The organism is Pseudomonas morbosilactucae (assembly GCF_023241665.1).
Taxonomy (GTDB): domain Bacteria; phylum Pseudomonadota; class Gammaproteobacteria; order Pseudomonadales; family Pseudomonadaceae; genus Aquipseudomonas; species Aquipseudomonas morbosilactucae.
Map to the genome: position 1 here is coordinate 339,197 of NZ_JALQCX010000011.1, position 57,671 is coordinate 396,867.

Annotated in this window: 45 protein-coding genes, 4 tRNA genes, 2 pseudogenes and 1 riboswitch (3 of these 52 only partly in view); of the genes and pseudogenes, 14 read left to right on the plus strand and 37 right to left on the minus strand. The window is 60.8% G+C overall.

The window, feature by feature from the left end; genetic code table 11:
• Position 1, minus strand: partial view of an ATP-binding protein gene (locus tag M1B35_RS08180; protein ID WP_268261663.1) — a 1-nt sliver only. 1,613 nt of this gene lie to the left of the window's left edge; only 1 of the gene's 1,614 nt is visible here; only part of the start codon is in view: it crosses the left edge, with 1 base visible at position 1; its stop codon lies beyond the left edge, outside the window.
• A protein-coding gene (locus M1B35_RS08185; protein ID WP_268261664.1) for a winged helix-turn-helix domain-containing protein crosses the window boundary here: on the minus strand, positions 1 to 711 show its 5' portion. It extends 3 nt beyond the left edge of the window; 711 of the gene's 714 nt are visible here — the first part of the coding sequence; its start codon is at positions 709 to 711; its stop codon lies beyond the left edge, outside the window. The genes M1B35_RS08180 and M1B35_RS08185 overlap by 4 nt, the downstream gene beginning before the upstream one ends.
• Positions 712 to 1,443: 732 nt before the next feature.
• On the opposite strand from M1B35_RS08185, the gene M1B35_RS08190 reads away from it, so the two are divergent.
• The 3 genes from M1B35_RS08190 (at position 1,444) to pbpC (ending at position 12,664) form a co-directional block, all read left to right on the plus strand.
• Entirely contained in the window at positions 1,444 to 4,338 is a 2,895-nt protein-coding gene (locus M1B35_RS08190; RefSeq protein WP_123328429.1) for a ribonucleoside-diphosphate reductase subunit alpha, read from the plus strand.
• 171 nt (positions 4,339 to 4,509) lie between these two features.
• Complete coding sequence (locus tag M1B35_RS08195; protein WP_268261665.1) at positions 4,510 to 10,341, plus strand: alpha-2-macroglobulin; 5,832 nt, start codon at positions 4,510 to 4,512, stop codon at positions 10,339 to 10,341.
• 67 nt (positions 10,342 to 10,408) lie between these two features.
• Positions 10,409 to 12,664 (plus strand): penicillin-binding protein 1C, encoded by a 2,256-nt coding sequence (pbpC, locus tag M1B35_RS08200; RefSeq protein WP_268261743.1) that lies wholly within the window; start codon positions 10,409 to 10,411, stop codon positions 12,662 to 12,664.
• A 294-nt stretch (positions 12,665 to 12,958) separates the two neighbouring features.
• Here the strand turns inward: pbpC and flgE are convergent, their stop codons facing one another.
• From flgE to M1B35_RS08230, 6 genes are all read right to left on the minus strand, one after another.
• The gene (gene flgE / locus M1B35_RS08205) at positions 12,959 to 14,302 is read right to left on the minus strand and encodes a flagellar hook protein FlgE (RefSeq protein WP_123328431.1); all 1,344 of its coding nucleotides are present in this window, start codon (positions 14,300 to 14,302) and stop codon (positions 12,959 to 12,961) included.
• 29 nt (positions 14,303 to 14,331) lie between these two features.
• On the minus strand, positions 14,332 to 15,060 hold the full coding sequence (gene flgD, locus M1B35_RS08210) for a flagellar hook assembly protein FlgD (protein ID WP_123328432.1): 729 nt from the start codon (positions 15,058 to 15,060) through the stop codon (positions 14,332 to 14,334).
• Positions 15,061 to 15,075: 15 nt separating this feature from the next.
• Positions 15,076 to 15,519, minus strand: coding sequence for a flagellar basal body rod protein FlgC (gene flgC, locus M1B35_RS08215; protein WP_123328433.1), 444 nt, complete (start codon positions 15,517 to 15,519; stop codon positions 15,076 to 15,078).
• A gap of 3 nt (positions 15,520 to 15,522) precedes the next feature.
• Positions 15,523 to 15,930 (minus strand): flagellar basal body rod protein FlgB, encoded by a 408-nt coding sequence (gene flgB, locus M1B35_RS08220; protein ID WP_123328434.1) that lies wholly within the window; start codon positions 15,928 to 15,930, stop codon positions 15,523 to 15,525.
• 262 nt (positions 15,931 to 16,192) lie between these two features.
• A complete protein-coding gene (gene cheR, locus M1B35_RS08225; RefSeq protein ID WP_123328435.1) occupies positions 16,193 to 17,020 on the minus strand; it encodes a protein-glutamate O-methyltransferase CheR in 828 nt (275 codons plus the stop codon).
• Between the two features lie 44 nt (positions 17,021 to 17,064).
• Positions 17,065 to 17,997, minus strand: coding sequence for a chemotaxis protein CheV (locus M1B35_RS08230; protein ID WP_123328436.1), 933 nt, complete (start codon positions 17,995 to 17,997; stop codon positions 17,065 to 17,067).
• A gap of 75 nt (positions 17,998 to 18,072) precedes the next feature.
• Here M1B35_RS08230 and flgA point away from each other — a divergent pair, with 75 nt between their 5' ends.
• From flgA to M1B35_RS08250, 4 genes are all read left to right on the plus strand, one after another.
• A complete protein-coding gene (gene flgA / locus M1B35_RS08235) occupies positions 18,073 to 18,834 on the plus strand; it encodes a flagellar basal body P-ring formation chaperone FlgA (RefSeq protein ID WP_123328437.1) in 762 nt (253 codons plus the stop codon).
• 151 nt (positions 18,835 to 18,985) lie between these two features.
• Positions 18,986 to 19,312 (plus strand): flagellar biosynthesis anti-sigma factor FlgM, encoded by a 327-nt coding sequence (gene flgM / locus M1B35_RS08240; RefSeq protein ID WP_268261666.1) that lies wholly within the window; start codon positions 18,986 to 18,988, stop codon positions 19,310 to 19,312.
• 48 nt (positions 19,313 to 19,360) lie between these two features.
• Positions 19,361 to 19,828, plus strand: coding sequence for a flagella synthesis protein FlgN (locus tag M1B35_RS08245; protein WP_123328439.1), 468 nt, complete (start codon positions 19,361 to 19,363; stop codon positions 19,826 to 19,828).
• 96 nt (positions 19,829 to 19,924) lie between these two features.
• On the plus strand, positions 19,925 to 20,671 hold the full coding sequence (locus M1B35_RS08250; protein WP_123328440.1) for a flagellar brake protein: 747 nt from the start codon (positions 19,925 to 19,927) through the stop codon (positions 20,669 to 20,671).
• A gap of 65 nt (positions 20,672 to 20,736) precedes the next feature.
• On the opposite strand, the gene M1B35_RS08255 is transcribed toward M1B35_RS08250, so the two are convergent.
• The 4 genes from M1B35_RS08255 to M1B35_RS08270 all read right to left on the minus strand — a co-directional run bounded on the left by M1B35_RS08255 (position 20,737) and on the right by M1B35_RS08270 (position 26,090).
• Complete coding sequence (locus tag M1B35_RS08255) at positions 20,737 to 22,137, minus strand: MFS transporter (protein ID WP_268261667.1); 1,401 nt, start codon at positions 22,135 to 22,137, stop codon at positions 20,737 to 20,739.
• A gap of 70 nt (positions 22,138 to 22,207) precedes the next feature.
• On the minus strand, positions 22,208 to 23,449 hold the full coding sequence (locus tag M1B35_RS08260) for a glutamine synthetase family protein (RefSeq protein WP_268261668.1): 1,242 nt from the start codon (positions 23,447 to 23,449) through the stop codon (positions 22,208 to 22,210).
• A 347-nt stretch (positions 23,450 to 23,796) separates the two neighbouring features.
• Complete coding sequence (locus M1B35_RS08265; protein WP_123328443.1) at positions 23,797 to 24,489, minus strand: sensor histidine kinase; 693 nt, start codon at positions 24,487 to 24,489, stop codon at positions 23,797 to 23,799.
• Positions 24,486 to 26,090 (minus strand): tetratricopeptide repeat-containing response regulator, encoded by a 1,605-nt coding sequence (locus M1B35_RS08270; RefSeq protein ID WP_268261669.1) that lies wholly within the window; start codon positions 26,088 to 26,090, stop codon positions 24,486 to 24,488. The genes M1B35_RS08265 and M1B35_RS08270 overlap by 4 nt, the downstream gene beginning before the upstream one ends.
• A 452-nt stretch (positions 26,091 to 26,542) precedes the next feature.
• On the opposite strand from M1B35_RS08270, the gene M1B35_RS08275 reads away from it, so the two are divergent.
• The 3 genes from M1B35_RS08275 to M1B35_RS08285 are packed head-to-tail and all read left to right on the plus strand — an operon-like array spanning position 26,543 to position 30,766.
• Positions 26,543 to 28,867 (plus strand): hypothetical protein, encoded by a 2,325-nt coding sequence (locus tag M1B35_RS08275; RefSeq protein ID WP_268261670.1) that lies wholly within the window; start codon positions 26,543 to 26,545, stop codon positions 28,865 to 28,867.
• Entirely contained in the window at positions 28,858 to 30,096 is a 1,239-nt protein-coding gene (locus M1B35_RS08280; protein ID WP_268261671.1) for a hypothetical protein, read from the plus strand. Before M1B35_RS08275 ends, M1B35_RS08280 begins: the two co-directional genes overlap by 10 nt.
• Positions 30,097 to 30,106: 10 nt before the next feature.
• Entirely contained in the window at positions 30,107 to 30,766 is a 660-nt protein-coding gene (locus tag M1B35_RS08285) for a DUF1266 domain-containing protein (protein ID WP_268261672.1), read from the plus strand.
• Positions 30,767 to 31,038: 272 nt separating this feature from the next.
• On the opposite strand, the gene M1B35_RS08290 is transcribed toward M1B35_RS08285, so the two are convergent.
• A complete protein-coding gene (locus M1B35_RS08290) occupies positions 31,039 to 31,422 on the minus strand; it encodes a c-type cytochrome (protein WP_268261673.1) in 384 nt (127 codons plus the stop codon).
• A gap of 232 nt (positions 31,423 to 31,654) precedes the next feature.
• Positions 31,655 to 31,731: transfer RNA gene (locus M1B35_RS08295), tRNA-Arg, on the minus strand.
• A gap of 297 nt (positions 31,732 to 32,028) precedes the next feature.
• Here M1B35_RS08295 and M1B35_RS08300 point away from each other — a divergent pair.
• Together M1B35_RS08300 and M1B35_RS08305 are read left to right on the plus strand one after the other, a co-directional pair.
• Positions 32,029 to 32,268 (plus strand): hypothetical protein, encoded by a 240-nt coding sequence (locus tag M1B35_RS08300; protein WP_268261674.1) that lies wholly within the window; start codon positions 32,029 to 32,031, stop codon positions 32,266 to 32,268.
• 31 nt (positions 32,269 to 32,299) lie between these two features.
• On the plus strand, positions 32,300 to 32,479 hold the full coding sequence (locus tag M1B35_RS08305) for a PA3371 family protein (protein WP_123328450.1): 180 nt from the start codon (positions 32,300 to 32,302) through the stop codon (positions 32,477 to 32,479).
• Here M1B35_RS08305 and phnN read toward each other — a convergent pair.
• Entirely contained in the window at positions 32,454 to 33,035 is a 582-nt protein-coding gene (phnN, locus tag M1B35_RS08310) for a phosphonate metabolism protein/1,5-bisphosphokinase (PRPP-forming) PhnN (RefSeq protein WP_268261675.1), read from the minus strand. The genes M1B35_RS08305 and phnN overlap by 26 nt on opposite strands.
• Positions 33,036 to 33,416: 381 nt before the next feature.
• Here phnN and M1B35_RS08315 point away from each other — a divergent pair, with 381 nt between their 5' ends.
• The gene (locus M1B35_RS08315; protein WP_003204761.1) at positions 33,417 to 33,743 is read left to right on the plus strand and encodes an Arc family DNA-binding protein; all 327 of its coding nucleotides are present in this window, start codon (positions 33,417 to 33,419) and stop codon (positions 33,741 to 33,743) included.
• Between the two features lie 135 nt (positions 33,744 to 33,878).
• Here the strand turns inward: M1B35_RS08315 and mgtE are convergent, their stop codons facing one another.
• The 8 genes and pseudogenes from mgtE to ltaE form a co-directional block, all read right to left on the minus strand.
• The gene (gene mgtE, locus M1B35_RS08320; RefSeq protein ID WP_123328452.1) at positions 33,879 to 35,324 is read right to left on the minus strand and encodes a magnesium transporter; all 1,446 of its coding nucleotides are present in this window, start codon (positions 35,322 to 35,324) and stop codon (positions 33,879 to 33,881) included.
• 474 nt (positions 35,325 to 35,798) lie between these two features.
• Positions 35,799 to 35,875, minus strand: a tRNA-Arg gene (locus tag M1B35_RS08325).
• A 70-nt stretch (positions 35,876 to 35,945) separates the two neighbouring features.
• Positions 35,946 to 36,022 (minus strand) — tRNA-Arg (locus M1B35_RS08330).
• Between the two features lie 107 nt (positions 36,023 to 36,129).
• Positions 36,130 to 36,220, minus strand: a tRNA-Ser gene (locus M1B35_RS08335).
• Between the two features lie 62 nt (positions 36,221 to 36,282).
• The gene (csrA, locus tag M1B35_RS08340) at positions 36,283 to 36,471 is read right to left on the minus strand and encodes a carbon storage regulator CsrA (RefSeq protein WP_002554426.1); all 189 of its coding nucleotides are present in this window, start codon (positions 36,469 to 36,471) and stop codon (positions 36,283 to 36,285) included.
• A 188-nt stretch (positions 36,472 to 36,659) separates the two neighbouring features.
• A complete protein-coding gene (locus tag M1B35_RS08345) occupies positions 36,660 to 37,901 on the minus strand; it encodes an aspartate kinase (protein ID WP_123328453.1) in 1,242 nt (413 codons plus the stop codon).
• Positions 37,902 to 37,999: 98 nt separating this feature from the next.
• Positions 38,000 to 40,618: an alanine--tRNA ligase gene (gene alaS / locus M1B35_RS08350; RefSeq protein WP_123328454.1), complete on the minus strand. Its 2,619-nt coding sequence runs from the start codon at positions 40,616 to 40,618 to the stop codon at positions 38,000 to 38,002.
• 146 nt (positions 40,619 to 40,764) lie between these two features.
• Positions 40,765 to 41,768, minus strand: a pseudogene (ltaE, locus tag M1B35_RS08355) (low-specificity L-threonine aldolase).
• A gap of 215 nt (positions 41,769 to 41,983) precedes the next feature.
• Positions 41,984 to 42,155: riboswitch (FMN riboswitch) on the plus strand.
• A gap of 122 nt (positions 42,156 to 42,277) precedes the next feature.
• Here ltaE and M1B35_RS08360 point away from each other — a divergent pair.
• Positions 42,278 to 42,787, plus strand: coding sequence for a 6,7-dimethyl-8-ribityllumazine synthase (locus M1B35_RS08360; protein WP_123328456.1), 510 nt, complete (start codon positions 42,278 to 42,280; stop codon positions 42,785 to 42,787).
• Positions 42,788 to 42,851: 64 nt separating this feature from the next.
• Here M1B35_RS08360 and astE read toward each other — a convergent pair whose 3' ends face one another.
• The 14 genes and pseudogenes from astE to acs form a co-directional block, all read right to left on the minus strand.
• Positions 42,852 to 43,862 carry a succinylglutamate desuccinylase gene (gene astE, locus M1B35_RS08365; RefSeq protein WP_123328457.1) on the minus strand — a complete coding sequence of 337 codons (1,011 nt, stop codon included), beginning with the start codon at positions 43,860 to 43,862 and terminating at the stop codon, positions 42,852 to 42,854.
• Positions 43,863 to 43,875: 13 nt separating this feature from the next.
• Positions 43,876 to 44,162 (minus strand): annotated as a pseudogene (locus M1B35_RS08370) (topoisomerase II).
• Between the two features lie 63 nt (positions 44,163 to 44,225).
• Complete coding sequence (astB, locus tag M1B35_RS08375; RefSeq protein ID WP_268261676.1) at positions 44,226 to 45,572, minus strand: N-succinylarginine dihydrolase; 1,347 nt, start codon at positions 45,570 to 45,572, stop codon at positions 44,226 to 44,228.
• A 141-nt stretch (positions 45,573 to 45,713) separates the two neighbouring features.
• Positions 45,714 to 47,183: a succinylglutamate-semialdehyde dehydrogenase gene (gene astD, locus M1B35_RS08380; RefSeq protein WP_185039087.1), complete on the minus strand. Its 1,470-nt coding sequence runs from the start codon at positions 47,181 to 47,183 to the stop codon at positions 45,714 to 45,716.
• Complete coding sequence (astA, locus tag M1B35_RS08385; protein WP_123328461.1) at positions 47,180 to 48,205, minus strand: arginine N-succinyltransferase; 1,026 nt, start codon at positions 48,203 to 48,205, stop codon at positions 47,180 to 47,182. The genes astD and astA overlap by 4 nt, the downstream gene beginning before the upstream one ends.
• Before the next feature lie 71 nt (positions 48,206 to 48,276).
• A complete protein-coding gene (aruF, locus tag M1B35_RS08390; protein WP_123328462.1) occupies positions 48,277 to 49,296 on the minus strand; it encodes an arginine/ornithine succinyltransferase subunit alpha in 1,020 nt (339 codons plus the stop codon).
• Positions 49,297 to 49,428: 132 nt separating this feature from the next.
• Positions 49,429 to 50,649, minus strand: coding sequence for an aspartate aminotransferase family protein (locus M1B35_RS08395; protein ID WP_123328463.1), 1,221 nt, complete (start codon positions 50,647 to 50,649; stop codon positions 49,429 to 49,431).
• A gap of 307 nt (positions 50,650 to 50,956) precedes the next feature.
• The gene (gene argR / locus M1B35_RS08400; RefSeq protein ID WP_123328464.1) at positions 50,957 to 51,937 is read right to left on the minus strand and encodes a transcriptional regulator ArgR; all 981 of its coding nucleotides are present in this window, start codon (positions 51,935 to 51,937) and stop codon (positions 50,957 to 50,959) included.
• 113 nt (positions 51,938 to 52,050) lie between these two features.
• Positions 52,051 to 52,815, minus strand: a complete 765-nt coding sequence (locus M1B35_RS08405) for an ABC transporter ATP-binding protein (RefSeq protein WP_123328465.1) — start codon at positions 52,813 to 52,815, stop codon at positions 52,051 to 52,053.
• Positions 52,816 to 52,843: 28 nt separating this feature from the next.
• Positions 52,844 to 53,956, minus strand: a complete 1,113-nt coding sequence (locus tag M1B35_RS08410) for a succinylglutamate desuccinylase/aspartoacylase family protein (protein ID WP_123328466.1) — start codon at positions 53,954 to 53,956, stop codon at positions 52,844 to 52,846.
• Between the two features lies 1 nt (position 53,957).
• Positions 53,958 to 54,656, minus strand: a complete 699-nt coding sequence (locus tag M1B35_RS08415; protein WP_268261677.1) for an ABC transporter permease — start codon at positions 54,654 to 54,656, stop codon at positions 53,958 to 53,960.
• On the minus strand, positions 54,653 to 55,342 hold the full coding sequence (locus M1B35_RS08420) for an ABC transporter permease (RefSeq protein ID WP_123328468.1): 690 nt from the start codon (positions 55,340 to 55,342) through the stop codon (positions 54,653 to 54,655). The genes M1B35_RS08415 and M1B35_RS08420 overlap by 4 nt, the downstream gene beginning before the upstream one ends.
• Before the next feature lie 91 nt (positions 55,343 to 55,433).
• Complete coding sequence (locus M1B35_RS08425) at positions 55,434 to 56,210, minus strand: ABC transporter substrate-binding protein (RefSeq protein WP_268261678.1); 777 nt, start codon at positions 56,208 to 56,210, stop codon at positions 55,434 to 55,436.
• Positions 56,211 to 56,818: 608 nt separating this feature from the next.
• Positions 56,819 to 57,671 carry the final stretch of an acetate--CoA ligase gene (acs, locus tag M1B35_RS08430; protein WP_123328470.1) on the minus strand. The gene runs 1,103 nt beyond the window's last position, so 853 of the gene's 1,956 nt are visible here — the last part of the coding sequence; the start codon falls outside the window, past its right edge; the stop codon is at positions 56,819 to 56,821.

A 57,671-nucleotide genomic window follows, 5' to 3' on the forward strand; every position in this document is an offset into this window, starting at 1 on the left:
CAGGGGCAGGTCGGCAAAGGCTTCAGGGACGAACAGGTAACCCTTGCTGCGGATGGTCTTGATCAGCCGCGGGTGCTCCGGGTCATCGCCGATCTTCGGGCGGATACGGGAAATGCGCACGTCGATGGAGCGGTCCTGGCCGTCGTAACCGATGCCCCGCAAGGCGGTGAAGATTTCTTCCCGGGAGAGGATGCGCCCGGCATTGGCCACCAGCAGCCAGAGCAAGTCGAACTCGGCACTGGTCAGCTCGATGCTGCGCTCCTGCAACCAGGCTTCACGCAGGGCGCTGTCCACCACCAAGGGGCCGAACTGCAAGCGCCGTACGTTGGCTTCCGGCACTTCGCTGCGACGCAACAGGGCCTGGATCCGCGCCAGCAACAAACGCGGGCGCACCGGCTTGCACACATAGTCGTCAGCGCCCAGGTCCAGGCCCTGGATCTGGTCCAGGTCATCGGTGCGCGCGGTGAGCATGAGGATCGAGCCCAGGTAGCGATCACGCACCTTGCGGCAAATGCTCAAGCCATCCTCACCCGGCAACATCAGGTCGAGGATCACCAGGTCCGGCTGCTCGGCAATGATCCGCGCCGCCGCCAGAGCGCCATTGCCCTCGATCGACACCCGCAAGCCATTGCTCTCCAGGTACTCGCGGGTCAGCTCGGCCAGACGCTGGTCGTCTTCGACAATCAATACCTGCCAGGCTTCTTGCTCCACGGTCGACCTCTTATTTGCCCAAACGGATGAGGAAAGCAGCCCCCGTCTTGTTGTCATGAAGCCGGTGCATAACAGGGGATAAAGCGCGGGGGATTGTAGCAACGGCGGCCCTGGCACACACAAGCAGGTAAATCGGTTCAGTCAGGGCATTTTTTTGTGATAGGGTTCGCGCCCGCAAAAATCCGCACCCGGCTTTTTTTCACGGTAAAAAACGGTGACAAACGGTTATGTGCAGGAGGGCTGCGGCCTACATGAGCTTTGCCGGTTCCATACACAATTTACACACAACCTTATCCACAGGCTGTGCGTTGCAATCGCTCCCCAAAACGCATTATCTTGTAGCCCGTCGCAAAAAAAACCCTACATGTAGGGTTTTACTCCAAAAGACCAAACACAAATCAGACAAGAAACTCAAGCCCTTTTCTTGCTCCTGTTTGGTGAACCAATCGCTCTTTTAGAAGACCAAGACCGCGCCTGCGGATGGCAGCGTTTTCTACTCTATACAGAGGAAAACGGTACGGGTGTTGCAGCAACAGACTGTCACCCACCAGGAAAAGGTCGCGAGCCTTGCGCTCGCCACCCAAGACTTCGGCATGGAAGCGGCGCCACAAGCCCCCTTCCTGATCTGTCCCGAAGTGGTTATGCCCGGTTTACGCCGGTTGTAGTGCTTCAGGACGGAACGGTGGGCACCCAGATGGTGCCCAATCAAACATAGAGAACGTGGAGACACCCATGCAAACCGACACAACTCGCGAGAACTCGCCGGCCAACGCGCCGCTGGCTGCTGATTCAAATCTGGATCTGTCTGCCACTGCGCCTGGCCAATTGCGCGTGATCAAGCGTAACGGCACTGTCGTTCCTTACACCGATGACAAGATCACCGTCGCCATCACCAAAGCGTTCCTTGCAGTTGAAGGCGGCACCGCTGCCGCTTCGTCGCGAATCCACGACACCGTTGCCCGCCTGACCGAACAAGTCACCGCGACCTTCAAGCGTCGCATGCCTTCGGGCGGCACCATCCACATCGAAGAAATCCAGGACCAGGTCGAACTGGCCCTGATGCGCGCCGGCGAGCAGAAAGTCGCTCGCGACTACGTGATCTACCGTGACTCGCGCGCCAAAGAGCGCGCCACCCGCTCCAGCACCGACGAGCCGGTACAAGCTCACCCATCGATCCGCATCACCCGCACCGATGGTAGCTTCGCGCCCCTGGACATGGGCCGCCTGAACACCATCGTCAGCGAAGCCTGCGAAGGCCTGGAAGAAGTCGACGGCGACCTGATCCAGCGCGAAACCCTGAAGAACCTCTACGACGGCGTGGCCCTGAAAGACGTCAACACCGCCCTGGTGATGACTGCCCGCACCTTGGTTGAGCGCGAGCCGAACTACTCGTTCGTGACCGCCCGCCTGCTGATGGACACCCTGCGTGCCGAAGGCCTGAGCTTCCTCGAAGTGGCCGAAAGCGCCACCCACCACGAAATGGCCGACCTGTACGCCAAGGCGCTGCCGGCTTACGTCGCCAAGGGTATCGAGTTCGAACTGCTGAACCCGGTGCTGGCTGAATTCGACCTGGAAAAACTCGGCAAGGCGATCAACCACGAGCGCGACCAGCAGTTCACCTACCTGGGCCTGCAAACCCTGTACGACCGTTACTTCATCCACAAGGACGGTATCCGCTTCGAACTGCCGCAGATCTTCTTTATGCGCGTGGCCATGGGCCTGGCGATCGAAGAAAAGCAGCGTGAAGACCGTGCCATCGAGTTCTATAACCTGTTGTCGTCCTTCGACTACATGGCTTCGACCCCGACCCTGTTCAACGCCGGTACCCTGCGTCCACAGCTGTCGAGCTGCTACCTGACCACCGTTCCGGACGACCTGTCGGGCATCTACGGCGCCATCCACGACAACGCCATGCTGTCGAAATTCGCTGGCGGCCTGGGCAACGATTGGACGCCGGTTCGTGCGCTGGGCTCGTACATCAAGGGCACCAACGGCAAATCCCAAGGCGTCGTACCGTTCCTGAAAGTGGTCAACGACACTGCCGTTGCCGTTAACCAGGGTGGCAAGCGCAAAGGCGCTGTGTGTGCCTACCTGGAAACCTGGCACATGGACATCGAAGAGTTCATCGAGCTGCGCAAGAACACCGGTGATGATCGTCGTCGTACCCACGACATGAACACCGCCAACTGGATCCCTGACCTGTTCATGAAGCGTGTCTTCGATGACGGCAAGTGGACCCTGTTCTCGCCGTCCGAAGTACCAGACCTGCACGACCTGACCGGCAAGGCCTTCGAAGAGCGCTACGAGTACTACGAAGCCCTGACCGAGTACCCGGGCAAGGTCAAGCTGTTCAAGACCATCCAGGCCAAAGACCTGTGGCGCAAAATGCTCTCCATGCTGTTTGAAACCGGCCACCCATGGCTGACCTTCAAAGACCCGTGCAACCTGCGCAGCCCGCAGCAGCACGTGGGCGTGGTCCACAGTTCGAACCTGTGCACCGAGATCACCTTGAACACCAACAAGGACGAGATCGCCGTTTGCAACCTGGGCTCGATCAACCTGCCGAACCACATCGTCAACGGCAAGCTGGACACCGCCAAGCTGGAACGCACCGTGAACACCGCCGTGCGCATGCTCGATAACGTGATCGACATCAACTACTACTCGGTGCCGCAAGCGAAGAACTCCAACTTCAAGCACCGTCCGGTCGGCCTGGGCATCATGGGCTTCCAGGACGCGCTGTACCTGCAGCACATCGCCTACGGTTCCGACGCTGCCGTCGAGTTCGCCGACAAGTCCATGGAAGCGGTCAGCTACTACGCGATCCAGGCTTCCTGCGACCTGGCCGACGAGCGCGGCGCCTACGAGACGTTCCAGGGTTCGCTGTGGTCCAAAGGCATCCTGCCGCTGGATTCGCAACAGATCCTGATCGAAGCCCGTGGCCAGAAGTACATCGATGTGGACCTCAACGAATCCCTGGACTGGGCGCCGGTACGTGCCCGTGTGCAGAAAGGCATTCGTAACTCCAACATCATGGCCATCGCCCCGACCGCGACCATCGCCAACATCACCGGCGTATCGCAGTCGATCGAACCGACCTACCAGAACCTCTACGTGAAATCGAACCTGTCGGGCGAATTCACCGTGATCAACCCGTACCTGGTTCGCGACCTCAAGGCTCGCGGCCTGTGGGACTCGGTCATGATCAACGACCTGAAGTACTACGACGGTTCGGTGCAGCAGATCGAGCGCATCCCGCAAGAACTCAAAGAGCTCTATGCGACCGCCTTCGAAGTGGAAACCAAGTGGATCGTCGACGCTGCCAGCCGTCGCCAGAAGTGGATCGACCAGGCTCAGTCGCTGAACCTGTACATCGCCGGCGCCTCGGGCAAGAAGCTGGACGTGACCTACCGCATGGCTTGGTACCGTGGCCTGAAAACCACTTACTACCTCCGTGCCCTGGCCGCCACCAGCACCGAGAAGTCCACCATCAACACCGGCAAGCTGAACGCTGTTTCCAGCGGTGGCAACCACGGTGACGACTCGGTCCTGGCTGCGCCAGCCGGTCCTGCTCCAGTGCCGAAGGCTTGCGCCATCGACGAGCCGGATTGCGAAGCCTGCCAATAAGCTGAGCCGATAAGCGCCGCCAGGCGCTTATTCGAACCCCCGATAGACCTCCGGTTTATCGGGGGTTTTCTTTTGCCCGGCCTTTACCTGTGCCAGCCACTGAAAGCGCCGCGTGGCACGGGGTGTTCAGGTGTAAGATGGCGCGCCATTCAACTACAAGGATCGTTTGCAATGTTTGCCAGGTGCAGGGACGCAGCGCGTCGCCTTTTCGGCGTTTTATCAACCGTGACACGCCTGTTGTTCGGGTTGACCCTGTGGCTCGCCAAGCACCTGCTCGGCCAATGGCGCCCACCCTACTGGCTGCGCGCACTGATCCCTGCACTGGGGCGCGGCCTGAACGCCGTCGGCCGCAAGATCCAGGCTTACCCACGGCAATTCGCCGCCGCTGTCGCGACCCTGGCCGTATTGGGCGGCGCCGGCCTGTATGGCTGGCACTGGTACACCAACCTGCCGCAACCGCACACCGTGACCTACAGCGTGCAGGCCCCCAGCCTGACCGACTACACCCGGCAACCCCTGGCCATCGATAGCCTGCGCATCCAGTTCCGCGAATCGGTGGCGCCACTGGAGGCCATTAATCAGACAGTGACTGCCGGTATCACCCTGAGCCCGGCAGTCAAGGGCACCTGGCGCTGGGTCGAGGACCGTACCCTGCAATTCACCCCCGAGCAGGACTGGCCGATCGACACCGAGTACCAGGTCGAGCTGGCCAGGAAAAAACTGCTGGCCGACGGCGTGCTGCTCAACCAATACAGCAATAAATTCTCCACACGCTCGTTCAGTGCCAGCCTGATCCAGAGCGAGCTGTACCAAGACCCGATCAACCCCAGCCTGAAACAGCAGGTCGCCACTGTCAGGTTCACCCACCCGGTGGACGAAGACAGCGTGCGCAAGCGGATCAGTTTCGCCCTGGGCAAAGGCCTGCAATACCGCGATGAAAAAGCCGCAAACCTGCCCGAGATCAGCTTCAACGACTTCAAGCTGGAGGCCTACATCCACTCCCCGGCACTGGCCACGCCACTGGAGAATACGCAGATCAGCCTGACCCTCGCCGAAGGGGTCAAGGCCCAGCACGGCGGCAATGCCAGCCCCTCTGCGCAAACCCGCTCGGTGACGGTGCCCGGCCGCTATCGGCTGACGTTCAGCAACAGCGAAATCACCTTTGCCGATAACGATCGCGGCGAACCCGAGCCGGTGCTGATGTTCAACAGCTCCAACGCCCTGGCCGACGAGGCGATTGCCGGCAAGGTCAAGGCCTGGCTGCTGCCGGAAAAACCCGAGGACGAACTCGAACCCTGGTACACCAAGGATGTCGACGAAGCCCTGCTGGCCCGCTCGACGCCGGTTCCACTCAGCCACGTGCCCAGTGTCGAGCCGCTCAATACCCAGCACGCCTTCAAGTTCAAGGCGCCCGCCGGACGCACCCTGTACGTGCAGATCCCGGCGCGCATCGAGGCCCTTGGCGGCTATTTGGCGAAGGACCCTACGACCGCGCTGCTGAGCATGCCGGCGCACCCACGCACCCTGCGCTTTCTCTCCGATGGCGCGCTGCTCAGCCTCAACGGTGAAAAACGCGTGGGCTTCATGGCCCGCGGCGTGCCTGGCGCCCATGTGGAGATCGCCCGGGTTCTGCCCAATCAACTGCAGCATCTGGTCGACCAGAGCAGCGGCAGCTTTGCCCGCCCCAACTTTGCCAACGACTATTTCGATCGCATGGTCGAACGCCAGTCCCTGGACATCGCGCTGCCGGGCAGCGACCCGTCCAAGACCCTGTACGACAACGTCGACCTTGCCAGCTACCTCAGCGCCAACGGCGGGCGCCGCGGGATCTTTGTGCTCAAGCTCAGTGCTCAGGACCAACCGAGCCAGCGCACCTTCGACGGCTACGCGCAAAGCGCGACCAACGACCTGCGTTTTATCGTGGTCACCGACCTTGGCATCATCGCCAAGCGCTCCAGCGACGGCAGCCACGACCTCTACGTGCAATCGATCGACAGCGGCCTGCCGGTCGCCGAGGCCCAGGTAGAGATCATCGGCCGCAACGGCCTGGCGGTCAGCAGTGGCAAGACTGACGCCCAAGGGCATGCACACTTCGCCAAGCTCGACGAACTGCGGCGCGAGAAAACTCCGTTGATGTACGTGGTCACCCGGGGCAACGATCAGTCGTTCCTGCCAATTGCCCGTCAGTCGCAACAGCTGGACCTGTCGCGCTTCGATGTCGGCGGTCTGCAGGAAGACGGCGCGAGCAACCGCTTGAGCGCCTACCTGTTCAGCGACCGTGGCCTGTACCGCCCGGGCGAGACGGCGCACCTGGGCATGATCGTACGCAGCGGCGACTGGAAAGGCGCCCTGAAGGGCCTGCCGGTCGAGCTGCTGATCAGCGACCCACGGGGCCTGACGGTTATTCGCGAACCCTTGACCCTGTCCGCCAGCGGTTTTGAGCGTTTCGACTTTGCCAGCAGCGAAACGGCGCCAGCCGGCGACTACACCGCGACCCTGCAATTGATTGGCGACAAGCAACTGCGCACCCACCTGGGCAGCGTCAACTTCAAGGTCCGCGACTTCGAGCCCGACCGCATGAAGGTCAGCCTGAGCCTGCACGACACGCCAGTGGCGGGCTGGATCGCCCCAGACCAGGTACAGGCCAGGGTCAGCGCCCAGCATCTGTTCGGCGCGCCCGCGGCAGGACGGCGGATTACCGCCAGCCTGTCGCTGAACCCGGCATTGGCCGGCTTCGAGCGTTACCCGGATTACCGCTTCCGCCTCAACGACTCGCTGACCGAACCAAGCAGCGAAGACTTGGCTGAAACCAGCGCCGACGACAACGGCCAGGCGGAGCTCGACCTGGACCTCAAGCGTTTCGCCAACAGCACCTATCGTTTGCAGGTCCTGGCCCAGGTCTACGAGGCCGAGGGCGGACGCAATGTCGCCGCACAAAGTTCGCTGTTGGTGTCTTCGGCGCCCTACCTGGTCGGGGTGAAAAGTGACGACCCGCTGTCGTATGTCGCCAAGGGCGCGGCGCGCCAGGTGCAATGGCTGGCCGTTGGCCCGGACCTCAACCCGCGTGCGGTCGAAGGCCTGGTCAGCGAAGTGATCGAGCACCGCTACGTGTCGGTGTTGGTCAAGCAGGTCAATGGCACCTACAAGTACCAATCGCGCATCAAGGACAGCGCCCGCCCAGCCTCGCCGCTGACCCTCACCGAACACGGCGCGATCCAGGTGCTGGATACCCAGACGCCCGGCGATTTCACCCTGCGACTCAAGGACGCCAACGGCAACCTGCTGAACCAGATCGACTACAGCGTCGCCGGCCAGGGCAACACCTCGCGCTCTCTGGAGCGCAATGCCGAGCTGCAACTGCGCCTGGATAAACGCAGCTACGCCAGCGGCGAAGAAATTGCCATCAGCATCCGCGCGCCCTACGTCGGCGCCGGGCTGATCACCATCGAGCGCGACAAAGTCTACAGCCAGCAGTGGTTCAAGGCCGAAAGCACCAACAGCGTGCAGCACATCCGGGTGCCCAAGGGCCTGGAAGGCAACGCCTACATCAACGTGCAGTTCGTGCGCGACATCGGCTCGTCCGAGGTCTACATGAGCCCGCTGTCCTATGGCGTGGTGCCCTTCAGCATCAACCTCGACGCCCGGCGCATGCCGCTTAAAGTCGAAGGCCCGGCGCACATCGAACCGGGCCAGGTGCTGGACATCAAGGTCAGCAACGACCGGCCGACCCGCGCCGTGGTGTACGCAGTCGACGAGGGCATCCTGCAAGTCGCACGCTATCAGGCACCCGACCCGCTGGGCCACTTCTTCCAGAAACGTGCCCTGGAAGTCGGCACCAGCCAGATCCTCGACCTGATCCTGCCGGAGTTCAGCCGCCTGCTCAGTGGCGCCGCACCGGGTGGCGATACCGAAAATGCCCTGGCCTCGCACCTCAATCCGTTCAAGCGCAAGCACCAGCCACCGGTGGCCTGGTGGTCGGGCTTGGTGGACCTGCCGGCCGGCGAAAGCGTGCTGCACTATCAACTGCCGGACCATTTCAACGGCAAACTGCGCCTGTTCGCCGTGGCGGTGGACGCCAACAGCATCGGCGTCAGCGAAGGCGCGACCGAGGTACGTGGCCCGCTGGTCATCACCCCGAACGTGCCAGCCTTTGTCGCCCCTGGCGATGTCTTCAGCGTCAGCGCCGGGGTCTTCAGCAACCTTGAGGCCGATACGGCGGTGAAGTTCGAGCTGCACACCAGTGCCGGGCTGCAGGTCGAAGGTGAACCCGGCAGTACCCTGCAGTTGCAACCGCGCAAGGAAGGCGTGGCAGAGTTTCGTATCAAGGTCCTGGAAAACCTCGGTTCCGCCGACCTGCGCTTTATCGCGACACTGCCCGACGGCAAACGCATTCAGGTGGCGGAAACCACCTCGGTTCGCCCCCTGAGCGAACACCGGGTGGCCCTGACCCTGGGTCGCTTCGAAGGCGCCAGCCAGGAGTTGCTGCCGAGCCGCAATCTGTTCAGCGAACTGCGCAACGTGCAACTGGGTGTCGCCGCCTCGCCGCTGGTCTGGGCCGACGGCCTGAAACACTACCTGGACGACTACGCCTATGCCTGCACCGAGCAGTTGGTGTCCAAGGCGATGCCTGGCCTGATCTGGCGTGACCCGCAAGCCACACAGGGCTTCGACGGCCTGCTGCGGGTCCTGCGCCAGCGGCAGAACCAGGCCGGCGGTTTCGGCTTGTGGGCGGCCAACCCACAGGTCACGCCCTACGCCAGTCTTTACGCCACCGATTTCCTGATCGAAGCCCGCGAACGTGGCCTGGCTGTGCCCAACGACTTGCTGGAACGCGCCAACGCCTACCTGAGCGATATCGCCAACGGCCCCAGCGAAGGCCTGCAAGAGTTGCGCAACCGCGCCTACGCCAGCTACCTGCTGAGCCGCCAGGGGATTCTGGTGAGCAGCGCCCTGAGCGATATCCGCGAACGCTACGAAACCTATCACCGCGATACCTGGCACAACGACCTGGGCGCGGCGTATCTGGCGGCCAGCTACAAGCTGCTCAAACAGGACCGGTTGGCCGACCCACTGTTCCGCAAGATCCCTTGGCGCACCCTGAACGACCGTTGGGACGGTGACGGCCTGTACTACGACCCGCTGGTGCACGATGCCGAACACCTGCACCTGTTGAGCAAACACTTCCCCACCCAGGTGGACGATGTGCCGCTGGCGCTGTTGGACAAACTCGGCAAGCGCCTCAACGAGCAGCGCTACAACTCGCTGTCGGCGGCGCTGTTGCTGCGCGCGCTGGACAACTACGGGCAGCGCGCCGAGACCGGCATGCACCTCAAGGCCAGCGCCTGGCTCAGCGACAAGTCCCAGCAGTTGCTGAGCATGGTCGGCCAGCCTCCGCGCAGCGCCGTGCCGGCCACTACCGAAAAACTGCTGCTGGAAAAAACCTCGGGCCCTGCCGCGTTCTACATGCTCAGCGAGGCCGGTTTCGATCGCGGCGCCAATACCCAGGCACTGAGCAACGGCCTGGAAGTGATCCACGACTACCTCGACCTCAAGGGCCAGCCGGTCAGTCAGGTCAGCGTCGGCGATGAGTTCCTGGTGCGCCTGCGCCTGCGTGCCACCGAGCACGATCAGGTGCAGCAAGTGGCGGTGGTCGACCTGCTGCCAGGGGGCGTCGAACCGGTGTATCGCCTGCCACCCCAGCCGAAGCAGAACGACAATGAAAACCAGGACGAGGAGGCATCCGGCGAAGAGGACGATGGCGCCTGGCAAGCTCCGGTCGGTGAAAGCGAGCTGAGCAACTGGCAGCCGGAGTACATGGACGTCCGCGATGACCGCGTGGTGTTCTACGGCACTGTGCTGCGCGATGCCGCGACCTTTGTCTACCGCGTGCGCGCCACCAACGCCGGCACCTTCAACACGCCACCGGCCTATGCGGAAGGGCTCTACCAGACCACCCTGCAAGGCCGTGGCAAGGTAGGCCAGCTTGAAATCGTCAAGCCGTGAGCCACGGCGCCCCTTGAGCCGGCACTGGAAAACCCTGCTCAAGGGCCTGCTGCTGGCGGTGCTCGGCCTGCTGCTGTTGCGCCTGTGGCCCCATGCACCGTTGCAAGAGGCCGCACCCACTTCCCGGGTGGTGCTGGCCGAGGACGGAACGCTGCTGCGCATGACGTTGGCCAGCGATGGCCAGTACCGCCTGTGGCTGCCCCTGGAGCGTATTTCGCCGTCATTGGTCCAGGCCCTGCTGCTCAAGGAAGACCGCAACTTCTACTACCACCCGGGGATCAACCCACCGGCGCTTTTGCGCGCCGCGCTGGCCACTTACAGCGGTGGCCTGCGCCAGGGCGGCTCGACCCTGAGCATGCAACTGGCGCGGCGCCTGTATGACCTCAACACCCGACGCGTACCCGGCAAGCTGCAACAGATGGCCCTCGCCCTGTGGCTGGAGGCGCGCTACAGCAAGCACGACATCCTCGAGGCCTACCTGAACCTGGCGCCCATGGGCGGCAATATCGAGGGCGCCGAAGCCGCCAGCCGCATCTACTTCGGCAAACCGGCGGATCAGTTGTCATTGTCGCAAGCCCTAGCCCTGGCAGTGATTCCCCAGCAACCCACTCGCCGTGCCGCCTTCACCGACGACCTGCAACAGGCGCGATTGCGCCTGATGGATGCCTGGCGCGAGGCCTATCCGGATGACCCACGCAACCAGAGCCTGCTGGCGTTACCCCTGGAGGCCCGTAGCCGCCAGCAACTGCCGTTTCTCGCCCCGCACCTGAGTGAACAACTGCTGGCTGCCCATGCCGGGAATGAACTGCACAGCACCCTCAACCTGCCCCTGCAACGCCTGCTGGAGCGGCTGATCCAGGGCTATATCGGCGAGAAGCGCGAGCTGGGGGTGGAAAACGCTACTGCCATCCTGCTCGACACTCGCGACCAGAGCGTCAAAGCCCTGGTCGGTTCGGCCGATTACTTTTCGCGGCCGATCCAGGGTCAGGTCAATGGGGTGCTGGCACGGCGGTCACCGGGCTCGACCCTCAAGCCATTTCTCTACGGGTTGGCGATCGATCAGGGGCTGATCCACCCCATGAGCATCCTCAAGGACATGCCGAGCCACTTCGGTTATTTCCAGCCGGAGAACTTCGACGGCAGTTTCATCGGCCCGCTGAACGCGCGGGATGCGCTCATCCGCAGTCGCAACATCCCGGCGGTGTGGCTGGCCAGCCAGCTGAAAACCCCGACCTTGTACGACCTGCTGCAACGCTCGGGGGTCAAGGGCCTGCGCGCACCGGGGCATTACGGCCTCGCCCTGGCCCTGGGCGGCGGTGAAATGAGCATGGAAGAATTGGCGCGCCTGTACTTGATGCTGGCGGGCGACGGCCACTTGCGCCCGCTGCGCTACCTGAGCCAGCAGCCGACCGGCAGCGGCGATGCCCTGCTCAGCCCACAAGCCAGCTTTATGGTGCGCGACATGTTGCGCCACAACCCGCGCCCGGACGGACTGCCGGCCGACCCTCGCGGGCGGCACTGGCGCACGGCCTGGAAGACCGGAACCTCCTGGGGCTTTCATGACGCCTGGAGCGCCGGCCTGGTCGGGCCTTACGTACTGGTGGTGTGGGTGGGTAATTTCGATGGCCGGCCCAACCCGCAGTTCATTGGTGCCAAGACCGCCGCACCGCTGTTCTTCAGGATCGCCGACGCCCTGCCGCTGGCCTTGCCCAATGTCGCCGAACGCGCAGACAAGCCGCCGTCCGGGCTGACCCGGATCCAGGTCTGCAGCGCCTCGGGCGAGCTGCCCAACCGCTGGTGCCCGCAAACCCGCAAGACCTGGTACATCCCCGGCGTGTCACCGATCCGCGTGTCGAGCCTGCATCGCCCGGTGCTGATCGACACCCGCACCGGCAAGGCCGCCTGCCCGCCCTTCGAGCCGCAGTACACCCGCGAGGAAGTGTTCGAGTTCTGGCCCAGCGATCTGCGCCGGCTGTTTCGCGCCGCCGGCCTGCCACGACGCCCGGTGCCCAATGTGCCCCAGGCCTGCCAGCCCGAAGGCCTGGGCGATCAGAACGAAGCACCGCAAATCCGCTCACCGCTGACTCAGGTGACCTACCACTTGCGCCTGTCGCGACCGGAAGAAAGCATCGCCCTGAGCGCCAACGCCGGCAGCGACGCGCGTCGCCTGTACTGGTTTGCCGACCAGACCCTGATCGGCCAGGGCCCGCCCCAGGCCAGCCTGAACTGGCGGCCGCCCCGCTCGGGCAGTTATCAGTTGCGCGTCACTGATGACCTGGGGCGCAGCGTCGGCCGGGCATTGAGCGTGGAGTTCGAGCCCTGAGGCCACACAGGGGCTAGCCCAGGCAGACCCAGGCGAAGGTCATGCCACAGATCAACATCGGTAGGGCATCAAGAAAAAGGTTCATGCAGGCACGTTCATGGGTGGCGGGTGCCAGCACTGTAGACGCCGAAGATGACAATACGCCATCAGGCGCTGGCCAAACCGCATTCGTCCCAGGGTGCTTCAGTCCATCGTCGAGCCGGCCGCCGATGCCGACGCAAAAAAAAAGCCCCGCAGGCGCGAACCTGCGGGGCTTTTTACAACCAGCGTGGCTGAAGGATCAGCCCACCTGCATCAGGTCATCTGAATGATGGTCTGCATGATGGTGCTCTGGGTGGAGATGGTCTTGGCGTTGGCCTGGTAGTTGCTCTGGGCCTTGATCAGGTCCACCAGCTCGTTGGTCAGGTTGACGTTGGACTCTTCCAGGGAGTTGGACACTACCGAACCCAAGGTGCCGGTTTGTGGCGCGTCGTAGCCCGGGATACCCGAAGCGAAGGTTTCTTTCCAGCTGGTGCCGCCTACTGGCTGCAGGCCTTGTTCGTTGGTGAAGCTGGCCAGGGAGATCTGGCCGATCGCCTTGGTCTGGCTGTTGCTGAAGTTGGCCAGCAACACGCCGCTGCCGTCGATGGTCAGGTTGGTGATCTGACCTGTGGCGTAACCGTCCTGAGCCGGGATCGAACGCGCGGTGTCGGCGTTGAACGAGGTGGTGTTGCTCATCTGGATGGCAATACCCGCGGTCGCACCGGTCGAACCGTTAGGGGTGAATACGCCGTTGGTCACGGTACCTGGGGTCCAGTCGCCCGCCGCCAAGGTGATCTTGGTGCCGTCCACAGCGTACGGAGAAACGGCTGGGGCCACCGGAGGATCAATCGAAACCAACTTGCCCGACGAGTTGAAGTTCATGGTCATCGGCGACTGATTGGCCATGGTAAAGGCCGTGCCGTCCGGGTTGCGACCATCGATCAGGGTGTAGGTCTGCCAGGTGTTGGGACCCGACTTGATCATGTACTGATCCATGGTGTGCTGGTTGCCCTGGCTGTCATAGATCGGGGTACTGAACGACTTGGTGTAAGTAGCGGTATTGGTCGGATCGAAGGTGTAGGTCGCCGGCAATACAGGACTGGTATCAATCTCATCCGCACTGGAGTTGAGGTTGATGGTCGACGAAATCGTGGTGGTCGCTTTTGGCGCCAGGTTCGAGGTGTCGATGCGCAGGTCGGTCAGCACGCCGTTGATGATCTTGCCGTTGGCGTCCACGCCATAGCCTTGCAGACGCGCAGTGCCATCGCTGTTGGTGATGTAGCCGTCTTTGTCGGTCTTGAAGGTACCGGCACGGGTGTAGGTCAGGGAGCCGTTGTCACTCATGACAAAGAAGCCCTGGCCCTGGATACCCATGTCCAGCACGTTGCCGGTGTTGTTTACGTCACCCTGGTTGAACTGCTGGGAAACGTTGGCCAGGCGTACGCCGTTGCCGATGACTTTGCTGCCGCTGCCCAGTTTGGTGGCTGAGTAGACGTCGGCGAATTCCGCACGGGAGGATTTGAAGCCGGTGGTGGCGACGTTGGCGATGTTGTTGCCAGTCACGTCCAGTTGCTTGTTGGCAGCATAGAGACCGCTAAGGCCGATATTGAAAGACATATTCCACTCCTTGTGCCGGTTAGTCGGCTCTAGATACCAATGGTCTGTACTTTGGACAGGGCAACAGCGCTGCTCTGGCCTGCCAGGTTGAGCATCAACTCACCGCCGGTCTGGCTGATGGTGACGCTGTTGACCGTCGCCGGCAGGTTGGTGACCAGGTCGGTCGCCGTGCCATCGATGGTGGTGCTGGCCTTGAAGGTGTAATTGCCCGGATCCGCCTTGGTGCCGTCGGTCTTGGTGCCGTCCCAGACAAAGCTGGCGGAACCGGAGGACTGGCTGCCCATGTCGATGGTTTTCACCGCGTTGCCGTCTTTGTCGGTGATGGTCACTTTGATCCCGGACACGCCGGTCGGCACGGCGATGGTGCCGGTCATGCTCTTGGTGGTGTCGACCTGGGTGGTGGCGGTTTGCACGATCACCGAACGCCCGACCAGGGACGAAGCCTGCAGGGCCTGGGTCGACTTGTAGTTGCCGGCAATCGCCGTCACCGAGTCGTTCAGGGTAGTGATGCCTTCCAGGCTACTGAACTGGGCCAACTGCGAAACGAATGCGCTGTTGTCCTGAGGGTCCAGCGGGTTCTGGTTTTTCAGCTGGGTCACCAACAGTTGCAGGAACGCGTCCTTGCCCAGGGACTTGCTGCCCGTGGCGCTGTTGGTGGCCGCAGCAATGCCATCGGCGCTGCTGCTGGTGGTGGTGACCGACGAGTTCGCCAGAATCTGGTTCAGGGTCAAGCCGCTGGTGGTATCCGTAATGCTCATCTGAGTCGCCCCTTATCACTGCCCGAGGGTCAGGACCTTCTGCATCATGGTCTTGGCGGTGTTCATCATTTCCGCATTGGTCTGGAACGAACGGCTGGCGGAAATCATGTCGGCCATTTCTTCCACCACGTTGACGTTGGGGTAGTAGACGTAACCCTTGGCATCCGCAGACGGATGGTTTGGCTCGTAGCGGGCTTCGAGATTGCTGTCGTCCTCGACCACACCCAGCACCTGTACACCCTGGCCGGCAGCGTCCTGGTTCTGGAACAGCGAGTTGCTGCCGCCGCTCTGGGCACCCTGGAACATGGTGGCGAACACCGGGTGGCGAGCGCGGTAGGTCTGGTCGATGCTCGACGAGACGGTCTCGGCGTTGGCGATGTTACTGGCGACGGTGTTCAAGCGAGTGGTCTGGGCACTCATGCCGCTACCGGCGATATTGAAAACACTGGCAAGGGACATGAATTACTCTCCGCGCAGGGCTGAAACCAGCCCTTTGAATTTGCTGTTGAGCAGGGTGAAGCTGGCCTGGAAGTTGACCGCGTTCTCCGCGTAGCTCGATTGCTCAAGCTGGGCGTCCACCGTGTTCTGGTCGATCGACGGCTGCATCGGCGTGCGATACAGCAGGGACTCATCACCATTGCCCATGCCTTCGGCCTCGATATGACGGCTGTTGGTCATGTTCAAGGCAAAGGTGCCGTTCTTGACTTTCTCGTTCTGCTCGGCGAGCACGGCGGAGAAATCCAGATCCCGAGCCTTGTAGTTCGGGGTGTCGGCGTTGGCGATGTTGTTGGCCAGGACTTCGGCACGCTTGGCGCGAAAGCCAAGAGCCTCTTCGTGGATACCGAGCGCTTTATCGAAGCTGATGCTCATGTCGGGAAACCTTTGGGTGACCTGATTTTTCGTAATCTGGATATAGCAAGCCTCGTGCCAAGTAGCCAAACCCCGTAAATCAAGGCTTTGCGCCCGGCGGCAAGGCGGCAATGCCAGAAAAGCGGCAATGGATTTCCGCGAATCGGCGGCAAAGCGGCAACAGAACGGCCATAACCGACGTTTGGAGACACAAGAATGACGCCCATGAAAAAGGAGGTCCGAAGACCTCCTTTCAAGGATGCAACCTGCTACCCGGCAAAACTCACTTCGCCTGGTAGATGATCCCAGGGCTGCATTGCACCATCTGATAATGATCCGGCAAGCCGTTGAGGGCTTCCGAAGCCCCCAGGAACAGATAGCCGCCCGGCTTCAAGGTGCTGTGGATGCGCAGCAGGATGTCCTTCTTCACCTCGGCGGAGAAGTAGATCAGCACGTTGCGACAGAACACGATGTCGAACTTGCCCAGGCTGGCATAGCTGTCCAGCAGGTTGAACGAGCGGAACTCCACCCGACTCTTGATCGGCGCCTTGACCACCCAGCGGCCAGGCCCCTTCGGGTCGAAGTAACGCTGCAAGCGCTCGGGCGACAAACCACGGCCGATGGCCAGGCTGTCGTACTCCCCGGTCTTGCAGTTGTTCAACATGGTGCCGGACAGGTCCGTGGCGACAATCTGCACCCCGCCCTTCAACTGCCCCATGTTGGTCCGTTCGAACTCGTCGATCGACATGGACAGGGAATAGGGTTCCTGCCCCGACGAACAGGCCGCCGACCAGATGCGCAAGCGCTGGCCCGGGCTGGCCTTGATGGCCTCCGGCAGGACCTTGTTCTTCAACACTTCGAAGGGATAGGTATCACGAAACCACAGGGTTTCGTTGGTGGTCATGGCATCCACCACCTGCTCACGCAAACCACTGCGCGGCTGCGTCTGGATACGCTGCACCAACTCACCCAAGGACTTGATGCCTTGCTGTTCCATCAGTTTGTTGAGACGGCTCGAGACCAGATATTGCTTGTTCTCACCCAGCAAGATCCCACAGGCTTTTTCCAGGAAGACCCGGAACTGTTCGAAATCCAAATTACCCGTAGACAATGATGCCGCCTCTTAAATCGTATGTTCGCCAGGGGCCGATGCCCCTAGCTGATATCTGCTGCTTTGATCCGGTCGACTACCCGGGATGCCAGGTCATCAGGACGGAATTTGGCGAGGAAGTCATCGGCTCCGACTTTCTTCACCATGGCCTGATTGAATACACCTGACAACGAAGTATGCAGGATGATGTGCAGCTTTTGCATGCGTGGGTCGCTGCGTATCTCGGCCGTGAGTGTGTAACCGTCCATCTCCGGCATTTCAATGTCGGAGATCATCATCAAAAACTCTTCTTCCGGCCGCTTGCCCTCATCCACCAACTTGCGCAGGTAGTCCAGGGCCTGCCGGCCGTCGTTCAGCGCCACGACTTCTACGCCCACCGTCTGCAAGCAACGGGTGACCTGCTTGCGCGCCACCGACGAGTCGTCGACCGTGAGCACTCGCAAGGACACGGCCTTGTTCTGGGTCTCGACATCGACCACGCCAAGGGAAATCGATTCCGAGGTCGGCGCCACTTCCGCCAGCACCTTCTCGACGTCGATGATTTCCACCAACTGATTGTCAACCCGGGTCACCGCCGTCAGGTAGTGATCGCGTCCGGTGCCCTTGGGCGGCGGATGGATCTCCTCCCAGTTCATGTTGACAATGCGTTCCACCGAGCGCACCAGAAACCCCTGGGTCTTGGTGTTGTACTCAGTGATGATCACGAACGGATTGCTCAGGTCCTTCAACCCACCGGAACCCGTGGCCATCGCCAGGTCCAGGATCGGAATGGTTGCTCCTCGAATATTCGCGACACCGCACACCACAGGACTGGATTTGGGCATCAAGGTCAGCTTCGGGCATTGCAACACCTCGCGAACCTTGAATACGTTGATCCCGTAGAGCTGCTGGCCATCCAGACGGAACAGCAGCAGCTCCAGGCGATTCTGCCCTACCAATTGCGTGCGCTGGTTTACCGAATCCATTACACCAGCCATGCCCAGACTCCCCAAGACTTTAAGATCCGACGCACGCTCATTGCTAAACGGCACGGGGCTTGCTTTTTAACGGTTATGAACGCAAAAACGACATTTTTCCGACGCCTGACATCAAACTACCGCAAATTGCTTTGCGGGCTGTCGGCATTGGCCTGTTTCAACCTTGGCAGCCCTGCCGTTGCTGACTCGCTCACCTTGCCTGATGTCCTTATCGGCGTCACTCAAGGGTTTCTTGAATTCACCGTAGAAGACTACCTGGCAACCAGTCAAACGCCAGGACGCTACGAAATCCAAGTCAACCAGCTAGACCCGCGCATGCACATGCCGGCGTGTGACAAGGAATTGACAGCGACCCTGGAAAGCCCGGCGCAGCCGTTGGGCCGGGTGACGGTCAAAGTGCGCTGCGAAGGCGCTTCGCCATGGACGGTGTTCGTGCCGGCCCAGGTCAAATTGTTTCGCGAAGTGGTCACCACCACCCGCCCCCTTAAACGTGCCGGCATCGTCGAGCCCGATGACGTCGCCCTGCGCGAACGGGACATCAGCCTGATCAGCCAGGGCTACTTGACCTCGGTGGACCAGGCCATCGGGCAAAAACTTGTCCGACCAATGGTCGCCGACCAACTCATCACCCTGGTTCATCTGGAACAGGCCGAGGTGGTGCGCAAGGGCGATCAGGTGGTGATTTCGGCGCGCAGCGGCACATTGAATGTACGAATGCCGGGAGAAGCCCTGTCCAATGGCGGCATGAGCGAGCAGATACGGGTCAAGAACCTCAACTCTCAGCGGATCATCAAGGCCCGGGTCACAGCCCCCGGGCAGGTGGAAGTTGCCATGTAGATCACTGGCGCTCAGCCCGGCCCTTCCCTAAACTGTGGCCCACGCATGGCCGCAGCCGCGGCCGTTGGCATATCGACAATTGCGCCTAAAGTTTTCCAGGGTATTGCCGAAAACATGGCAAGCGTCCAAATACCCAGAGGTTTTTTCCATCATGGTCATTGATTTCAGCCGTCTGAACAGTTCCCCCTCACTCACCGGCAGTACGCGTACCAGCGCCAGCAAGGAAACCGACGAAACCGGTAAATCCACGTCGCTGACTACCTCCGCCGAACCGGCCAGTGCCAGCAAAAGCGGGGAATCGGTACACCTCAGCAATGAGGCTCAACAGTTGCAGAAGATCACTGACAAGCTGCGCGATCAGCCTGCCGTAGACAAAGCCCGTGTGGCCGAGTTGAAGCAAGCGATTGCCGATGGCAGCTACAAGGTCGATAGCAACCGTGTAGCCAGCAAACTGCTTAACTTCGAAGCCCAGCGCTAGCCAAAGGCCTGCGCCAGGCTTTTGGACGCTTAAAACCCAAGGCCAGCCATGCACGACACTAATTTACTGCAACTGATCACTGACGACTTTGCTCCCGCCCAACAACTGCTTGAGTTGCTGAGGACCGAGTCCCTCGCCTTGCACGGCCGCGACATGCTGCTGCTCGAGGACATCCTGGCGCAAAAACAGGCACTGATCATTCTGCTGGAACAGCATGGCCGCAAGCGCACTGAGCTCCTTGCCAGCCTGAACCTGCCGGCCACTCGCGCCGGTCTGGAAGAGTTGGCCAGCCACTCCTCGATCGGCAGCCAATTGCTCGAACAGAGCGATGTGCTGACCCAATTGCTGGCCGACTGCCAAGCGGCCAACGAACTCAATGGACGCTCGATCCAGGTTCAACAAGCCACGACCGCCAATCAGTTGAAGATTCTCACCGGCGGCGAACCTCCTGCCCTGTATGACGCTCGCGGGTCAACCGCCAAGCTTGCGAAGCCTCGCCCACTCAGTCAGGCTTGACCCCCCAAATGAGCGCGCCCTACCATGCCGCGAAACATGCTGGCAGAATGATATCATTCTGCGTGTAGCCGTATTTTGTCTGGAGATTGATGAACCGTGTTCAACGCCTTAAACGCGGAAGATGCTCCGCAGCCACCGAAGGTGCTCACCACCCCTTTGGAAATAGCCTCAAATCTGCGGCTGCTGCAGGAGAGTCACGACCCTCTGATCATCACTTTCCATGAACGCAGCCAGCGCTTTCAAAGCTATCTGGTGGATGTGGATCGCGACACCAACATGATTGCCCTCGACGAGATGATTCCTCGGGACGGCGAACGCTTCATGCTGGCGGGCGAGCCGTTCAAGGTCGAAGGCTTCCATGACGGCGTAAGAATCGCCTGGGACAGCAACGGTACCTTGACCCTCGACGAGTCCAATGGCGGCCGCTGCTACCGCGGCACCCTGCCCGATGAAGTGGTCTACCACCAGCGACGCAATGCCTTCCGGGCCGCGTTGAAGCTGGCCCAACTGGTGGATATCGAACTCAGCGGCGACAAACTGAAAAACCCGGTCAACGGCAAACTGCTGGATATTTCCGCAACCGGCTGCAAGCTGCGCTTCGACGGTGACATTTCCGACCGCCTGCAACTGGGCCAAGTCTACGAACGCTTTATCGCGGCCCTGCCCTTCGGCAGCATGACCGCGCCGGTAGAACTGCGGTACCTGCACCATGAAGAAAAAATCGACACCACCTTCGCCGGCGTACGCTTTCACAACATGAGCGGCCTGGTGCAACGTCAGGTAGAGCGCTTCGTCTACCAACTGCAACGGGAAGCCCGGCGCTTCGACAAAGACGATTTCTGATCGCCTTGCAGCTCAAAAAAACGGGCAGTCCCTTGCGGTGACTGCCCGTTTTTTTATGCCGGCGTTTAAGGCCTGGCGCCGCTCAGGTGCTCGGGACCCGTGTCCTCCGGACTGACGTCGGCCTCGCCCTCAGGTACTTCACTGCCTGCCTGCGCCGCCACTGCCGGATCCACCTCGGACTCAGACTCGGCCTGTGGCGCAACACTGGTCTGCATCTGCTCCTGGACCACCTGTTCATCGACACGCGGGTCAAGGGCCGCCACCAGCGGCGAGCTGGACATGCTGTCCGGCATCGCCACGTGGTGCAACGGCGCATCATCGACCTGGTGCAGGTTGGTCACGGCCTTCGGCCGGATACGCCAGACCAGGACCAAGGCAAAGAAGCTGAAGAACGCGTACAGCATCTGGCTGCCAAACAGCTTCATCAACACCCCGGCCGCCAACGGCCCGATACTGGCCCCCACGCCATAAGTCACCAGCAGCATCGCCGTCAGCGAGACCCGCCGATCACTCTCGACATGGTCATTGGAAAACGCCACCGCCAGCGGGTACAGGCAAAACTGCACCAATGAACAGAGAAAGCCGAGGATGAACAGAACCTCCAGCGGCACACTGGGCAACACCGCCAAGGGCAATGCCACCACCGCCAAGAACAGGGCAAAACTGCGAATCAGCATCGCCCGGTCATAACGGTCCGACAGCCAGCCCAAAGGCCACTGCACCACCAGGCCGGCGAAAATGCAGCTCCCCATGAACAGGCCGACCTGCTCGGTGCTCAGCCCTTGCTGCGACGCGTAGAGCGGTGCCAGGCCGTAGAACGAACCGACGATCAGCCCGGAGCCCAGCACGGTGCTGAGGGACTGGGGCACGCGCTTGATAAAGAACCGCGGCTCCATCGGCGCCGGATGCAGGGGCGCCGGGTGAATCCGCCGAGTCATGGCCACCGGCACCAGGCACAGGGCAAAGCACAGGGCCACCAGCATCAGCAGCTCCAGTCCCAGGGCCGGGTGCATGACGAGAATCAGTTGCCCCAGGACCAACCCCAGGTACGAGGCAATCATGTAGCCGCTGAACACCAGACCCCGCTGATTGGCATCGGCCTGCTCGTTGAGCCAGCTCTCGATCACCATGTACTGGCACATCATGCCCAGGCCGACAATCATCCGCAGCACCAGCCAGGCCGGCAGCCAGTCGACCAGGCCATGCCCCAGGACCGCCGCGCCGACAATACCGGCACAGGTGGCGTAGGCACGAATGTGCCCGACCCGGGCAATCAGCCGGTGGCCGATCTTGCCCCCCAGCACCAGGCCGAAGTAGTTGGCGGCCATCAGCGCACCGACCCACAGCCCATCCACATGATCGGCAGCCAGGCGCAGGGCCAGGTAGGTGCTGAGCAGGCCAGAGCCGATAAGCATCATCAGCGAGGCGAAATACAGCGCTCGAAAGGATTTCCAGATTTGGCGCATCGGCGTTCCGAGCGGCTCCTTGAATTGGGTATCGGGCCCTCTGAAAGATAGCCCGACGGCGACGGTTCGGTTAAGCCTGGGCTGCTAAAACGCGCCGCTCCCAGGGAGTGATTTCATTAAAGAAGCTGTTCAACTCCATGGTCTTCGAAGCGATGTAGCCTTCGATGAACTCGTTGCCGAACAGTTCCCTGGCCAACTGGCTACGCTTCAGACGCTCCAGAGCCGCATGCAAGGTACAAGGCAGCGACAAACTGTCCGGCACCTCGAATTCACCCTGGATCGCTGCCGCCGGCTCCAAGCGGTTCTCGATCCCGTACAACCCTGCCGCCAGGCTCGCGGCAATCGCCAGGTACGGGTTGGCGTCGGCCCCCGGCAAGCGATTCTCCACCCGTCGTGCCGCCGGGGAACTGGCGGGAATCCGCAGCCCGGCAGCCCGATTATCGTGGGACCAGCAGGCATTGTTTGGCGATGCGTAAGGATGGCACAAGCGCTGATAAGAATTGACGTTCGGCGCAAACAACGCGGTGAAGTCGGCCATGCCCGCCTGCTGACCACCGATAAAGTGGCGGAACATTGCCGTCGGCTGCCCATCCTCGTCACTGAACACGTTACGCCCGGTGCCGATCTCCACCACGCTCTGGTGAATGTGCATCGAACTGCCTGGCGTATGGGCCAGCGGCTTGGCCATGCATACCACGGTCAGCCCGTGTTTGAGCGCCACTTCCTTGAGCAGGTGCTTGAAGAGGAAAGTCTGGTCCGCCAGCAATACCGGATCGCCGTGAAGCAGGTTGATCTCGAACTGGCTGACGCCCATCTCGTGCATAAAGGTGTCGCGAGGCAGCCCCAGGGCCGCCATGCACTCGTAGACCTCGTTGAAGAAAGGTCGCAGCCCGTTGTTAGAGCTGATACTGAAAGCCGAGTGCCCGTCCTCGCGGCGCCCATCCAGCCCGGTTGGCGGGACAAAGGCCTGGGTCGGGTCGGGGTTGGGGGCAAACACGAAAAATTCCAGCTCGGTGGCCACCACCGGCGCCAAGCCAAGGGCGGCATAACGAGCCACCACGGCCTTGAGCTGGCCGCGAGTGGACAGCGGCGAACTCTCGCCACTCAACTCGTCCGCATCGCAAATGGCCAGGGCCCGTGGCGGCTGGCTCCAGGGCAACCGATGAATCTGTTGCGGGTCAGCAGTAAGGGCCAGGTCGCCGTCGTCGCTGCCGTAGAACCGTGCCGGCGGATAACCGCCCATGATGCATTGCAGCAGCACGCCGCGGGCCAATTGCAGGCGTCGCCCCTCAAGGAACCCTTCGGCAGTCATTACTTTGCCCCGCGGCACTCCATTGAGATCCGCGGTGACACATTCAATCTCATCAATGCCCGTCAATCGCTGCGCGAGTGAAGCGTGGCCATCGGTTGTCATGACTCAATCCTTGTTGTTGTACGAGCCGATAACGGCGACCTGTACAAAATACGCACCACCCGTTCAGTATTTCAAGCAGGGCCTTGAATATAATTCGCGGCTTTTCTAGGCCGCTCATTCAACCTCGACGCAGCGGCAAAAGGCCCAAGCCGGACACGGCCTGAACCCGCCTGACAACCACAGCAGATCACTGAAAAACGGACGGGCTTCAACCTCGATGACCAGGGCGCCAGCGCGCCCTTGGCTCAGGGCAAGTAGAGCTTGAACAACGCGCCGCCCAGGGGGCCGCCATTGCTGATTTCGGTGTGGCCGCACACGCCGTTGCGCTGGTGCAGCGCGGCAATCCGCCCGGCAAAGTACAGACCCAGGCCCGTGCTGCCACTGCTGTGATTGATGCCCTGCACATAATCGGCCTGACGCTCGATCATCTGCGCCGGGTAACCTTCACCGTCATCATTGATGGTCAGTACCGTTTGCCCGGCCTCATCGTGCACGCTGATCAACAGCGCATGGCGGGCGTAACGGATGGCGTTGTTAATGCTGTTGGCCAGCACCGAGGCGATCAGCTCCCGGTCGAAAAAGCCCAAGGGGCTCAAGGGGTCGACGTCGTAGGTCACGGCAATGCCCCGACTCTTGAAGACGTCTTGGTGGCCGACCAGTTGCGCTTCGATAAAGTCATCCAGCTCGTGATAGGCCGGCTGCAAAGGCAACTGGTTGACCCCGAGCTTATAAAGACCCAACAGCTGCACCAGCATGCCGTTGAGGTGGGCGAACTCGAACTCGATCACCCCTTGCTCCGCAGATTGCTGCTGCGGATCGGGCAAGCGCGCCAGCCACTGGGCATGGGCCTGCATCAGCATGGTCAGGGAGTTTTTCATGTCGTGCACGGTGGACGCGATCACCGTCGAAAAATCTAGCGCCTGCTGGTCATCACTCATTCGCCGAACGCCTTGCTTCGCAGCTTCTGGTAGCGCGGATAACGCGCATCGGTATCGGGCATCATGCCAACCGTCTTCAAACAGGCCTGGCACTCTTCAAGCAGTGCCTGGTCGCGGCTGGCATCAATGCCATGCAACAGCGATTGCGCCATGTTCAGGGCAATACTGATGTTCTTCGGTTGCATCGCCAGGGCGCGCCGGAACAGCTCGCGCGCCTCATCCAGGGTGCCGGCCTTGTAGCTGCGCACACCCTGGCGGTTGAGATCGGCGGCCGCGTTGGAGGAACTGAGAATCTCCGGGTCGTCGGTGAGCTTGGCGATCCCCTGCATGACCTTGGGATCGTCACCGTAGATTTCCGCACAGTTCTTCAACATCGAGGCACCGGCGCTGGCCTGCCCCAGCATTTGCAGCTGCTTGGCCACCAACAACGCGGCCTCGGGGCTCATGAACTGCTCCATGCCGTCCAGGCGCATCATGGCCTGCTCGGTGAGCTTTTCGGCCGTCTCGGCGTCGTTGAGCAACAAGCTGGTCGCCTTCATCAGCCGCGCACGGATCTGCAACCCCGGGTCGCTGGGGTTTTCCTTGGCCACGGCGCTGAGGGTGGTGTTGATTTCCAGGCGCGTGCGGGTATCCAGGCCCTTTTCGCTGCCCTTGCTGATCAGTGCATGGGCCAGGCCGAGGTTGCTTTCCGGGTCTTTGAAGCGTGACTGCGCGCCTTGGCTGACCGCCTGGCGATAGGCCCTGGAAGCGGTGTCGAAGTCTTCGTTGGTCATCGCCAACTTACCCAGCAGGGCCTGGCGGCGCACGGCCAACGGCGACAGGCGCACCGCCTCTTCCAGCACCCGCTGGGCACGCTTGGCGTCGCCCTCGGCAACCAGCACGTCGGCCAGACCGTCATACAACCCCGGCATCATCGGGAAGACCTTCAAGGCCTTTTCATAGACTGCCTTGGCCTCACCCATCTGCCCGCGCTTGACCAGCAGGCGGCCCAGGCCGACGAAAGCCCAGGGCAATGGCCGATCGGCCAGGATGGTGTTGTAGAGGCGCTCGAGGGTCTCGTTCTGATTCATGTCCCGCAGCGCGTCGGCACGATAGCGTAGGCACAACGGCGCATAACGCGGGTCCTGCTTGCACAGGGCGATACAGGCATTGAGCACTTCGACCGGCTTGCCGCGATCCAGCGCCTGCAGGATCGGCTGCAGCAAGGTCTTGCGCTGTTGCAGACGCTCCAGGCGCTGCGCCAGGCCGGAACGGTTGAAGGGTTTGGTCAGGTACGCATCCGGCTCATGCTCTAGGGCACTGAGTACCATGGCCTGGCTGCTTTCGGCCGTGACCATCAGGAACACGCTTTCGTGGCTGATGAGCTTTTCCAGCATCAGGTCTTCGAGCACCTGCTGGCCGTTCTTCTTGCCATCGCCCAGGTGGTAATCCTGCAGGATGAAGTCATAGCGCTTCTGCGCACACATGCGCAGCGCCTGCTCACCGCTGTCGGCGGTGTCCACGTCCTTGACGCCCAGCTCACGCAACATCGAGCGGACCGAGCTACGGAAGTCCGAGAAATCATCGACGATCAAAAAGCTTTTTTGGTGGTACGCCAGCATCGAAGATTCCAGGCAATTAAGAAGATGAAACCAAAGGCCAGTGCAATAACCCGCTCAGCTTCGCAGCCCATTTTTCGGCGCGCAGATAATAACTGCTGGCAAGGGGCTATCAAGCACTTTCCTGTAAACCTGTGATGCACCCGGCACACCCGGGGCACGGGGGCTGCCCGATCGACGAACACAGCCGCCCTTGGGGTTATCGGCCGACTACGGGATTCCCTTATAGACGCGTTGCAGCAATTCACGGCTTAGTGACTGCCCCTTGAACCCTCCACAGCAGGGCTGTCCCGCGAACGCTATCAAGACCGCGCCTCACACCTTGGATTTTGAAACATCAACTGATAGTTTGCAGCGCCTCGTTGCCAGGACCGGCTACCTCACTTCACACACCTGGTTGTGGAGCCGATGTCGAGCGCAGGCAATGCACAAGTCATGACCAAATGGAGTTAACAATGACTGACCACAGTCGTGCGATCGGCGGCATCGAACTGGAACAATTCATGGACCGCCTTGAGGCCGAAGACCAGGGCAGCGAACCCCTGCTGGCCCAACTGCGCGCCCAACCACTGCGAGCCGACTCCCTGGTTTCGATCGACCGCCTGCACTCACTGTGGATGAACGCCGGCGATGCCACCGCAGCCCGCGCCGTACTTGACCAGGACGGCGATGCCCTGCTGGCCGTCGTCCCCTCCACGGCCCGCGGCGAACTGCAGATGAACCTGAACATCCTGCGCCTGCGGGTGGCCAACTTCCTCGATCAAGACAGCGAAATCCTCAAGGTGCTCGAGTCCCTGGACCCCACGGCGGGCGCGCCACTGGACTTCGACATCGAGCACTATCGTCGGCACCGAATCTTCAATGAACTGGAACAGGGCAGCCTCGAGGTCGCTCTGAAAACCATCGACGCACGCTACGCCCTGACCCTGATCAATCCGGCCCGTGAGCTACTGCGATCCTGGGACGCGACTGACCGCCATCGACGCCGATCCCTGGTGCTGTGGCGCCACGAACGCCCTGAAGAAGCCCGCGAAGCTGCCCTGGAGGCGGTCAGCGCTCTGCGTGCGTCCGGCCCCGAGCAAGATGTCGATGCCAATGACTGGGTCTGGCTGGGCAACTCGCTGATCGAAATCATCCCCCTGCGCCTGGCGCTGTTCGAACAACCCGTCACCCAACTGACCGCCGGCCTGTCGCTGCCCCAGCGTCGAGAGTGGGACGTGCGCCTAGCACGCCTAACGGCACGTGCCCAGCACGCCTTGGGCGATCTACCGGCAGCATTGAAAATCTGCACCAGCGCAGCCCTGAGCCTGGACTCCGACGGCGGCGACAACTTCATCGAATACGAACTGCCCTGGCTTATGGAAAACCGCCAGGTTGACGCTGCCGGGCATCGCGCCTTCATCGACATCTATGAAATGCGCGGCGAGATGTGGCCAGGCACCGCACGCCTGGTTCATGAACGCTTGCATCAGACGGACGACCCGTCGGTCTGGTGGCCCCTGTGTGTGATGCGTGCCTGCAACGACCATGAAGTGCTGCAGAACTTCCTTGTCGCACTCCCGGAAATCGACACATCGGTCCCGGCCCCAACCCCGCTGCTGGATGCGCTGTACCGTTCCATGGAAGACCCGCAAGCCCATCTGGACAACGTGTTTGCCGAGGCCAGGGCGGAGGCGCAACGACGCTCGCCGGAGCACCCATGGATCACCCGGCTGACCGCCGTGTATGACGCCGGTATCGGCGCGATCGATGCCGCCACAGAACTCGCGCTGTTGCAGGGCGCCATCCAGGCCGGGCGCATGCAGGACAATCGCAGCGCCTACGCCCTGTTCTGCGCTCAGGTAAAGACCCTGGGGCTGATCGAGGCACTGCAACTGCCGGTTCCAACCCTGCCCAGCGGCATGTATGCCTACAACTACGCCGCCTCGATTGACGACTTGGTGGAAAAAGAAACAGAGACGCTGACTGAAGAGACCAGAGACCAAGCCTATACGTTGTTGAGGTACGCGCAAAAAGCCGTCTATGAACAGGGCCAGGCCAATATGGAGCGCTACTTCAGCACCGGCCGCGGGCACCCGTTCGACGCCTGCGCCCACCTCTACTCCATGCTCTGCAACAACCTGGCCATCAACTACCGCTTCTACAACGGGCAGAATCTGTACCAGGAAGCCATCGAGCTGCACCTGCGAGGCATCGCCGCCAGCTCCTTCGCCGAGCACTACCAAGGCCTGCTCAGCAACCGTATCGGCCTTGAAGACAACCCGGGCATCGTCGATGCAGCAGAGCAGCTGTGGCATTACGCCAGGGAATACGGCTACAGCCGTCACACCCCGGACGACTACCTGCAGAGCGTGGTCTACGCCCTGTACCAGATGGATCGGGACGGGGAGATCCCGATCTGGCTTGAGCGCGCACTCAAGTGGCAGGAAGACCAAGGCATCAGCGACGGGCAGTTGAGCGTTGCGTCGCTGTTCGCACGCCTGCAAGTGGCCCGCTACCTGGCCCACGCCAACCCGGAGAACGCCTACGGTCTGTGGCTGCGCTACGAGCCCCATGTGCACAGGCTGCAAGACAATTCGCTGATGTCCTCGGCGGTCTACATATTCAAGGCCCTGGGGCGCAACGACGAAGCGATCGACTATTGCCATCGGACCCTGGCGCTGTGCGCCCCCGACGTGGACTACGACGTGCGCTGCCGGGGCTGGATCCAAACCACCCTGGCGGAACTCCAGGCGCCAGAGAAACCGGCGGGCAAAAGCTGGTGGCAGATATGGAAGTAAGCCCCGACAAACGAACCTCGGGCTACGCCCCACGCAACGCCCTGAATGCCGACGAACTGAAGCGCGGCATTCTTGAGCGCAGCCAGGCCCGGGGCGACGAGGGGCCGGTGCGCCAATGGTTGCTGAACCATTTCTATCGGCACCTGGTGGGCAACTTTGAACCGGCCCGAAGCATCCAGAGCCTTGAGGACGCAACCACGGCACTGGGCTCGGACGCCTTGCCACCGTGGGTTGCCGGGCACTTCAATAACCTGGCCAAAAACTCGGTGCACGAGGCTCCAGCCGCCGCGCCCTTGGTCTGGGTCGATCCGCAGTGCCCAGCCCTGCTGCAACAAGAAGCGTTGCTGGTGGAGTTCCTGACGTCGCGCAGCGGCACGGCCCTGGCGGGCAAACTCGACCGCATCAACTGCCCGCAAGCCTTGGCGCTGTGGGAAAAGGAACACGCGCAAATGGCCGCCCGGGTCGAGCAAGGCTGGCGCCAAAGCCAGCCCGACGCCCTGCGCGTGGCGGTTGCGGCGACCGACCACGTTCTGCTGGAACTGATCCACGACAGCCCCCATCTGCGCGCCGAGATGGCCTTTGAAAGCTACGTGATGCGCCACTGTCTCGGGCAATTCGCTGACCGCAAAGGCTTGAGCGGCGGCTACGGCGAGCGCTACGCCGAGTCAGTGGAACAACAGCACATGCGTGTGTTCAGCCTGCGCGACGCCCAGGGCCAGCCCCACATCACCATCAGCCTGATCGTGCAGGCCGATGGTTCGCTGACGGTGGAGCAAGTCAAAGGCAAGCAGAACCGCCCGCCCATCGAACGCTACTTCCAGGACCTGCTCACCTGCCTGAACACCTTGGGCACCGATGGGCAAACGCCGGCCGACTGCGTCGCTATCGGCATTGTGCGCACCGACGCCGGCTGGCGGCGCATCGAAGACGTAACTGATCCAGCGGCTCAAACCCAACTGGTGGCGCGTTACCCGCAACTTTTCTATCGACTGGACGCACCGTCGGCGATGGTCGAGTGGCTAGTCGCCGCGCGCCAATCCGACCTGCTGCAGCAAGTGGCGCCCCGGGCTGCGTCGGTCAAATACGCCACCCGGCACATTTTCAACAAAAGCCCCTGGCCACCACGCCTGCCGGACGATCCCCTGTACACCACCGAAGGTGTGCAATGGGCGGACATGTCGCCGCAGCAGGCCGAAGAAATCAGCGCCTGGCAGGCCCGCAACTCCTGAGGCAGACCCAATGACTCCCCTAGTGATCCTGTTCGCGACGTGGTTTGGCATCTGGTACTGGCGCCGCAAGCGCAACACCAGCACGTCATCCTTCTCGCCACGCAAGCAATGGGCCCTCACCCTGGCCCAGCCCATGGTCGATGCCACCGGAATGACCGGTTTTTTCGACCCTGGCACCGACCATTTCGCAGACACCGCCAAGCTGTCCCTAAGGGCGCCCCTGCTGCACCAGGGCGGCTTTCGCAACAACGCGACAGACGACGAAGTGCGCGAACACTTCAACACCACCCTGGAACGGCACTGGTTTCGCATCGACCTGCAAAACCTGTCCGCCACCGACGACCCGCGGGCCGCCATGGCATTTGCCTGCGTACGCAGCGCCTTCTTCGTACGTTGCGCCATGCTCATGAACTGGATCGAAGCCGAAGCCGGCTGGCGCGTGCTGCTGCTCAACGCCCAACGGGCCCAGGACTGCTTCGACGGTTGGGAAGCGTTCGGCGAGGCCTATATCCTCGGGCGCCGGCAATGGGTGGCCGCCTTCAGGGCCGACTCCCTGGGCAAAACCTTCAGCGAAGCCAGCCTCAACACCCTGTTAACCCCCAAAACCGGCGCCTGGGCCGGCCAGCCATGGCACGAACTGCCAGCGTTCAGCCCAAGGGCGACTGAATAGCGGTGGATGGCAAGATTGAAGCCCTGCCAAGCAAGTGGGGTTGTTTACATACGGCATGAGTGACCTGCAAGGCAGATCGTTAATCGAAGCCGCAAAAAATACAGGTTGAATATGGAAAAAGGGCGCCCTCTAAGTGGGCGCCCTTTTTCTTTCAGACTGAACCAACAGTGGCCACGCTCGGCCGCTCATAGTGATTAACAATGGCGATTCACAGCTGACACCCCATCAGCTCTTAGTCGGAAAATTTATTTGCAGCCAACTCTTAACTCAAATCATCGACCTTTTGAAATTACGTCACTCATGTATTGATTCAAATCGCGAAAATCCTGAACCTTCCAGGAGAACGGCGGCACTTTCACACCATTTTCCTTCAATGTTCTTGGAATCAAGTCGCCATTGGGACGGAGTATTATCGACGACACAATGACGCCGGGATAATCATTCAGCCGCTTCTTGAACGCAACGGTTCTCAAATCAGGCGTAGGAGGATTGCTTTTATTAGCCAATGGCCCTGTGCCTTTGAGGTCCGCCCCGTGGCACATGACGCATCGCTGCAAATAGATGTTTTTCCCATTCGCATTCTCCGCAAAGGACAAGGGTGCTTGTATCAGCGATAAAACCCCTAACGAAGCGATGAATAATATTCTCATTTCCATATGGCCTTGTTGTGTAGGTCAGATCTGAATAGAGGGCAACAGGGGGGCAGCCGCTTTTGCAGCACTGAATAAGAATTCCCGCCGGCCTTCCATCAGCATCTTCCTTGAACGGTGAATACGAAAAAGCCCCTCCAGGTCATCCTGAAAGGGGCTTTATTTATTCTCCTGCTGCCACGTAGCTGTCATCGATAAACGCAGTAGCCAGGGGAATGGCCGGAAAGGCCGAAATATTTGGTGTCCCAGGGCAGGTTCGAACTGCCAACCTTCCCCTTAGGAGGGGGATGCTCTATCCAATTGAGCTACTGAGACAAGGCCGCAAGCGCCATGGAGGACACGGCGCGAAGGACGGCGTGCATGTTAACGGGCATGCCTGAATTTGTCATGTGATCCATAGGGCTTTTTATAACGGCGCAAAGGCCCGGCCAGCTTGATCGGGATGGCAGTCGTGCAAATTGCATCACCGCAAAAAGCCATCATTGCAAAATGCAATAAACCACCTTCAGAAAAACAATATAAGTCATTGTTTTAAAAGTATTTTTAAATAGAATATCGATTGGCATGGGCGCTGCTTATTAACTCTGCAAAACAACAGCGGAGACAAGTCCCATGAGCAGCACACTCTTTTTACTGAACGCTATCGCCATCACCGTGCTGCTGGTTTTTCAATTTCAACCCGATAACCATGCCGTTCAAGCCGCCGCCAACGTCTCGCAATACACCCAGCGCCAAGCGCCGCAACTGGCCGTGATGAATAGCCAGACGGGCGTCGGCATGGAAACCCGAGTGACGCAAAAACAGTCACCGGCACCCACAGCGACTCCACGATCTGCAAGCTGGGTATTTTAAGACCGCTGACCCTGCCAAATAGGAAGCCATCATGCCCCTTCTCACCAAAAGCCTGCTGGCCCTCGCCCTCTTGAGCGGCCTCCTGAGTTTTGTGCTGCCGCAAGCGAGTACCGGCAACGTGCCGCTGATTGCCTGCGGGGTGTTTTTCAGCTTCTTCGTACTGGCCTTGATGATTGGCCGCAGGATTAAATTTGACCCGGTACTGCGCTGACGCCGGCACGACGCAATATCTGCAGAAAACTCCTCACTGCCGTGGCCAGCTCGCCTGAGTTGTCCACTTGCTCAATAGCCTCGGCTTCGGCCTGAGTCACGCCGACAAACCTTTGGTTGCGCTGCAACCTGGCCTCGATGTCCACAGCACTTTCCCGACCACGAGCAATCAATCGTTGGCGCAAGACCTCGCCATCCACCGTCAAGACAACGGGCAACAACAAGGGGTAGCGCAGCCGAGCCTGCTGCAGATGAGCCCTGGAGCCGTTGACCAGCACATGCACGCCTTCTGCCAGCCAGCGATCCACTTGCATGGGAATGCCGTAACCCAGCCCATTGGCGTGCCAGGACAAAGCAAACTCACCTTGCTCGGCCATGCGCTGAAATTCAGCAGCAGAAACCTCTTGTGCCGCCTCCCCCACCGACTCTGCCGAACGGGTGATAACCCGCTGGGCCACGTGGCAGCACATCTGCTGCAGCGACGGGCGGGCGGCATCGATCAAGCTGTCCTTGCCCGCACCGGAGGGCCCCATCAGATAGATCAGTCTACCGGGCATGGTTAACCGTCCTGAGATACACACCTAGTAAATCGGCCATTTGCCACTATTCTCTAACAGGTAGGGAGCAACGTAAGAATCCGCATAGCCTGCGCCTTGGCGCAAGCAGTGACACCTTCTGTGGAGCAGCGGGATGCGGCCAGATCAGCGGACTAAAGCGAGCTTTTCAAACCAGTCCGCATTTCTGATAATTGGTGCTGGCATAACGCCTTTATCCAGTTCAATATTTGTCACAGAATTGACGCCAAGGATCTGGCAACTTTGAGGCATGATGCGGGCCTCTTAGCAATTCAGGTTGAACATTTGGCAGCAACGCTTGTCCTAACTGACATCCTGCGGCCAATCCCGAGAACCGCTCCCCTGAACTAACCGGTTAAAAATATGCGCCCATTGAAACAGGCAATTTATTCCAGCCGTACGGCTGACAAGTTCGTCGTACGTCTACCCGACGGGATGCGTGAACGCATTGCCGAGGTGGCTCGCAATCATCACCGCAGCATGAACTCCGAAATCATCGCGCGCCTGGAACAAAGTCTTATTCAGGAAGGTGCCTTGGGTGAAGAGCTCAGCATGCGCCTGGACAGCCCAGAGCTGTCTTTGCATGAACGCGAACTGCTTCAACGTTTCCGTCAACTCTCCCATCGTCAGCAAAACGCTTTGGTTTCGCTGATTGCTCATGACGCCGAAATGGCCGCAGACGCCACCTGATTACATCCCGAAAGCTAAAGCCAGCCTAGTGCTGGCTTTTTTTTGCCCGCCATTTGCCAAAGAAGCGCCACAAGGGCGCTTCTTCGTCTGGCATCAATAAAGGAATGGCGCAGCCCATCAGGCTACGCCAGGCACTCAAAGCAGGAAGATCGTCGCCAGCCCGAGGAAGATGAAAAAGCCGCCGCTGTCGGTCATGGCAGTGATCATCACGCTGGCCCCCATCGCCGGATCGCGCCCCAGGCGAGCCAAGGTCATCGGGATCAACACCCCCATCAAGGCCGCCAGCAGGAGATTGAGGGTCATTGCCGCAGTCATTACCACACCCAGCGACCAGCTGCCGTACAACAGGTAAGCCACGACACCAATCACACCCCCCCAGACCAAGCCGTTAATCAGGCCGACTGCCAGTTCCTTGCGCATCAAGCGAGAGGTGTTGCCGGTGCTGACTTGGTCCAGCGCCATGGCGCGCACGATCATGGTGATGGTCTGGTTGCCCGAGTTACCGCCAATACCCGCCACGATCGGCATCAGCGCCGCCAAGGCGACCAGCTTCTCGATGGAGCCTTCGAACAAGCCGATCACCCGCGATGCAACGAAGGCAGTAATCAGATTGACGGCCAGCCAGGCCCAACGGTTACGCAGGGATTTCCAGACCGAGGCAAAGATATCTTCCTCTTCCCGCAGACCGGCCATGTTGAGGACTTCAGTTTCACTTTCCTCACGGATCAGGTCGACCATTTCGTCGATGGTCAAACGGCCGATCAACTTGTCGTTTTTGTCGACCACCGGGGCCGAAATCAAGTCATAACGCTCAAAAGCCTGGGCCGCGTCGTAGGCGTCTTCGTCGGGGTGGAAACTCACCGGGTCGCTGGCCATGACTTCCGAGACTTGCTTGTCCGGGTCATTGACCAGCAGGCGCTTGATTGGCAACACGCCCTTGAGCACGCCGTCGTAATCCACCACAAACAATTTGTCAGTGTGGCCCGGCAACTCTTTAAGACGGCGTAGGTAGCGCAACACCACTTCCAGGCTGACGTCTTCGCGGATGGTTACCATCTCGAAGTCCATCAGGGCGCCGACTTGCTCGTCGTCATAGGACAAAGCAGAACGCACACGCTCACGCTGCTGGCTGTCCAGGGCCTCCATCAACTCGTGGACGACGTCTCGCGGCAGCTCAGGGGCCAAGTCAGCGAGTTCGTCGGCATCCATCTCCTTGGCAGCAGCCAGGAGCTCGTGATCGTCCATGTCGGCGATCAGGGTTTCACGTACGGAGTCGGATACTTCGAGGAGGATGTCGCCGTCACGCTCAGCCTTGACCAGTTGCCAGACGGTCAGACGCTCGTCCAGGGGCAAGGCTTCGAGAATGTAGGCAACGTCGGCGGAGTGCAGGTCATCGAGTTTGCGTTGCAGCTCGACGAGATTTTGCCGGTGAACCAGGTTTTCTACCCGGTCCTGGTGATGGCCTTCCTGGCGATGAGTCAGGTCTTCGACCACTCGCTGGCGCTGCAACAGCTCAATGACTTGAGCCAGACGGTCCTGCAAGCTTTCTTGGGTCTTTTTTACTTCTACTACTTCGGTCATAGGCGAACTCCTCTCCCAGCAGAGGAGCACGCCGGAAGGATCAATCAGTCAATTCATGATTGTGAAAACGAGGTAATGAGCAACTACTGGGTAAGTCCATGGAGGTATTCCACAAGCCCCGGCGGGGCTGACGGGCGCAATCATACACCGCTTGGCAGCTTTAAACGTTAAAAAACCGTGGCAAGAACAAGCGCTTGCAGCACAAAGCTGAACAGAAGCCGAATCTATGAATCTGCGACGCATCATCCGAAAAAGAAAACACACGGGTGCGGAAAAAAGATCCAGGCAAACCGACACCCCCTAGCGAATCGTTCCGACTGCCGCATAGGGTTGCCGGACGAAGACAAGTACACGCCCATTACGACAGCTGCCGCGCAGGTAACGTTCAAGTAAGGGGGAGGTTAAGAAGGGAGAGGAAAAAGTACAAACGGCAGAAAGCAAAAAGCCCGCATCAGATGCGGGCTTTTTGGTGTTTGGTGCACTCGACAGGATTCGAACCTGTGACCGCTCGGTTCGTAGCCGAGTACTCTATCCAGCTGAGCTACGAGTGCATTTGTGTTTTTAGACCAGACCACAACTGGTTGAAGCAAGTTATCTGCATTACTGCATACAACTCTTAAATGGTGCACTCGACAGGATTCGAACCTGTGACCGCTCGGTTCGTAGCCGAGTACTCTATCCAGCTGAGCTACGAGTGCATTTGTTGCCGCGCATTATAGGCCGTTAAATCTTTTTGTAAAGCACTTTTTCTAGTAATTTCAACAACTTACCGAAGAAGCCAGATTACAACGTACTACGCAAATAATGGCGGAGAACGGGGGATTCGAACCCCCGACACCCTTTTGAGGTGTACTCCCTTAGCAGGGGAGCGCCTTCGGCCACTCGGCCAGCTCTCCGCAACACGGGGCGTATATTAACCACCTTTATCCCCGTTTGCAAACATAAAAAACGATAAAAATTAATGGCTTGGTTCTTCGTCCTTCTCTTTCTTGATCCGCAGGTAGATTTCCTCACGGTGAACGGCCACTTCCTTGGGGGCGTTGACACCAATACGCACTTGATTACCTTTGACGCCGAGCACGGTCACGGTGATTTCGCCATCACCAATAATCAGGCTTTCTGCACACCGACGAGTCAGAATCAGCATACCTTTCTCCTCACGCATTACATTTCAGGGACAACAGTCTGCAAAAAAAAAGGGTGTCGGACTACAAGCACAATGGCCCTAGCCCTACACGCCTTAGTATTGACTAGCGCGGACAAAAGAACAGATTTCCGTCACGCCGATCAAAAACGACAAAGGGCGCGGTCAGACCGCGCCCTTTGCTCAACGCATCACTCGCCCTGGCGGGCAGGAGCGTCCAGTTCGAAAGCCGTGTGCAGAGCGCGCACAGCCAGTTCCAGGTACTTCTCTTCGATCACCACGGAAACCTTGATTTCCGACGTCGAGATCATCTGGATGTTGATGCTTTCCTTCGCCAGGGCTTCGAACATACGGCTGGCAACGCCTGCGTGAGAGCGCATGCCAACACCTACGATCGATACCTTGGCGATATCCACGTCACCGACGACTTCACGGGCACCGATCTCGCGAGCGGTGTTTTCCAGCACGGTCTGTGCGGCCACGTAGTCGTTGCGATGCACGGTGAAGGTGAAGTCGGTGGTGTTATCGTGCGCCACGTTCTGCACGATCATGTCGACTTCGATGTTGGCGCCGCTGATAGGCCCCAGGATCTTGAAGGCCACGCCAGGGTGATCTGGCACGCCACGGATAGTCAGCTTGGCTTCATCGCGGTTGAAAGCGATGCCGGAAATGATCGGCTGTTCCATGGATTCCTCTTCATCAATAGTAATGAGGGTGCCCGGACCCTCCTGGAAGCTGTGCAACACGCGCAGCGGAACGTTGTACTTGCCGGCGAATTCAACCGCACGGATCTGCAGCACCTTGGAACCGAGGCTGGCCATTTCCAGCATCTCTTCGAAGGTGATCTTGTCCAGGCGCTGAGCCTTGGCCACTACCCGTGGGTCGGTGGTGTAGACCCCGTCCACATCGGTGTAGATCTGGCACTCGTCAGCCTTTAAGGCCGCCGCCAGGGCCACACCGGTGGTGTCTGAGCCGCCACGACCCAGGGTGGTGATGTTGCCGTTCTCGTCAACGCCCTGGAACCCGGCGACCACAACCACTCGACCGGCCTTCAGGTCGGCACGAATCCGCTGATCGTCGATCTGCAGGATCCGCGCTTTGTTGTGCGCACTGTCCGTCAGAATCCGCACCTGGTTGCCGGTATAGGAAACCGCCGGCACACCGCGCTTGATCAGCGCCATGGCCAGCAAGGCGATGGTCACCTGCTCACCCGTGGAAACGATCACGTCCAGTTCACGGGGAACCGGTTTGTCTTCGCCACTGATTTGCTTGGCAAGATCGATCAGACGGTTGGTCTCGCCACTCATGGCAGACAGTACAACCACCAGGTCAGTACCGGCTTCGCGGAACTTCTTAACCTTGTCGGCAACCTGTTCGATTCTCTCGACAGAGCCGACCGAGGTGCCTCCAAATTTCTGTACGATCAAAGCCATTTTCTAAGCCGCCTCAGCCCGTAAAGGGGCGCCTATTAAACAATCAAACTGCACAGGGCAAGTAGCCCGCCACTAGACGACGGGCCCGGCCTGGAGCCTTAAATGCCCTGCTCGACAAAAGGTACGGTCAGCGCCAGCGCGGCATCCAGCGCGGCAGCGTCAACACCACCGCCCTGTGCCATGTCTGGACGACCACCGCCCTTCCCGCCCACTGCCGCAGCGGCTTGCTTCATCAAATCACCGGCTTTGAGTTGGCCAGTCAGGTCTTTGGTTACGCCTGCAACCAGAACGACCTTTTCCTCATGGACACTGCCGAGCAGGATCACTGCGCGACCGAGTTTGTTTTTCAACTGATCGACCAGCGCCAACAGCGCCTTGCCATCTTGACCGTCCAAGCGTGCCGCCAGCACTTTCACGCCTTTGACGTCCTGGGCCGAAGCCGACAGGTCGTCACCGGCGGCACTGGCCGCTTTGGCTTGCAGCTGCTCGAGTTGTTTCTCCAGCAGACGGTTGCGCTCCAGCACGGCCGAGAGCTTGTCGATCAGGTTGTCACGGCTGCCCTTGACCAGGCTGGCCGCTTCCTTGAGTTGTTCTTCCGCAGCGTTCAGGTAGGCCAGCGCCGCAGCGCCGGTGACCGCTTCAATACGGCGTACGCCGGACGCCACACCACCTTCGCTGATGATTTTCAGCAGGCCGATGTCGCCGGTACGGTTGGCGTGAATACCACCGCACAGCTCGACCGAGAAGTCGCCGCCCATGCTCAGTACACGCACGTTGTCGCCGTACTTCTCGCCGAACAGCGCCATGGCGCCTTTTTGCTTGGCGGTTTCGATATCGGTCTCTTCGGTTTCCACCGTGGAGTTCTTGCGAATCTCGGTGTTGACGATGTCTTCCAGGGCCTTGAGCTGCTCCGGCTTGATGGCTTCAAAATGGCTGAAGTCAAAGCGCAAGCGCTGGCTGTCCACCAGGGAGCCCTTCTGCTGCACGTGCTCCCCCAGTACCTGGCGCAATGCGGCATGCAGCAAGTGAGTGGCCGAGTGGTTCAGCGAAGTCGCGTGACGCACCTCAGCAGCCACCTGGGCGTCTACCGGTGCGCCAACAACCAGGCTGCCCGACGCCAACACACCGTGGTGCAGGAACGCGCCGCCGGTTTTAGTGGTGTCGCGCACGTCGAAACGCGCGTTGCCGGCCTGCAGGTAACCGCAGTCACCGATCTGACCACCGGATTCAGCGTAGAACGGCGTCTGGTCCAGGACCACGACCCCTTCTTCACCTTCGCTGAGCACGTCGACCGATTGCCCTTCTTTATAGAGGGCGACCACTTTGGCCGAACCACTGGTGGCGTGATAGCCGGTGAACTCGGTAGCCACATCGACCTTGACCAGACTGTTGTAGTCCATGCCGAAGGAGCTGGCGGAACGGGCGCGCACACGCTGGGCTTCCATCTCGCGCTCAAAGCCGGCCTCGTCGAGGGTCAGGCTGCGTTCACGGGCGATGTCGCCGGTCAGGTCCATAGGGAAACCGTAGGTGTCGTAGAGCTTGAACACCACGTCGCCCGGCACCACGTCGCCTTTAAGCTCGGCCAGGTCCTGCTCGAGGATCTTCAGGCCCTGCTCCAGGGTCTTGGCGAACTGTTCTTCTTCAGCCTTGAGCACGCGCTCGATATGCGCCTGCTGGGATTTCAGCTCAGGGAAGGCCTCGCCCATCTCGGCCACCAGCGCGGCGACGATCTGATAGAAGAAACTGCCCTTGGCGCCCAGCTTGTTGCCATGGCGGCAAGCACGACGAATGATCCGGCGCAGCACGTAGCCACGGCCTTCGTTGGACGGCAGCACGCCATCGGCAATCAGGAAGCCACAGGAACGGATGTGGTCAGCCACTACTTTCAACGACGCCTGGGCATCATTGCTGCAACCGATGGCCTTGGCCGCAGCGTTCAGCAGGCTTTGGAACAGGTCGATTTCATAGTTGGAGTGAACGTGCTGCATCACCGCACTGATCCGCTCCAGGCCCATGCCGGTGTCGACCGACGGCGCTGGCAACGGATGCAACACGCCATCGGCGGTGCGGTTGAACTGCATGAATACGTTGTTCCAGATCTCGATGTAACGGTCGCCGTCTTCTTCCGGCGAGCCTGGCGGGCCGCCCCAGATGTCGGCGCCGTGATCGTAGAAAATCTCGGTGCATGGGCCGCACGGGCCGGTATCGCCCATGGTCCAGAAGTTGTCGGACGCGTAAGGCGCGCCTTTGTTGTCACCGATGCGCACCATGCGCTCGGCCGGCACACCCACCTGTTTGGTCCAGATGTCGTAGGCCTCGTCATCGCTGGCGTAGACCGTGACCCAGAGTTTTTCCTTCGGCAGCTTCAGCACGCCGGTAAGGAAGGTCCAGGCGAAGTTGATCGCGTCTTGCTTGAAGTAATCACCGAAGCTGAAGTTGCCCAGCATTTCGAAGAAGGTGTGGTGACGGGCGGTGTAGCCGACGTTTTCCAGGTCGTTGTGCTTGCCACCGGCGCGTACGCACTTCTGGCTGCTGACAGCGCGGGTATAGGCGCGCTTTTCCTGGCCCAGGAAGCAATCCTTGAACTGGTTCATCCCCGCGTTGGTGAACAGCAGGGTAGGGTCATTGCCCGGAATCAAAGAGCTGGAGGCTACACGGGTGTGGCCTTGCTCTTCGAAGAAGCGAAGGAAGGCTTCACGGATTTCTGCGCTTTTCATTAGGTTCTTCCACGGAGACTGCGGCCAAAGGCCTGTGCGCAACGTCAATAGACGAAACGACGGCAAAGGGCGGCATTATATCGGCGTTAATCACTTGGTACAGCGTGTTTGTACGATACACACAGTCAATTGGACGGCTAACACGGTCAGTGGCGGGAAAAGTCGACGAAAGTCGCGATCACCTGCTCGATTTGCCCACGGCTGACGTCCATATGGGTGACCAGACGCAGGCGCGATGCCGCACTGAGCTTGATCCCCCGCTCTGCGGCAAAGGCCTTGATGGCCTCGGCCCGATCGCCCATCTGCACGTAGACCATGTTGGTCTGCACCGGCTCGACCTGGTAACCCGCGTCACGCAGCCCTTCAGCCAGCACTTGGGCGTTGGCGTGGTCATCGGCCAAGCGCTGCACCTGGTGATCCAGGGCATACAGCCCCGCCGCTGCGAGAATCCCGGCCTGGCGCATGCCACCGCCTACCATCTTGCGCAGGCGCCGGGCTTGGCGATCAACTCGGGGGAACCGCAGAGCACCGAACCCACGGGCGCGCCCAAGCCCTTGGACAGGCACACCGAGACCGAGTCGAAGTGCTGGGTAATCTCCCGGGCATCCACGTTCAGTTTCACCGCCGCGTTGTACAGCCGCGCGCCGTCCAGGTGCAGGGCCAAGCCATGTTCACGGGTAAAGGCCCGTGCCTGGGCCAGGTAGGACAATGGCAGCACTTTGCCTTGCATGGTGTTTTCCAGGGCCAGCAAGCGGGTCCGGGCAAAATGAAAGTCGTCCGGCTTGATCGCGGCGGCCACCTGGGCCAGGTCCAACGAGCCATCCACCTGGACGTCCAGGGGTTGCGGCTGGATCGAGCCGAGCACGGCCGCGCCACCCGCTTCATATTTATAGGTGTGGGCCTGCTGACCGACGATGTATTCCTCGCCGCGCTCGCAATGGGCCATCAAGCCCAGCAGGTTGCTCATCGTCCCGGACGGCACGAACAGCGCGGCCGCAAAGCCCAGGCGCCGGGCCAACTCGGCCTCCAGACGGTTGACCGTCGGGTCTTCGCCGTACACGTCATCCCCGGTCACGGCCGTGGCCATGGCATCGAGCATCCCTGCGCTGGGCTGAGTCACCGTGTCGCTACGAAGATCGATCACACTCATGAAAATCCGGCCTCATCATGGGGACACCAAGGTCCTGCCTAGTAGGGAACATCCCTTTCGAGCTGAATTTCTACGGTCGCACCCCGCATTAATCAAGGCTCCAAGGGGAAAAATCTGCGCAAATAGCGAAAAAATCGATGGGCATCATCCAAAAGCCCCCATGCGCCGTTGAAAAATATGTGTTAAAAACTCACCGCCGCCGAATAATCCGGTGGCAACGTTCTCAGGGCGGGGTGCAACTCCCCACCGGCGGTAATTGCGCGCAATGCGCATAGCCCGCGAGCGCTTGGTGGCAGGCACGGCTTAGGCGGTGAATGGCGACAAGGTCAGCAGACCCGGTGTGATCCCGGGGCCGACGGTCATAGTCCGGATGAAGAGAGAACGGGATTGGCGCCAAAGGGCCGTCCGTGGGCAGTCGTGCGAATACTCGCGCAATCGGCCGGCACGTACCCTTAAATCCCATTCGATTCATAACGCCCTGTTTTTCACACAAACAGGAGTCAGAACAGATGCAACCCACCGCAATCGATAGCAAGAGCAAACACCACCCCAACGACCGCGTCGCCTTTATCCAGGCTTGCTGGCACAAAGACATTGTCGATCAGAGCCGTAAAGGCTTTGTTGCCGAGATGCTGGCCCAGGGTTACCAGGAAAGCGACATCGACTTCTTTGAAGTCGGCGGTGCCTTTGAAATCCCGCTGCACGCCAAGTTGCTGGCCAAGTCCGGTCGCTACAGCGGCATCGTCGCGGCAGGCCTGGTGGTGGACGGCGGCATCTACCGCCACGAGTTCGTCGCCCAATCGGTGATCAGCGGCCTGATGCAAGTGCAGTTGGAAACCGAAGTGCCGGTGTTCTCGGTGGTGCTCACGCCCCATCACTTCCATGCCGGCGAAGAACACCAGAAGTTCTTCTTCGAGCACTTCGTGCACAAGGGCCAGGAAGCGGCAAAAACCTGCGCCGACACCCTGCACAAGACCCGCGCCCTGCGTCGTAACGAGCCGCGCGCTGTTGCGGTTTAAGCGTTAGCAGCATCGCCGGCAAGCCGGCACCTACCCTGTGGTGTAGGTGCCGGCTTGGCAGCGATCAGGCCAGTTGCTCGTCCGAGCTCGGCACAATCAGAATCCCCGCACGCAAACCGTTCTTCACCTTAGGGTTGGGGAAAATGATCCGTGCGCCCTCTTCTTCCACAATCCAGCGGGTCTGGGCGATGTCTTCGGCCAGCAGATAACCCACGTCCAATTCGGAAAAGTTCTCGATGTCCGCCGGCAGGTGCAGGTGGAAGCTGTCGCTGTGCTTGATGATTTCGCGGGCCACGCTGAACAGTTGCAAGCCCTCCAGGCTCTCTTCGCTCAACGGCGGCTCATTGCCTTCGATGATCTGCTGAAGACGGGTTTCCAGGCGTTCAACGTTAACGCCCTGGTTCTGCCCGAAAGGCCGAGCCTTGCCCAGCTCCAGGGTGAAAGCTTCCGCCCCCAGCTTGTCGTAGGTGTATGAGCTGAACACGATGGACGGTTTGTTCTGCAACAGCACCGCCTCCATGCCCGCCGCACGCAGCCGCGCCAACTCGGCACGGGAATGCTGACGACCTTCTTTCCACGGATAGAGGGCGAACTGCTCGATCTTCGAACCGCGAATGGCGGTGTGCAGGTCGTAATGCAGGCGGTTGCGGTTCGGCAGGCTGAAAAAGCTCGCCGCCAGCCGCTCCAGTTCACAAGCCCGCAGGGCTTCGGGACCGCTGCTCTGCTCATGCCGGCCGTTGAACAGCCGGTTGACGTCCTGCTCGACAAAACGCTCACCGCGGCGCATGGCCTCGGGGTTGCCGAACAGAAACAGAATGCGTGCACGGGGCTTGAGGTCGCCACGGGCAATGTCATGCAATAAACGATCGAGCAACTCGATCGGCGCGGTCTCGTTGCCGTGGATCCCTGCCGACAACAACAGATCCAGGCCGTTGTCACGAGCTTCGGGAGGCCGGACTTCCAGCGCCCCCTCGCTCAACCAGCGCATCCGCACGCCTTCGACAGTCAGTTGAGTCTTCTCCGCCGGTTCGCGACCGGCGAGGGTCAGTTCAAGCAGTTTGCCGAGGGCGAGCATAGAGCGAGCTTCCTTAGTGGGCGTGACCGCAGTCAGGGCCATGCACGTGATCATCGTCACCGGCGTCGGCCGGTTCCATTTCCAGTTGCAGACTGACCAGATTAGTCGCCAATGGACGCAGCAGCAGGTTGGCATATTCAGCGTCGCCCTCTTCCACGTCCACGCCGATCAGCAGTTGGCCGCGGCGTCTTGCTGGATCCACAGTTCCTTGCCTTGCCACAGCACCGCCACGCGGGTGCAGGAGGTTTCCAGTTGAGTGCCGTCGGTGTCTTCAAGGATCAGCTGCAGGGAATCGCTCATGTATTACGCTCTCATCTGGGGAGAAGGCGACGCGCCCGACTCACATGAGGCGGGCGCGGGCTTTCAATTGATCTGGAATGGATAAACCGCGCCCAGTTTAAGGATTTGCGTCAATTCATCCAATGCCGTCCGGCACTCAAGCAGCAATTGCGGGTCCGCCAGATCGCTTTCGCTCAGACGGTCGCGGTAGTGCTTGTCGACCCATTGGGTCAGGGTGTCGTACAACGGCGCGGTCATGATAACCCCGGGGTTGACCGCCGCCAGCTCGGTTTCGTTGAGAGCCACGCGCAGGCGCAGGCACGCCGGGCCACCGCCGTTCTGCATGCTCTGCTTGAGGTCGAACACCTTCACCTCGCGGATCAGGCCGCCGGAGCTGGTGAGGCTTTGCAGGTACTGCCAGACCCGCTCGTTGGCTCGGCACTCCTCAGGCACGATGAGCAACATCGAACCGTCGGCACGGGACAGCAACTGGCTGTTGAACAGGTAAGAACGCACCGCATCTTCCACCGTGACCTGGGCCCGTGGCACGCAGATCGCCTGGAAGTTGCCGCCACGCTGGGCCAGCTTGCCCTGCAACTCGGCGAGCATGTGCTCGGTCTCGAGGAACGCGTCCTCGTGGTAGAACAGCACCTCGCCGTTGCCGACCGCGATCACGTCGTTGTGGAACACACCCTGGTCGATCACCGAGGGGTTCTGCTGGGCGTACACCACGCCCTGCTCGCTCAGGCCATGCAGGCGTGCCACGGCTTGCGAGGCTTCCAGAGTCTGGCGGGCCGGGTACTTCTGCGGCGCCGGAAAACGGTTGTCGAAGGCGCTGCGGCCAAAGACAAAGAACTCGACACCGGCCTGGCCGTACTCACGGCAGAAGCGCGTGTGGTTGGCTGCACCTTCGTCACCGAACTGCGCCACCGCCGGCAAGGCCGCATGGTGGGCGAAGTGTTTCTGGTCAGCGAACATCGCCCCCAGCACGCGGCTGGTGGTCGGGTGCTCGATGCTGCGGTGGTACTTGCAGTTCAGGTTGGCAGCGGTGAAATGCACCCGGCCATCGGCGGTGTCGGCACTCGGGCTAACGGTGGCGGCGTTGGCCACCCACATGCTCGATGCCGAGCAACTGGCCACCAGCAGGGGCATGGCCTGCTTGGCCGCCTGCTGGATCACTTGGGCGTCGGTGCCGGCAAAACCCAGGTTGCGCAAGGCCGCCACATCTGGACGTTCCTGGGGTGCCAGGACGCCTTGCTGAAAGCCCATTTCCATCAGCGCTTTCATTTTCGCCAGGCCTTGCAAGGCCGCTTCCCGAGGGTTTGACGACTGCTGGCTGTTGCTCTGGGACGCGACGTTGCCGTAGGACAGGCCGCCGTAGTTATGGGTCGGCCCCACTAGACCGTCGAAATTGACTTCATAGGATTTCATCAGCGAGGCTCCACGAATCTGTTGTTATAGGCATCGGTATCTATACAGGGCGAGCGTATTGCACTCGTTCGCCGGCAAGCCGGCTCCACAGGAATCGGCTTACCGACAAAGAGGCCACAACGGCCTCCCCGCACACTCAAATCAGGACAGGCGCACGCCCGGGGTCAATGCACTCGGCAGCACCAGGCTCGGGGTTTCCAGGGAAGCCACCGGGTACGCGCAGTAATCCGCCGCGTAATAGGCACTGGCCCGATGATTGCCCGACGCGCCTACGCCACCGAACGGCGCGCTGCTGGCCGCACCGGTCAACTGCTTGTTCCAGTTGACGATCCCGGCGCGGCTCTGCAGCCAGAACTGCTGATAACGCGCCTCGGAATCCGAGAGCAGGCCCGCCGCCAGGCCGTATTGGGTGTTGTTGGCTTCAGCAATCGCGCCGTCGAAGTCGACGTAGCGAATCACCTGCAGCAACGGCCCGAACAATTCTTCATCAGGGCGTTCAGCCACAGCGCTGACGTCCAGGATGCCCGGGGTCAACAGCGCGGCCTGAGCCCGTGGCTGGGTCATTTCCAGCAAGGCCACGGCGCCATTGGCCAGCAGCTGTTCCTGGGCATCCATCAAGGCACGTGCCGCGCCCAGAGAGATCACCGAACCCATGAACGGTGCGGGCTGCTGATCGAACGCACCCACTTCAATCGTCGAACTGACCGCCACCAGGCGTGCCAGCAGTTGGTCGCCCCAGGCACCCTGCGGCACCAGCAGACGGCGTGCGCAGGTGCAACGCTGGCCGGCGGAGATAAAGGCCGACTGAATAATGGTGTAGACCGCTGCGTCCAGGTCCGCGACCTGATCCACCACCAGCGGGTTGTTGCCGCCCATTTCCAGGGCCAGGATCTTGTCCGGGCGCCCGGCGAACTGGTGGTGCAGGTGGTTGCCGGTGCGGCTGGAACCGGTGAAGAACAGGCCGTCGATGCCCGGGTTGGCAGCCAGGGCGATGCCGGTTTCCCGCGCCCCCTGCAGCAGGTTCAGGACACCCGCCGGCAGGCCGGCTTCAACCCAGCACTGGACCGTCAGCTCGGCAACTTTAGGCGTCAACTCGCTGGGCTTGAACAGCACGCTGTTGCCCGCCAGCAATGCCGGAACGATGTGCCCGTTGGGCAAGTGGCCCGGGAAGTTGTAAGGGCCGAACACGGCAACCACGCCATGGGGCTTGTGGCGCAACACAGCGGTGGCGTCGCCCAGGGGGCCGCTCTTCTCGCCGGTACGCTCACGATAGCTCTGCACCGAGATGGCAATCTTGTTGACCATGCTGGTGACTTCAGTCGCGGCTTCCCACAAGGGTTTACCGGTCTCTTCGCCAATGCAACGGGCCAGTTCGTCAGCACGGTTCTTCAGGCTGGCAGCAAAGGCTTCCAACACGCCGATGCGCTCTTCCAGGGAACGCTTGGCCCACTCCGGAAAGGCTTGGCGCGCGGCCTGTACGGCGCTGTCTACCTGATCGGCGGTGGCACCGTTGCCACTCCAGATAACGGCCTGGGTGACCGGATTGACCGAGTTGAAGGCTTCGCCCTGACCGGCCAGCCATTGGCCGGCAATGTACAGCGTGCTCATTATTTCGACTCCCGAGTAGCAGACAGCGGAACCGCACGGACCTGATCGCCGGCGTTGAGTTGCAAGCGCTTGGCGGTCAACGGATCGACCACCAGGGTGCCTGCGGCAAAACGCGCCGGAGCGGCCGTGATGCGGCAGTCTTCGCGCTTGCGGTTGTGAATCAGGAATGGCGTGGCGTCATCGCCCGGGGTGCCGATGGCCAGCACCAGCGCCTGGCTGTCACGGATCGCACGGATCTTGCCGGTTTCGCATTCCACCGCCGGGCCGGCGTCGAAGATGTCGACATAACCCTGGTAGCTGAAACCTTCGCTCTTGAGCATGGCCAGCGCCGGTTCGGTGTCGGTGTGGACCTTGCCGATCACGTTGCGCGCGTCCTCGGAGAGGAAGCAGGTGTACAGCGGGAATTTAGGCATCAGCTCGGCGATAAACGCCTTGTTGCCCACCCCGGTCAGGTAGTCGGCCTGGCTGAACTCCATTTTGAAGAAGTGCCGGCCCAGGCTTTCCCAGAACGGCGAGCGTCCGGATTCGTCAGACATGCCCCGCATCTCGGCGATGATCTTGTTGCCGAACAGCTGAGGGAATTCCGCGATAAACAGCATCCGCGCCTTGGCCAGCATGCGGCCGTTGAGGCCGGTGCGGTAATCGGCATGCAGGAACAGCGAGCACAATTCAGAGTTGCCGGTCAGGTCGTTGGCCAGGAACAGCGTCGGGATCTCGCGGTAGATGTTCAGCTCCTGGGAAGCGCTGACGGTCAGGCCGACCCGGAAGTTGTACCAGGGCTCACGCAGGCCGACGGCGCCGGCGATCGCGGAAATGCCCACCACACGGCCGTTGTCGTCTTCGAGCACGAACAGGTAATCCGCATCGCCCCGCCCGGCTTCGCCACGGAAGGTTTTTTCCGCCCAGCCGACCCGGTGGGTCAGGCGCTCTTCGTTGGCCGGCAAGGTGGTGAGGCCGGTACCGGTGCTGCGGGCCAGGTCGATCAGAGCGGGTAAATCGCTGCTGCGTACGGGACGAACAATCATGCTATCTCCTCAGACGGGCGCCGCTGGCGGCCCCCGCGAAACTCGCTACTTTCCAGGCATTAAAGCCGGCGTTAAACAGCCACCAGGCGCACGCTGGCACCCTCACCGACACCCAAGGCCTCGGCCGCCTGCAGGTCCAGGGTCACCGGTTTGCCCGGGGCGTAATCCAGCTCCAGCAGCACGGCGCGGTAATCCTGCAACTGGGCGTTGGAGACCAGGTACTGACGTCCGCCGCCTTTGGCCAGCTCGCCGATTTTCACCGGCACCACCCGGCTCTGGGCGATGGAGCGGATGCCGGAAACCCGTGCGTGCAGGGTCGGGCCACCGTCGAAAATGTCGATGTAATGATCGGTCTCGAAGCCTTCGCGCATCAGGATGTCGAAGGTGATCTGGGCCCGTGGGTGCACCTGGCCCATCGCCTCTTGGGCGGCGTCCGGCAGCAACGGTACGTAGATCGGGTAATGGGGCATCAATTCAGCGAGGAAGGTGCGGCTTTTCAGGCCACACAGGCGCTCGGCCTCGGCGTAGTTGAGGTCGAAGAAGTTGCGCCCGATGGCATCCCAGAATGGCGAATCACCGTGCTCGTCGCTGTAACCGACGATCTCGGTCACCACCGAATCGGCGAAACGCTCGGGGTGGCTGGCAACGAACAGCAGGCGCCCGCGGGAGTTGAGCTCCGACCAAGGCGAACCCACCAGTTCCGGCACCACGTAGAAGCTGGTCAGCAAGCTGTTGCCGGTCAGGTCATGGCACTGGGAAAGCACGTGAATCTTGTTATGAATCTTCAGCTCGCGGGAGGCGTGCACAAAGGTTTCATTGCGGAAGCTGTAGAACGGCTCGGAGTAGCCGGCCGAGGCAACGATGGCCGAACAGCCCACCAGCTTGCCGGCTTCGGTGTCTTCAAGGACGAAGAAGTAGCTCTCTTCACCGTTGAAGCTCACTTCGGCGGCGAAAGAGGCTTCGGACGCGGCAATCTTGTCGCTCAGGCGGCCGACATCATCCGGCAAGGAGGTGACACCAATCGGGCTGTCTGCGGCCAGACGCTGTACCTCGCCCAGATCAGCCATTTGCGCGGGGCGCATCACCAGCATGGTGTCACTCCTTACTTGAAACAGGTCGGAAAACGTCCGACTCAGGGAAAAAAATGCCGGGACAGCCCGGCACAGGAATGTGGCTCGACGCAGCCCGTTGAGGATCGGCGCCGAGCGGTGTTACGGCCTGAATCAGGCTTGGGTCAGGCTGGCCACGGCGCGCTCGAAGCGATCCAGACCGGCATCGATGTCCGCATCGGTGACCACCAGGCTCGGGGCGAAACGCACCACGTCCGGGCCGGCTTGCAGAATCATCAACCCTTCTCGCTCGGCGGCGTTGAACACGTCCTTGGCCTTGCCTTTCCAAGCTTCGCTCAGCACGCAACCGATCAGCAGGCCCAGGCCACGCACTTCGCTGAACAGGCCGTACTTCTCACCGATCTGCAGCAGGCGGGTCTTGAACTTGTCGTGCTTGGCGTTGACGCCGCTCAGCACCTCAGGGGTGTTGATCACGTCGATCACCGCTTCGGCCACTGCACACGCCAGCGGGTTGCCGCCGTAAGTCGTGCCGTGGGTGCCGACAACCAGGTGCTTGGCCAGCTCTTCGGTGGTCAGCATCGCGGCGATCGGGAAACCGCCGCCCAGGCTCTTGGCGCTGGTGAGAATGTCCGGGGTCACGCCGTAATGCTGGTAGGCGAACAGCTTGCCGCTGCGGCCCATGCCGGTTTGCACTTCGTCGAACACCAGCAGTGCGTTGTGCTCGTTGCACAGCTCACGAGCGCCTTGCAGGTATTCAAGCTCGGCCGGCAGCACGCCGCCTTCACCCTGGATCGGCTCCAGGACCACAGCGCAGGTCTTGTCCGACACGGCGGCTTTGAGTGCGGCCAGGTCGTTATAAGGAACGTGGGTGATGCCGGTGATTTTAGGACCGAAACCGTCGGAGTACTTCGACTGGCCACCGACGTTGACGGTGAACAGGGTGCGGCCGTGGAAGCTGTTGAGCGCGGCGATGATTTCGTACTTCTCAGTGCCGAAACGATCGAAGGCTACACGCCGAGCCAGCTTGAAAGCGGCTTCGTTGGCTTCAGCGCCGGAGTTACAGAAGAACGCACGCTCAGCAAAGGTGGCGTCGATCAACTTGTGGGCCAGGCGCAGGGCCGGCTCGTTGGTGAATACGTTGGACACATGCCACAGCTTGTTGGCTTGTTCGGTCAATGCGCCAACCAGCGCCGGGTGCGCATGACCCAGCACGTTGACCGCGATGCCGCCGGCGAAATCGATCAGCTCCCGACCCGACTGGTCCCAGACTCGGGACCCTGCGCCACGCACAGGAATAAAAGCTGCAGGTGCATAGTTGGGAACCATAACCTGGTCGAAATCGGCGCGTTGCACCGGAGCTTGCTCAACGGACATCGGAGTCTCCTGAAGAGGAACGCCTGCCTGAAACTGGCGAGCGATGGGGGGATTGTAAGGACAGTTTTCAGCCCGGCCTTGCCGCCAAGCGACAACTTCTTATAGCGCCAACCCCCGTTTTAGGCGGGTTTATGGCAATGCGACAAATAGCGTCGCAAAGGCGCAGTTTAAACTGCGCGCAGGCTCAGCGGCAGAGTGACCGGGCAATTCGCCCAAGCTAATTATTCAGGTAGTTAGCGGTATCGCCGGTCCAGAAGTTGACCGTCAGGACGCCTTCGCCGGCACGCTGGCGCCAGCTAGAAGAAGATCAGCCGCGCTCGGCAGGTACGGAGGAGAGTTCGAACGGGCTGCTGCTGCGCCGCTGGTTGCGGTCTTCCCGCGGGGTGGCGCCAAAAAAGTTGCGGTAGGCGCTGGAGAAATGGGGCCCTGAGGAGAAACCGCAGGACAGGCCGATCTGAATGATCGACTTGCTGGTCTGCATCAACATCTGCCGTGCCTTGTTCAAGCGCAACTCCAGGTAATACTGGCTCGGCACACGATTGAGGTACTGCTTGAAGATCCGCTCCAACTGCCGGCGGGACACACAGACATGCTGGGCGATCTCGTCGGTGGTCAGCGGCTCTTCGATATTGGCTTCCATCAGCAGCACGGCCTGGGTCAGCTTCGGGTGGCTGGAACCCAGACGATTCTGCAACGGAATTCGCTGGCGCTCGCCGCCCTCGCGGATGCGCTCCACCACCAACTCTTCCGACACCGCGCCCGCCAGTTCCGCCCCATGATCCCGGGCCAGCACCGCCAGCAGCAGGTCCAGCACCGACATGCCGCCGCAGGCGGTCAGGCGATCCCGATCCCAGTCGAACAGATGGCTGGTGGCGATCACCTTGGGATAGCGCTCGGCAAAATCATCCTGCCAACGCCAATGCACCGCAGCGCGATAACCGTCCAGCAAGCCCAACTGCGCCAAGGGATAGACCCCGGCAGACAAACCACCGATCACACAGCCGGCGCGCACCAGTTGCTTGAGCGCACTGCTCAAGGCTGGCGCCAGGCTCGCTGGCGGCTCGTCGGCCAGCAGGAACAGCTTCTGACAACCTTCCAGCTTGCCGGCCCAAGGCTCACCCGGCAGCTGCCAAGCACCTTCGCCGGGCGCTTCGGCCTGCAGGAAAGACAACTCGTAGACCACGTCCGGATGCACCCGCTGAGCAACACGCAAGGCCTCCTCAGCCAGCGCCAGCGTCAAGGCTTTAGTGCTGGGCCAAATCAGGAAACCAATTCGATGGGCAGTCATGGCGGGCAATCCAAAACGAAAACAGTGTTAGAGGCCGAAAGCGGCAGCAACCAAATTAGACCATCGGCCGCGCGCTGCGCAGCATGACCTAATTTGGTGCATAACGGGAGCGATTACTTGAGGCTACCGGAGAGGAATTGTTGCAAACGTTCCGACTGCGGATTGACCAGCACTTCACGCGGGTTACCGCTCTCTTCCACCACGCCTTTGTGCAGGAATACCAGTTGATTGGAGACTTCCCGGGCGAAGCCCATTTCGTGAGTCACCACCACCATGGTCCGACCTTCCTGAGCCAGGGCCTGCATGACTTTCAGCACGTCACCTACCAGCTCAGGGTCGAGGGCCGAGGTCGGCTCGTCGAACAGCATGACTTCCGGCTCCATGGCCAGGGCCCGGGCAATCGCCACACGCTGCTGCTCACCACCGGACATGTGCCCCGGGTAAGCATCCTTGCGATGGGCCACGCCCACTTTGGCCAGGTAGTGCTCGGCCTTTTCACGGGCTTCGGCCTTGGGGACGCCGAGCACATGCACCGGCGCTTCCATGATGTTTTCCAGGGCGGTCATGTGCGACCACAGGTTGAAATGCTGGAACACCATCGACAGCCGCGAACGCATGCGCTGCAGTTGCTTCGGGTCGGCGGCCTTGAGCGCGCCGTCCTTGTTGGGCACCAGCTTGAGTTCTTCGTTGTTCAGCAGGATCTTGCCCGCGTGGGGCTGCTCCAGCAGGTTGATGCAACGCAGAAAGGTACTTTTGCCGGAGCCACTGGAGCCGATGATGCTGATTACATCGCCGGCGGCCGCTTTCAGGGACACGCCCTTGAGCACTTCGTGACTGCCATAGCGTTTATGCAGGTCTTGGACTTCAAGTTTGTACATGCTGTCGGTTCTCACAAAAAGCGGTCAGTCAGTCGTTGAGCAAGCGCCCGTGACGCAGCGCTTCGCGCCCCGCCACCTTGGCCAGCCAGAAACCGGGTTGGGCGTAACGTAACCGTTCAACGGCAAACAACACGCCGCTGGTGCCAGCACACATAATGCTGACCCGATCGGATAAGGGATCAATCACTTCGAAAATCGGCTCGCCCTTCTCGACCCAGCTACCGGCCGGGCGCAGAAAGCTCACCACACCGGGGTGGGGCGCGAACAACAGTTCAGTGCCCTCGAACGGCATCGCCTCACAGGCTTCATTCGCTGGTGCAGGCCATTCGCCACGGATCAGGCCCTGCTCGGCCAGGAACGCCAGAATGCCTTCGGCATAGGCCTCGGCTTCAGCGCGACCGGTATCGGCCTGACCGCCCAGCTCCAGGGTAGTGGCCAGGCAAGCCAAGGGAATCTGCGCTTCCGGGAAGGCGCGTGACAAACGCAGCCAAGGCAATGAGCAGGCTTCGTCGAATGAACTGCCGCCCGAATCTTCCGCAAGCAAGCCCACCCGCACATTCAGGTGCGCAGCCAGGGAGCGCCATTGCGCCCAGTGCTGAGGCAAGGCGTACATGTGCAGCGCCGCTTCGGCGTCGCAGTGCAGGTCCAGCACCACATCGGCGGTACAGGCATGGCTCAGCAGCACGCGCTGCATGCCCTGCAACTGACTGGCCGCCGGTGGCAAGGCAGCCAGCACATCGCTCATGGCCTGACGGATCAGCCGGACATTGGCGTGCGGGTCATCGCCCAGGCGCCCTTCCAGCCGCTCGGCCACCGGTGCGCTCAACTCGACGAAATCCCGGTTGAAGTTCTTGCCGCTACCCGCTTCGAAACGCCCCTGATGATTGCCTTGGAGCAATTGCCCCAGGCCCAGGGGATTGGCCACCGGCACCAGCTCGATCACGCCGTTCAGCGCACCCTGGGTTTCCAGTTCCGCCAGGCGCTTTTTCAGCTCCCAGGCGGTGCGCATGCCCGGCAGCTCATCGGCGTGCAGGCTGGCCTGGATATAGGCCTTGCGCTCGCCGCTGCCAAAGCGGAATACCGAGATCTGCCGCTCGCTGCCCAGATGACTCCAGGGCAATGCATGGTCGATACGTTCCATATCAGTGCTTCCGCGGAGCCAGGTAGCCCAGCCAGCGACGCTCGGCCAGCTTGAACAGGCGCACCAGGATGAAGGTCAGGCACAGGTAGAACGCGCCGGCGGTGATGTAGGCCTCGAACGGCAGGTAATACTGGGCGTTGACCGTGCGTGCGGCACCGGTGATGTCGATCAGGGTGACGATGGAGGCCAGGCTGGTGGTCTGCAGCATCATGATCACTTCGTTGCTGTACTGCGGCAGTGCGCGGCGCATGGCCGACGGCAGCAGAATCCGGCAGTACATCTTATAGCGCGACATGCCCATGGCCTTGGCGGCCTCGATTTCACCGTTCGGCGTGGCCCGCAGGCTGCCGGCGATGATTTCAGCGGTGTAGGCACTGGTGTTGATGGCAAAGGCCAGGCAGGCACAGAACGTGGCGCTGGACAGCCATGGCCAGAGGAAGCTTTCCCGCACGGCTTCGAACTGGGCCAGACCGTAATAGATCAGGAACAGTTGCACCAGCATCGGTGTGCCGCGGATCACGTAGGTGTAAAGCCAGGCACTCATGTTCACCACTGGCTGCTTGGACACCCGCATCAGCCCCAGGGGCAAGGCCGCCAGCAAGCCGAAGAACAGCGACAGGGCCAGCAGTTTCAGGGTGGTCAGCAGGCCGCTCAGGTACAGCGGCAATGCTTCATAGATGACGTTGTAGTCGAAGATCATAGATCAGCCGCCCTTACGCCTACCGAGTAGCGCTTCTCAAGTTGACGCAGTGCCAGCAGGGAGACACTGGTGATCACCAGGTACATCGCCGCCACCGCGAGGAAGAAGGTAAAAGGTTCGCGGGTGGCATCAGCCGCCTGCTTGGCCTTGAACATCATGTCTTGCAGGCCCACCACCGAAATCAGCGCGGTGGCCTTGGTCAGTACCAGCCAGTTGTTGGTGAAGCCAGGAATCGCCAGGCGAATCATCTGCGGCACCATCACCCGGAAGAACACCTGAAAACTGCTCATGCCGTACGCCACACCGGCTTCCGCCTGCCCCTTGGGGATCGCCATAAAGGCGCCACGGAAGGTTTCCGACAGGTAGGCCCCGAAGATGAAGCCCAGGGTGCCGATGCCAGCCGCCAGTGGATTGAGGTCGATGTAGTCGTCATACCCCAGCAGCGGCGCCACGCGGTTGAGCAGGTCCTGGCCGCCGTAGAAAATCAGCAGGATCAGCACCAGATCGGGAATCCCGCGGATCACGGTGGAATACAGATCGCCCAGCCAGGCCAGCCAGCGGATCGGCGAGAGACGCAAGGCGACCCCGATCAGACCCAGAACAATGGCCAAGGCCATGGACGACAAGGCGAGCTGAAGCGTCAGCCAAGCGCCATCGAGGATGACAGCCCCGTAGCCTTTCAACATGATTCAGGTCCTCGGAAATTGGGATGAAAAAATGGCGCAAACCTCAGAGATCCTGCTGCTTGCGCCATCTCGGACTTATTGCTGCGACGGTTTACTGGCCGTAAATGTCGAAGTCGAAGTACTTGTCCTGGATCTGCTTGTACTTGCCGTTCGCGCGAATGGCAGCAATGGCACCGGTGATCTTGTCTTTCAGGGCATCACCCTTGCGCACCGCGATGCCTACACCGTCGCCGAAGTATTTGACGTCGGTGAAGGCTGGGCCGACGAAGGCAAAGCCTTTACCTGCGTCGGTTTTCAGGAAACCGTCATTCAACAGGGTAGCGTCTGCCACGGTGCCGTCGAGGCGACCCGCTGCCACGTCCAGGTAGATTTCATTCTGCGAGCCGTAAGGCTTGATCTCGGCACCCAGCGGCGCCAGGACTTCGCGAGCGAAACGCTCGTGGATCGAACCGCGCTGCACGCCAATGTTCTTGCCCTTGAGCTCAGTCAGGCCGTCGCCGATCTGGGTACCGGACTTCATCACCAGGCGCGCCGGGGTGTTGTAGTACTTGCCGGTGAAGTCCACGGACTTCTTGCGGTCGTCAGTGATGGACATCGACGACAGGATGGCGTCGATCTTGCGCACCTTGAGGGCAGGGATCAGGCCGTCGAACTCTTGCTCGACCCACACACACTTGACCTTCATCTCTTCGCAGAGCGCGTTGCCGATGTCGTAGTCAAAACCAACAATGCTGCCGTCCGGCGCCTTCGAGGCAAACGGAGGGTAGGCCGCTTCGATACCAATTTTCAGAGGCTTTTCATCGGCAAACGTCGGCAGGGAAAGCACGGAGGACAGTGCCAGGGCGCCAAGAAGCACGAGTTTCTTCATCTTAGGACTCCATCGGTAAAGGGCGAAAACGGCAGAGTGAGCGACAGCCCAATATGCGAATGGGTGGTAACTGATAGCGGTGCGGCGCACCTGAGGAAACCGGGGTGGGCTCAATACAGGCAACGACCAGCGAGTGATCGGCATTCTAACGAGAGGCCGGAAGCCGATATTTCTTCAATGCGACAACAAATTACAGAAGCATCGAGAAAGCCAGGCAAACGCATTGACAGCTCTTCAAGTTTATGCAAGAGCAAAAGACAGTGAACCGATCTATGCTGCAAATTGCGGGCCTATTATTGGCAAAGCCTTCTATTCCGGCAAGCGCAGCATGATGGCTTATTTTTTAACCGGGTAAAAACGGCCCTGGAATGGGGCCCGGCGTTTCCCATTGCCCCGAAAGCGAGCGCGGGGTTACACCTTCTGTCCCATCGGTAACATTCTGATACGCCTGGCGAACAAAACCGATATTTATTTGCACCCTCGTCGCCAGCAAGCACCTACTGGCGGCGCAGCAACCGGCTTGCCGGCGATCAGCCTCTCCCCTGCCCTATAAAAAAAGCCCCGCCTGGCGCAACGCCAGGCGGGGGCTCGATGACTCAAGAGACGTCTCAGGCGACGTTCATGGTCTTGTGGGTATCAATCAAATGTTGCACCACACCCGGGTCGGCCAAAGTGGAAATGTCCCCCAGACCGTCGTACTCAGCCGTGGCGATCTTGCGCAGGATGCGCCGCATGATCTTCCCGGAGCGGGTTTTCGGCAGCCCTGGCGCCCACTGGATGACATCCGGCGAGGCAATCGGACCGATCTCTTTGCGCACCCAGTTTTTCAGCTCCAGGCGCAAGGCTTCGCTTGGCTCTTCGCCCCCGTTGAGGGTGACGTAGACGTAGATGCCCTGCCCCTTGATGTCATGGGGCACGCCCACCACCGCGGCTTCGGCGACTTTCGGGTGGGCAACCATGGCACTTTCAATCTCGGCGGTGCCCATGCGATGCCCGGAGACGTTGAGCACGTCATCCACGCGGCCGGTGATCCACCAGTAGCCGTCTTCATCGCGGCGAGCGCCGTCACCGGTGAAGTACATGCCACGGAAGGTCTTGAAGTAGGTGTCGACGAAACGGTCGTGATCGCCATACAAGGTGCGCGCCTGGCCTGGCCACGAGTCGAGGATCACCAGGTTGCCTTCGGCAGCGCCTTCGATGATGTTACCCAGGTTGTCCACCAGCGCCGGCACGACGCCGAAGAATGGCCGCGCCGCCGAACCCGGCTTGAGGGCGTGAGCACCCGGCAGCGGGCTCATCAGGGTGGCGCCGGTTTCGGTCTGCCACCAGGTGTCGACGATCGGGCAGCGGGAGTTGCCCACGTTCTTGTAGTACCAGTCCCAGGCTTCCGGGTTGATCGGCTCGCCCACCGAACCCAACAGGCGCAGGCTGCTGCCGTCAGCGCCCTCACAAGCAGCGGTG

Bases quoted from the DNA above. Each gene is read 5' to 3' on its own strand.
- M1B35_RS08190 (WP_123328429.1), top strand. From the start codon at position 1,444: ATGCAAACCGACACAACTCGCGAGAACTCGCCGGCCAACGCGCCGCTG.
- M1B35_RS08195 (WP_268261665.1), top strand. From the start codon at position 4,510: ATGTTTGCCAGGTGCAGGGACGCAGCGCGTCGCCTTTTCGGCGTTTTA.
- flgE (WP_123328431.1), bottom strand. From the start codon at position 14,302: ATGTCTTTCAATATCGGCCTTAGCGGTCTCTATGCTGCCAACAAGCAA.
- flgD (WP_123328432.1), bottom strand. From the start codon at position 15,060: ATGAGCATTACGGATACCACCAGCGGCTTGACCCTGAACCAGATTCTG.
- flgC (WP_123328433.1), bottom strand. From the start codon at position 15,519: ATGTCCCTTGCCAGTGTTTTCAATATCGCCGGTAGCGGCATGAGTGCC.
- flgB (WP_123328434.1), bottom strand. From the start codon at position 15,930: ATGAGCATCAGCTTCGATAAAGCGCTCGGTATCCACGAAGAGGCTCTT.
- M1B35_RS08230 (WP_123328436.1), bottom strand. From the start codon at position 17,997: ATGGCTGGTGTAATGGATTCGGTAAACCAGCGCACGCAATTGGTAGGG.
- flgA (WP_123328437.1), top strand. From the start codon at position 18,073: ATGAACGCAAAAACGACATTTTTCCGACGCCTGACATCAAACTACCGC.
- flgM (WP_268261666.1), top strand. From the start codon at position 18,986: ATGGTCATTGATTTCAGCCGTCTGAACAGTTCCCCCTCACTCACCGGC.
- M1B35_RS08245 (WP_123328439.1), top strand. From the start codon at position 19,361: ATGCACGACACTAATTTACTGCAACTGATCACTGACGACTTTGCTCCC.
- M1B35_RS08255 (WP_268261667.1), bottom strand. From the start codon at position 22,137: ATGCGCCAAATCTGGAAATCCTTTCGAGCGCTGTATTTCGCCTCGCTG.
- M1B35_RS08260 (WP_268261668.1), bottom strand. From the start codon at position 23,449: ATGACTGCCGAAGGGTTCCTTGAGGGGCGACGCCTGCAATTGGCCCGC.
- M1B35_RS08265 (WP_123328443.1), bottom strand. From the start codon at position 24,489: ATGAGTGATGACCAGCAGGCGCTAGATTTTTCGACGGTGATCGCGTCC.
- M1B35_RS08270 (WP_268261669.1), bottom strand. From the start codon at position 26,090: ATGCTGGCGTACCACCAAAAAAGCTTTTTGATCGTCGATGATTTCTCG.
- M1B35_RS08275 (WP_268261670.1), top strand. From the start codon at position 26,543: ATGACTGACCACAGTCGTGCGATCGGCGGCATCGAACTGGAACAATTC.
- M1B35_RS08280 (WP_268261671.1), top strand. From the start codon at position 28,858: ATGGAAGTAAGCCCCGACAAACGAACCTCGGGCTACGCCCCACGCAAC.
- M1B35_RS08285 (WP_268261672.1), top strand. From the start codon at position 30,107: ATGACTCCCCTAGTGATCCTGTTCGCGACGTGGTTTGGCATCTGGTAC.
- M1B35_RS08290 (WP_268261673.1), bottom strand. From the start codon at position 31,422: ATGGAAATGAGAATATTATTCATCGCTTCGTTAGGGGTTTTATCGCTG.
- M1B35_RS08300 (WP_268261674.1), top strand. From the start codon at position 32,029: ATGAGCAGCACACTCTTTTTACTGAACGCTATCGCCATCACCGTGCTG.
- M1B35_RS08305 (WP_123328450.1), top strand. From the start codon at position 32,300: ATGCCCCTTCTCACCAAAAGCCTGCTGGCCCTCGCCCTCTTGAGCGGC.
- phnN (WP_268261675.1), bottom strand. From the start codon at position 33,035: ATGCCCGGTAGACTGATCTATCTGATGGGGCCCTCCGGTGCGGGCAAG.
- M1B35_RS08315 (WP_003204761.1), top strand. From the start codon at position 33,417: ATGCGCCCATTGAAACAGGCAATTTATTCCAGCCGTACGGCTGACAAG.
- mgtE (WP_123328452.1), bottom strand. From the start codon at position 35,324: ATGACCGAAGTAGTAGAAGTAAAAAAGACCCAAGAAAGCTTGCAGGAC.
- csrA (WP_002554426.1), bottom strand. From the start codon at position 36,471: ATGCTGATTCTGACTCGTCGGTGTGCAGAAAGCCTGATTATTGGTGAT.
- M1B35_RS08345 (WP_123328453.1), bottom strand. From the start codon at position 37,901: ATGGCTTTGATCGTACAGAAATTTGGAGGCACCTCGGTCGGCTCTGTC.
- alaS (WP_123328454.1), bottom strand. From the start codon at position 40,618: ATGAAAAGCGCAGAAATCCGTGAAGCCTTCCTTCGCTTCTTCGAAGAG.
- M1B35_RS08360 (WP_123328456.1), top strand. From the start codon at position 42,278: ATGCAACCCACCGCAATCGATAGCAAGAGCAAACACCACCCCAACGAC.
- astE (WP_123328457.1), bottom strand. From the start codon at position 43,862: ATGCTCGCCCTCGGCAAACTGCTTGAACTGACCCTCGCCGGTCGCGAA.
- astB (WP_268261676.1), bottom strand. From the start codon at position 45,572: ATGAAATCCTATGAAGTCAATTTCGACGGTCTAGTGGGGCCGACCCAT.
- astA (WP_123328461.1), bottom strand. From the start codon at position 48,205: ATGATTGTTCGTCCCGTACGCAGCAGCGATTTACCCGCTCTGATCGAC.
- aruF (WP_123328462.1), bottom strand. From the start codon at position 49,296: ATGCTGGTGATGCGCCCCGCGCAAATGGCTGATCTGGGCGAGGTACAG.
- M1B35_RS08395 (WP_123328463.1), bottom strand. From the start codon at position 50,649: ATGTCCGTTGAGCAAGCTCCGGTGCAACGCGCCGATTTCGACCAGGTT.
- argR (WP_123328464.1), bottom strand. From the start codon at position 51,937: ATGACTGCCCATCGAATTGGTTTCCTGATTTGGCCCAGCACTAAAGCC.
- M1B35_RS08405 (WP_123328465.1), bottom strand. From the start codon at position 52,815: ATGTACAAACTTGAAGTCCAAGACCTGCATAAACGCTATGGCAGTCAC.
- M1B35_RS08410 (WP_123328466.1), bottom strand. From the start codon at position 53,956: ATGGAACGTATCGACCATGCATTGCCCTGGAGTCATCTGGGCAGCGAG.
- M1B35_RS08415 (WP_268261677.1), bottom strand. From the start codon at position 54,656: ATGATCTTCGACTACAACGTCATCTATGAAGCATTGCCGCTGTACCTG.
- M1B35_RS08420 (WP_123328468.1), bottom strand. From the start codon at position 55,342: ATGTTGAAAGGCTACGGGGCTGTCATCCTCGATGGCGCTTGGCTGACG.
- M1B35_RS08425 (WP_268261678.1), bottom strand. From the start codon at position 56,210: ATGAAGAAACTCGTGCTTCTTGGCGCCCTGGCACTGTCCTCCGTGCTT.